Annotated in this window: 42 protein-coding genes and 1 tRNA gene (1 of these 43 cut by a window edge); 25 read left to right on the top strand and 18 right to left on the bottom strand. The window is 59.2% G+C overall.

The features are described 5' to 3' along the window. Positions 1–160: 160 nt before the first annotated feature. Positions 161–2,611, bottom strand: a complete 2,451-nt coding sequence (gene lon, locus AC13DJ_RS06850) for an endopeptidase La (RefSeq protein ID WP_482934195.1) — start codon at positions 2,609–2,611, stop codon at positions 161–163. A 137-nt stretch (positions 2,612–2,748) separates the two neighbouring features. On the opposite strand from lon, the gene trxA reads away from it, so the two are divergent. Together trxA and AC13DJ_RS06840 are read left to right on the top strand one after the other, a co-directional pair. After that, the gene (gene trxA, locus AC13DJ_RS06845) at positions 2,749–3,612 is read left to right on the top strand and encodes a thioredoxin (RefSeq protein WP_482934194.1); all 864 of its coding nucleotides are present in this window, start codon (positions 2,749–2,751) and stop codon (positions 3,610–3,612) included. Between the two features lie 63 nt (positions 3,613–3,675). Continuing rightward, on the top strand, positions 3,676–3,993 hold the full coding sequence (locus AC13DJ_RS06840) for a hypothetical protein (protein ID WP_482934193.1): 318 nt from the start codon (positions 3,676–3,678) through the stop codon (positions 3,991–3,993). Between the two features lie 77 nt (positions 3,994–4,070). On the opposite strand, the gene AC13DJ_RS06835 is transcribed toward AC13DJ_RS06840, so the two are convergent. After that, positions 4,071–5,435 (bottom strand): KamA family radical SAM protein, encoded by a 1,365-nt coding sequence (locus AC13DJ_RS06835; protein ID WP_482934192.1) that lies wholly within the window; start codon positions 5,433–5,435, stop codon positions 4,071–4,073. Between the two features lie 664 nt (positions 5,436–6,099). Between AC13DJ_RS06835 and aceE the strand changes: the two genes are divergently transcribed. Further along, positions 6,100–8,763, top strand: coding sequence for a pyruvate dehydrogenase (acetyl-transferring), homodimeric type (gene aceE, locus AC13DJ_RS06830; protein WP_482934191.1), 2,664 nt, complete (start codon positions 6,100–6,102; stop codon positions 8,761–8,763). Between the two features lie 10 nt (positions 8,764–8,773). Next, the gene (gene aceF / locus AC13DJ_RS06825; protein WP_474541023.1) at positions 8,774–10,423 is read left to right on the top strand and encodes a dihydrolipoyllysine-residue acetyltransferase; all 1,650 of its coding nucleotides are present in this window, start codon (positions 8,774–8,776) and stop codon (positions 10,421–10,423) included. 29 nt (positions 10,424–10,452) lie between these two features. Here the strand turns inward: aceF and AC13DJ_RS06820 are convergent, their stop codons facing one another. Next, positions 10,453–10,698 carry a type II toxin-antitoxin system Phd/YefM family antitoxin gene (locus AC13DJ_RS06820; RefSeq protein ID WP_482934190.1) on the bottom strand — a complete coding sequence of 82 codons (246 nt, stop codon included), beginning with the start codon at positions 10,696–10,698 and terminating at the stop codon, positions 10,453–10,455. A 282-nt stretch (positions 10,699–10,980) separates the two neighbouring features. Between AC13DJ_RS06820 and AC13DJ_RS06815 the strand changes: the two genes are divergently transcribed. Next, the gene (locus AC13DJ_RS06815; RefSeq protein ID WP_482934189.1) at positions 10,981–12,234 is read left to right on the top strand and encodes an NADH:flavin oxidoreductase/NADH oxidase family protein; all 1,254 of its coding nucleotides are present in this window, start codon (positions 10,981–10,983) and stop codon (positions 12,232–12,234) included. Positions 12,235–12,641: 407 nt separating this feature from the next. Here the strand turns inward: AC13DJ_RS06815 and AC13DJ_RS06810 are convergent, their stop codons facing one another. Further along, positions 12,642–13,544 carry a DcaP family trimeric outer membrane transporter gene (locus tag AC13DJ_RS06810; protein WP_482934188.1) on the bottom strand — a complete coding sequence of 301 codons (903 nt, stop codon included), beginning with the start codon at positions 13,542–13,544 and terminating at the stop codon, positions 12,642–12,644. A 107-nt stretch (positions 13,545–13,651) separates the two neighbouring features. Here AC13DJ_RS06810 and AC13DJ_RS06805 point away from each other — a divergent pair, with 107 nt between their 5' ends. The 5 genes from AC13DJ_RS06805 (at position 13,652) to astB (ending at position 18,853) form a co-directional block, all read left to right on the top strand. Then, positions 13,652–13,864, top strand: a complete 213-nt coding sequence (locus AC13DJ_RS06805) for a hypothetical protein (RefSeq protein ID WP_482934187.1) — start codon at positions 13,652–13,654, stop codon at positions 13,862–13,864. A gap of 59 nt (positions 13,865–13,923) precedes the next feature. Further along, positions 13,924–15,138, top strand: coding sequence for an aspartate aminotransferase family protein (locus AC13DJ_RS06800; RefSeq protein ID WP_482934186.1), 1,215 nt, complete (start codon positions 13,924–13,926; stop codon positions 15,136–15,138). A 271-nt stretch (positions 15,139–15,409) separates the two neighbouring features. Continuing rightward, entirely contained in the window at positions 15,410–16,423 is a 1,014-nt protein-coding gene (locus AC13DJ_RS06795) for an arginine N-succinyltransferase (protein ID WP_482934185.1), read from the top strand. 25 nt (positions 16,424–16,448) lie between these two features. Then, positions 16,449–17,507, top strand: coding sequence for an arginine N-succinyltransferase (gene astA / locus AC13DJ_RS06790; RefSeq protein ID WP_482934184.1), 1,059 nt, complete (start codon positions 16,449–16,451; stop codon positions 17,505–17,507). A 5-nt stretch (positions 17,508–17,512) separates the two neighbouring features. Beyond that, positions 17,513–18,853 (top strand): N-succinylarginine dihydrolase, encoded by a 1,341-nt coding sequence (astB, locus tag AC13DJ_RS06785; protein WP_482934183.1) that lies wholly within the window; start codon positions 17,513–17,515, stop codon positions 18,851–18,853. A 6-nt stretch (positions 18,854–18,859) separates the two neighbouring features. On the opposite strand, the gene AC13DJ_RS06780 is transcribed toward astB, so the two are convergent. Further along, a complete protein-coding gene (locus AC13DJ_RS06780; RefSeq protein ID WP_482934182.1) occupies positions 18,860–19,492 on the bottom strand; it encodes a TetR/AcrR family transcriptional regulator in 633 nt (210 codons plus the stop codon). 166 nt (positions 19,493–19,658) lie between these two features. On the opposite strand from AC13DJ_RS06780, the gene AC13DJ_RS06775 reads away from it, so the two are divergent. Together AC13DJ_RS06775 and AC13DJ_RS06770 are read left to right on the top strand one after the other, a co-directional pair. Then, positions 19,659–20,741, top strand: coding sequence for an efflux RND transporter periplasmic adaptor subunit (locus AC13DJ_RS06775; protein WP_289103125.1), 1,083 nt, complete (start codon positions 19,659–19,661; stop codon positions 20,739–20,741). Further along, positions 20,741–23,767: an efflux RND transporter permease subunit gene (locus AC13DJ_RS06770; RefSeq protein ID WP_482934181.1), complete on the top strand. Its 3,027-nt coding sequence runs from the start codon at positions 20,741–20,743 to the stop codon at positions 23,765–23,767. Before AC13DJ_RS06775 ends, AC13DJ_RS06770 begins: the two co-directional genes overlap by 1 nt. Positions 23,768–23,785: 18 nt before the next feature. Here the strand turns inward: AC13DJ_RS06770 and AC13DJ_RS06765 are convergent, their stop codons facing one another. The 6 genes from AC13DJ_RS06765 to AC13DJ_RS06740 all read right to left on the bottom strand — a co-directional run bounded on the left by AC13DJ_RS06765 (position 23,786) and on the right by AC13DJ_RS06740 (position 29,047). Further along, the gene (locus AC13DJ_RS06765) at positions 23,786–24,838 is read right to left on the bottom strand and encodes a succinylglutamate desuccinylase (RefSeq protein ID WP_482934180.1); all 1,053 of its coding nucleotides are present in this window, start codon (positions 24,836–24,838) and stop codon (positions 23,786–23,788) included. A 204-nt stretch (positions 24,839–25,042) separates the two neighbouring features. Further along, positions 25,043–25,765: an ABC transporter permease gene (locus AC13DJ_RS06760; RefSeq protein WP_474544025.1), complete on the bottom strand. Its 723-nt coding sequence runs from the start codon at positions 25,763–25,765 to the stop codon at positions 25,043–25,045. A 3-nt stretch (positions 25,766–25,768) separates the two neighbouring features. Next, the gene (locus AC13DJ_RS06755; RefSeq protein ID WP_474540766.1) at positions 25,769–26,473 is read right to left on the bottom strand and encodes an ABC transporter permease; all 705 of its coding nucleotides are present in this window, start codon (positions 26,471–26,473) and stop codon (positions 25,769–25,771) included. A gap of 52 nt (positions 26,474–26,525) precedes the next feature. Continuing rightward, positions 26,526–27,272 (bottom strand): transporter substrate-binding domain-containing protein, encoded by a 747-nt coding sequence (locus AC13DJ_RS06750; protein WP_273133703.1) that lies wholly within the window; start codon positions 27,270–27,272, stop codon positions 26,526–26,528. Positions 27,273–27,359: 87 nt separating this feature from the next. Further along, entirely contained in the window at positions 27,360–28,130 is a 771-nt protein-coding gene (locus AC13DJ_RS06745; RefSeq protein ID WP_058341766.1) for an ABC transporter ATP-binding protein, read from the bottom strand. Positions 28,131–28,285: 155 nt separating this feature from the next. Beyond that, positions 28,286–29,047: an FCD domain-containing protein gene (locus tag AC13DJ_RS06740; RefSeq protein WP_199457060.1), complete on the bottom strand. Its 762-nt coding sequence runs from the start codon at positions 29,045–29,047 to the stop codon at positions 28,286–28,288. A 223-nt stretch (positions 29,048–29,270) separates the two neighbouring features. Between AC13DJ_RS06740 and AC13DJ_RS06735 the strand changes: the two genes are divergently transcribed. The 6 genes from AC13DJ_RS06735 to AC13DJ_RS06710 all read left to right on the top strand — a co-directional run bounded on the left by AC13DJ_RS06735 (position 29,271) and on the right by AC13DJ_RS06710 (position 35,287). After that, complete coding sequence (locus AC13DJ_RS06735) at positions 29,271–29,693, top strand: GlcG/HbpS family heme-binding protein (RefSeq protein ID WP_011786717.1); 423 nt, start codon at positions 29,271–29,273, stop codon at positions 29,691–29,693. Between the two features lie 18 nt (positions 29,694–29,711). Further along, the gene (locus AC13DJ_RS06730) at positions 29,712–31,184 is read left to right on the top strand and encodes an FAD-linked oxidase C-terminal domain-containing protein (RefSeq protein WP_199457059.1); all 1,473 of its coding nucleotides are present in this window, start codon (positions 29,712–29,714) and stop codon (positions 31,182–31,184) included. Next, positions 31,177–32,244, top strand: a complete 1,068-nt coding sequence (gene glcE, locus AC13DJ_RS06725; RefSeq protein ID WP_474540764.1) for a glycolate oxidase subunit GlcE — start codon at positions 31,177–31,179, stop codon at positions 32,242–32,244. Before AC13DJ_RS06730 ends, glcE begins: the two co-directional genes overlap by 8 nt. A gap of 2 nt (positions 32,245–32,246) precedes the next feature. Further along, entirely contained in the window at positions 32,247–33,455 is a 1,209-nt protein-coding gene (glcF, locus tag AC13DJ_RS06720) for a glycolate oxidase subunit GlcF (RefSeq protein WP_474540763.1), read from the top strand. A 106-nt stretch (positions 33,456–33,561) separates the two neighbouring features. Next, positions 33,562–33,993 (top strand): DUF4124 domain-containing protein, encoded by a 432-nt coding sequence (locus AC13DJ_RS06715; RefSeq protein ID WP_482934179.1) that lies wholly within the window; start codon positions 33,562–33,564, stop codon positions 33,991–33,993. Between the two features lie 76 nt (positions 33,994–34,069). Beyond that, a complete protein-coding gene (locus tag AC13DJ_RS06710; RefSeq protein WP_482934178.1) occupies positions 34,070–35,287 on the top strand; it encodes a multidrug effflux MFS transporter in 1,218 nt (405 codons plus the stop codon). Positions 35,288–35,290: 3 nt separating this feature from the next. On the opposite strand, the gene AC13DJ_RS06705 is transcribed toward AC13DJ_RS06710, so the two are convergent. From AC13DJ_RS06705 to AC13DJ_RS06695, 3 genes are read right to left on the bottom strand one after another with little or no spacing between them, the layout of a single operon-like run. Further along, positions 35,291–35,800 carry an ABC transporter ATP-binding protein gene (locus AC13DJ_RS06705; RefSeq protein WP_482934177.1) on the bottom strand — a complete coding sequence of 170 codons (510 nt, stop codon included), beginning with the start codon at positions 35,798–35,800 and terminating at the stop codon, positions 35,291–35,293. Continuing rightward, positions 35,797–36,786: a FecCD family ABC transporter permease gene (locus AC13DJ_RS06700; protein WP_482934176.1), complete on the bottom strand. Its 990-nt coding sequence runs from the start codon at positions 36,784–36,786 to the stop codon at positions 35,797–35,799. The genes AC13DJ_RS06705 and AC13DJ_RS06700 overlap by 4 nt, the downstream gene beginning before the upstream one ends. 22 nt (positions 36,787–36,808) lie before the next feature. Next, positions 36,809–37,168 (bottom strand): iron chelate uptake ABC transporter family permease subunit, encoded by a 360-nt coding sequence (locus AC13DJ_RS06695; protein WP_482934175.1) that lies wholly within the window; start codon positions 37,166–37,168, stop codon positions 36,809–36,811. 130 nt (positions 37,169–37,298) lie between these two features. On the opposite strand from AC13DJ_RS06695, the gene AC13DJ_RS06690 reads away from it, so the two are divergent. Together AC13DJ_RS06690 and AC13DJ_RS06685 are read left to right on the top strand one after the other, a co-directional pair. After that, on the top strand, positions 37,299–39,320 hold the full coding sequence (locus tag AC13DJ_RS06690) for a TonB-dependent receptor domain-containing protein (RefSeq protein ID WP_482934174.1): 2,022 nt from the start codon (positions 37,299–37,301) through the stop codon (positions 39,318–39,320). 10 nt (positions 39,321–39,330) lie between these two features. Then, the gene (locus AC13DJ_RS06685) at positions 39,331–40,197 is read left to right on the top strand and encodes an ABC transporter substrate-binding protein (RefSeq protein WP_474540754.1); all 867 of its coding nucleotides are present in this window, start codon (positions 39,331–39,333) and stop codon (positions 40,195–40,197) included. 73 nt (positions 40,198–40,270) lie between these two features. On the opposite strand, the gene rhtB is transcribed toward AC13DJ_RS06685, so the two are convergent. Next, positions 40,271–40,891, bottom strand: a complete 621-nt coding sequence (gene rhtB / locus AC13DJ_RS06680; RefSeq protein ID WP_474540753.1) for a homoserine/homoserine lactone efflux protein — start codon at positions 40,889–40,891, stop codon at positions 40,271–40,273. 75 nt (positions 40,892–40,966) lie between these two features. On the opposite strand from rhtB, the gene AC13DJ_RS06675 reads away from it, so the two are divergent. The 5 genes from AC13DJ_RS06675 (at position 40,967) to AC13DJ_RS06655 (ending at position 44,341) form a co-directional block, all read left to right on the top strand. Further along, positions 40,967–41,122 carry a hypothetical protein gene (locus AC13DJ_RS06675; RefSeq protein ID WP_022988135.1) on the top strand — a complete coding sequence of 52 codons (156 nt, stop codon included), beginning with the start codon at positions 40,967–40,969 and terminating at the stop codon, positions 41,120–41,122. 135 nt (positions 41,123–41,257) lie between these two features. After that, on the top strand, positions 41,258–42,007 hold the full coding sequence (locus tag AC13DJ_RS06670; protein WP_288370874.1) for a ParA family protein: 750 nt from the start codon (positions 41,258–41,260) through the stop codon (positions 42,005–42,007). 49 nt (positions 42,008–42,056) lie between these two features. Continuing rightward, entirely contained in the window at positions 42,057–42,725 is a 669-nt protein-coding gene (locus AC13DJ_RS06665; protein WP_288370872.1) for an alpha/beta hydrolase, read from the top strand. A gap of 35 nt (positions 42,726–42,760) precedes the next feature. Continuing rightward, on the top strand, positions 42,761–43,957 hold the full coding sequence (locus tag AC13DJ_RS06660; protein WP_482934197.1) for an aromatic amino acid transporter: 1,197 nt from the start codon (positions 42,761–42,763) through the stop codon (positions 43,955–43,957). A 15-nt stretch (positions 43,958–43,972) separates the two neighbouring features. Continuing rightward, positions 43,973–44,341, top strand: a complete 369-nt coding sequence (locus tag AC13DJ_RS06655; protein WP_482934196.1) for a redoxin family protein — start codon at positions 43,973–43,975, stop codon at positions 44,339–44,341. A 78-nt stretch (positions 44,342–44,419) separates the two neighbouring features. Here the strand turns inward: AC13DJ_RS06655 and AC13DJ_RS06650 are convergent. The 3 genes from AC13DJ_RS06650 to mutY form a co-directional block, all read right to left on the bottom strand. Next, a tRNA-Phe gene (locus AC13DJ_RS06650) sits at positions 44,420–44,495 on the bottom strand. 119 nt (positions 44,496–44,614) lie between these two features. Then, a complete protein-coding gene (locus tag AC13DJ_RS06645; RefSeq protein WP_022989269.1) occupies positions 44,615–44,887 on the bottom strand; it encodes an oxidative damage protection protein in 273 nt (90 codons plus the stop codon). 61 nt (positions 44,888–44,948) lie between these two features. Beyond that, on the bottom strand, positions 44,949–45,502 hold the 3' portion of the coding sequence (gene mutY, locus AC13DJ_RS06640) for an A/G-specific adenine glycosylase (RefSeq protein ID WP_474540059.1). Its footprint extends 511 nt past the window's final position; 554 of the gene's 1,065 nt are visible here — the last part of the coding sequence; its start codon lies off the right edge, out of view; it ends in the stop codon at positions 44,949–44,951.

Genomic DNA, 45,502 nt, shown 5'->3' with positions numbered 1-45,502 from the left:
GTGATTAGGCAGGCGCGCGGCGAATCCTCATCAAGGCCAGAGGCGGCAGCGCAGCCTCGTTAACAGGCCGGATATATGGCAGCAACCTGTCCCTCATCAACAACGTCTGAGGCCTTGCAAGCGGGGAGGAGACCATATATGGATTCCGTGGCAAAAAAAGTCAGTGCACCGAAGCCCCTTTCCTGGGCTTATTCCCAAAGCAAACCTGAAACACATCGTTATAGTGCTTCGCAAAGTTCACGGTAATCCCTTCCTTCAGATACTCCGGCAATTCCTCATAATCCCCCCGGTTTGCCTCCGGCAGGATCAGGTTGTTGATCTTCTGCCTGCGCGCAGCAATCACCTTTTCGCGAATACCTCCCACCGGCAACACCTGCCCGGTTAAGGTCAGCTCCCCGGTCATGGCGATGTTCTGCTGCGGGGCTTCTTTGCGGGCGATGGAGAGCAGGGCGGTGGCCATGGTTACTCCGGCGCTGGGTCCATCTTTCGGGGTGGCGCCTTCCGGTACGTGCAGGTGCACGAAGGATTTTTCGAAGAAGGTCGGGTCGCCTTTGAAGCGTTTCAGGTTGGACGACACAAAGCTGTAGGCAATCTCGGCAGATTCCTTCATCACATCCCCCAGCTGCCCGGTGAGCTTGAACCCGCGCTGGCTGGTGTGAACCTGTGACGCCTCGATACTCAGGGTAGCGCCGCCCATGGCGGTCCAGGCAAGGCCGGTGACTACGCCGGTGCCCTTCATGGATTTCTCTTTGCGGAACGCGGGCTGGCCCAGGTAGTCCGGCAGGTCCGCAACGCCGACTTTTACCGGCTTGTCCGGGTTTTCCAGCAGTTTCACGATGCCCTTGCGGATGATCTTGTGCAGCAGCTTTTCCAGGTTCCGCACGCCGGCTTCCCGGGCGTAGCCTTCGATCACCTGGCGGATGGCCGCATCGGTGATGTTCAGCTGTTTCTTCAGCAAACCGGCACGTTTCAGCAGGCGCGGCATCAGGTGATGCTTGGCGATGGCCAGTTTTTCTTCGCCGATGTAGCCGGACAGTCGAATAACATCCATGCGGTCGAGCAATGGCCGGGGGATGGTGTCCAGCTGGTTGGCGGTACACACGAACAGCACCTTGGACAGGTCCATGCGTACGTCCAGGTAGTGGTCCAGGAATTCCTTGTTCTGTTCCGGGTCCAAAGTTTCCAGCAGGGCCGAGGCCGGGTCGCCCTGATAGGAGCTGCCGATCTTGTCGATCTCATCCAGCATGATCACCGGGTTGGCCACCTTGCTGTCTTTCAGGGCCTGCACGAATTTACCGGGCATGGCGCCGATGTAGGTGCGGCGGTGGCCTTTGATTTCAGCTTCATCGCGCATACCGCCGACACTGAACCGATAAAACTCCCTGCCAAGGGCATCGGCCACCGAACGGCCGATGGAGGTTTTGCCCACCCCCGGAGGGCCGACTAGTAAGAGTATGGAACCGCTCACTTCGCCCTTGAAAGTGCCTTCGGCCAGGAACTCGATGATACGGTCTTTTACATCGTCCAGGCCGTCGTGGTCCCGGTCCAGAATGCGGCGGGCTTCGGCCAGGTCGAAGTGGTCTTCGGAATGCACACCCCAGGGCACTTGGGTAATCCAGTCCAGGTAGTTGCGGGTAACGCCGTATTCCGGGGAGCCCTGTTCCAGCACCTGTAGTTTCTGGATTTCATCCTTGAACCGGTCCTGCACCGCGTCCGGTGGGTTCAGTTTGGCCATGCGCTCTTCAAAGCGCTCCACATCGGCGGTTTTGTCGTCCTTGGCAATGCCCAGCTCCCGCTGGATGACTTTCAGCTGCTCGCGCAGGAAGAATTCCCGCTGGTGCTTCTGCACCTTCTCGTTTACTTCTTCATTGATCTCGGATTGCAGGCGCGCCACTTCCTGCTCTTTGCGCATCAGCAACAGCACCCGCTCCATACGCCGGAGCAGGGGCACGGTATCCAGCACATCCTGCAACTCCCGGCCCGGGGCACTGGTCATAGAGGCGCCGAAGTCTGCCAGCGGCGAGCTGTCTTCCGGGCCAAAGCGGGACAGGTACTGCTTCACCTCTTCGCCATACAGCGGGTTGGTGCGCAGTAGCTCCTTGATGGCGCTGATAATGGCCAGGGTGTAGGCCTTGAGCTCATCCGCCGGTTCTTCCGGCTCCTCCGGGTATTCCACTTCCACCAGGTAGGGCGGGCGGCGGCGCAGCCACTGCACGATTTTGAAGCGCTGCATGCCCTGGGCAATAAACTGGACCTTGCCTCCTTCGCTCTGGGCATGGTGAACCTTCACCGCGCAACCCATGGTTTCCAGGTCATCGCTGGCGGGAATGCCGGTTTCAGATTCCGGGTCTTCCACAAAGCAGATACCCAGCACCTTGTGCTCGGTCTCGCCCACCCGCTTCAGGGTTTCCTGCCAGGGATTCTGGTTGACCACCACCGGCTGCACCTGCGCCGGGAAGAACGGCCGGTTAGACACCGGCAACACATACATACGCCGCGGCCTGGCTTGCTGCGGCAGGATCAGGCTTTTGCTGTTCTCGTCTTTACCGATGTACTCGGTCACGTCGTCTTCAAATTCTTCCAGGGAGTCTTTGCGGTTCTCGTCATTCATACCGTTTTGCTCTCAAGGCTGAGTGGTTAAAGATCTATGTGACGACGAAAGCCAGGTTTTCAAGCTGGCTTGATTTTTCTGCTGCCGGCTCCATATCTTTAGGCAATTTTATTCATTCTGGTACAGGTTCCCGACTTATGAGCAACTCGCCGTATATATTCGACGCCACCGCCGACAACTTTCAGCAGAAAGTGATGGAAGCCTCCGCCACTACACCTATTTTGGTGGACGTATGGGCCGAATGGTGCGCGCCTTGTAAGCAGCTGATGCCGATTCTGCAGAAGCTGGCGGAGGAGTATCAGGGCAACTTCCAGCTGGCCAAGGTGAATGCGGACGAGCAGCAGGAGCTGACAGCATCTCTGGGCGTGCGCAGCCTGCCCACCATCATTTTGGTGAAGAATGGCCAGGCGGTGGATGGCTTCAACGGTGCCCTGCCGGAAAGCGAAATCCGCAAGGTACTGGAAAAACACATCGAAGCCCCGGCGGAAGACCCGTATGAAAAGGCCCACGCCTTGTGGGACGCTGGCGATGTAGACGGTGCCCTGGCGATCCTCACCGAAATGAACCAGAAAGACCCGGAAAACCTGGATGTGCTGATCGACCTGGCCCAGCTGAAAGCCGAGCAGGGCGATCTGGACACCGCCGAGCAGGTACTCAACAGCCTGCCGCCGGAAGAGAAACTGCAGCACAAGGCCAAGCAGTTAGCGGCCAGGGTTAAGTTCCTCAAGCAATCTGGCGAACTGCCGCCGCAGGCCGAGCTGGAAGCTAAACTGGAAGCCAATCCGAAAGACCCCGAGGCTCTGCACCAGTTATCCCTGCACATGGTGCTACAGGACAAAAATGCCGAAGCCATGGATCTCTTGATTCGCCTGATGCAAGCAGACGGCGCTTATAAAGACAGCATCGCTAAAACTACGCTGGTGGAGCTGTTCGAGAAGCTGGGGAACAACAATCCGGATGTGCGGGCTTACCGCAGGAAGTTGTATACCTTGATGCACTGACCCGGTCTGCCGGAACCGAGCCGGGCGGTTGCATCACCGCCTGGCTCTGATAATTACCTGAAGATGCTCAAACTCCCGCCCCAGCCCGACGACTGTGAAATCTGCCAACGCCCCGTTGCCGGGCTCACCCGCCATCATTTGATTCCCAGGCACCTGCACAGAAAGAAACGCTTCCAGAAGCTGTTCAGCAAGGAAGACATGGTCACCCGCACGCTCTGGGTTTGCCGGCCCTGCCATAACGCGATTCATAAGGCTTGCTCGGAGTGTGAGCTTGGGTTGTATTACAACAGTTGGGATAAGTTGATGGAGCTGGAGGAATTGATGGTATTCGTGGAGTGGATTCGGGACAAGCCGGAGGGGTTTGTGCCGAAGGTTCACTGATCATCATGATCTATTTGTATTGCACAAAAAACCGGGCGATTTGCCCGGCTCTCTGGATTAGCTGAGTATCACCTGATTCAGGCTTTACCCTGCTTCATCGCCTCAAACTCATCCTCAAAGAAGAACTTCTCCTCGCCAAAGGCGGGCTCCAGCTCGTGCAGCCAGGTGGCCGTCTCGCTGTACTTGGCAAAGAACGGGCGCTGTACCCAGTCCGGGTTGCGGCCTTGCAGGAAGCGCAGCACGAACACCTTTTCGCCTTTGATTTCGGTTACGCCCTGGATTTCTACCTTACCGGGGCCTGCGCTCATGCTGGGGCCGCGGGCGGTGCGGGCCAGGCCGCTGACTTGCTTCATGGCTTCGCGGTAGATGTTGTAGGCCTCGGCCAGGGGCACTTCGAAGTAGTTCTTGGCGCCGGTGTCCCGCTCTACAAACATGTAGTAGGGGATGATGCCCAGCTTCACTTCGCGCTTCCACAGCTTGGCCCAGGCATCGGCATCGTCGTTCACGTGCTTGATCAGCGGGCCCTGGGCGCGGATTTCGGCACCGGTGGCGCGGATGCGGCGAATGGCTTCTTCCGCGATGTCGGTGGTGATTTCCTGCCAGTGGTTGTAGTGGGCCATGATGGCCACGTGCTTGCCGGCATCAACCAGCTTGGCGAACAGTTCGATCAGCTCGTCGGCATCTTTATCGGTCACAAAGCGGTACGGCCAGAAGGTGAGGGCCTTGGTGCCGATGCGGATGGTCTGGATGTGATCGAATTCCGGCTGCAGCAGGGGCTCCAGATACTGCACCAGGTTTTTGGTCTTCATCACCATCGGATCGCCGCCGGTCACCAGCAGGTCGGTCACTTCGGTGTGTTCTTGAAGGTAGCCGTGCAGTTTCTCGGCATCGGTGCTGGCCATTTTCAGGTCTTTGTCACCGACAAACTGCGCCCAGCGGAAGCAGAAGGTGCAGTAGCTGTGGCAGGTCTGGCCCTGGGACGGGAAAAACAGCACGGTCTCGCGGTATTTGTGCTGTACGCCGTCCAGTACTTCGCCATCCAGCTCCGGCATGTTCATTTCCATCTGGCCGGCCGGGTGCGGGTTCAGCTCGTCGCGGATTTCCTTGGCGGCGGCCTGGATGTCCTTTTTCTCTGCGCCTTCGCGGTGCAGCTTGGCCATGCGCTCGTAATGTTCGTCCTTGAGCATGCCTTTCTGGGGAAAGACCAGCTGATAAATCGGGTCGTTGGGCACCTTGTCCCAGTTGATCAGTTCGTTGATCACATATTCGTTAACCCGGAATGGCAGCACGCTGGCTACCACTTTCATCTCGAACAGGGTGTCTTCAGGGAGATTCTGGATCGCCTCAATCTTGTCGAGCTGGCGGTCGGTAAACACCTTGAACCGGCGCTCCTCGAATTCCTGAACCGGAATACGGTTCGGAAAGGTGACGATGGAGTTCATAGATCGCCCTCTGTTGTGAGCCAAAGACAAAAGGAGGCGCGCCTCCTTCACTGGTTAAAAAACGGGCAGGCAAGTATACATAAATCGAAATTCATTTTCAGGTCTAATTAATAAAACGAGAATTTGGATGCTGGCATTTCGAGTTAGAGTCGCCAATGTCGCCAATTTGCTGCTAAAAATCACGAAATATCATGAAGGTCAGGCTCTAATTATGCTTAGTGTCTTGATGTAAATGAGGGAGAGGTGGGGTTTCGACCTTGGTCGGAGATCGGTTGTTTCGTGATCGGAATGTCGTCATTATTGCGTAAGTAATCTAAATAAATGGCGGTCAATTGCCATTCAAACGGGTGTTTGTTTGTTTTTGGATGTCATTTTGTAGTAAAAGAACGAAAGTTTTTGCTTCTGCTGGGTAGTCAGGGCCGGCAGAACCAGTCTCCGTGCGATCGGCCCGGGCCAAAAGCCACACCGCTAACCGGTCGCCCGGCAGGAAAAATGAGAAAGCTGTTCTATGCTTGAGAGAGGTCAATCACGCAGTTCAGCTTTACTTACAAGCTGACGTTTCCACAAAAAATACTGCATACCATCGCAGCTTATCGACTTCGCACCGTCTGTGGCCGCTGATCGTGGCCGGCGTTGCACCTTTTGATGCCAAGGGGAGGGTTTGATGTACCAGGATGATGATCCCATTGAAACCAGTGAATGGCTGGATGCGCTGGAATCTCTGATCGAGAACGAAGGCGTAGACCGTGCCAAATACATTCTGGAGCGCCTGTCTGAGCGTGCCAGTCGTGATGGCACCGAACTGCCATACTCCATTACCACGCCTTTCCGCAACACCATTCCGGTGACCCAGGAATCGCGTATGCCTGGCGATCTGTTCATGGAGCGTCGTATCCGCTCCCTGATTCGCTGGAATGCCATGGCTATGGTTGTCCGCGCTAACAAGCGCCCGGGTGACCTTGGCGGCCATATTTCCACTTTCTCCTCGGCAGCCACTCTGTACGATGTGGGCTTCAACTATTTCTTCCACGGCGGTGGTGAAGAGCGCGCCTCAGACCTGGTGTACTTCCAGGGCCACGCATCGCCGGGCATATATGCCCGCTCCTTCCTGGAAGGCCGTTTCAGTGAAGAGCAACTGGACAAGTACCGCGAAGAAGTAGACGGCGAAGGTCTGTCTTCTTACCCGCACCCCTGGCTGATGCCGGATTACTGGCAGTTCCCGACCGTTTCCATGGGTCTGGGGCCGATCCAGTCTATCTACCAGGCCCACGTCATGAAGTACCTGCACAGCCGTGAGCTGATCGACATGGACGGCCGCAAGGTGTGGGCATTTGTGGGCGATGGTGAGTGCGATGAGCCGGAAACCCTGGGTTCTATCTCCAAGGCCGGCCGCGAGAAGCTGGACAACCTGATCTGGGTGGTTAACTGCAACCTGCAGCGCCTGGACGGCCCGGTACGGGGCAACGGCAAGATTGTCCAGGAACTGGAGGGCGTGTTCCGTGGTGCCGGCTGGAATGTGATCAAGGTGGTCTGGGGCCGTATGTGGGATCCGCTGTTCGAGAAAGACGAAGACGGCGTGATGCAGCGGGCCATGGATGAGCTGTGCGATGGCGAATTGCAGAACCTGACGTTCAAGGGTCCCGCCTATACCCGCAAGGAGTTCTTCGGCAAACATCCGGAGCTGGCCAAGCTGGCGGATAATCTGTCAGATGAAGACATCAGCAAACTTAACCGTGGCGGCCACGATCCTTACAAGGTCTACGCGGCTTATCACAAGGCTGTGATCCAGGCCAACGGCAAGCCCACCGTGATTCTGGCCCACACCATCAAGGGTTATGGCTTCGGTGCAGCGGGCGAAGCCCAGAACACGGCACACTCTTTGAAGAAGCTGGACATCGATACCCTGAAAGCATTCCGGGATCGTTTCGGTGTGCCGCTGAAAGACGAAGAGCTGGAAGACGTACCTTATTACCGTCCGGCGCCGGACAGCCCGGAGCTGGTCTATATGAAGAAGCGCCGGCAGGAGCTGGGTGGTTTCTATCCCAAGCGCAACAAGGACTGCCAGCCGCTGCAGATTCCGGAACTGGATATCTTCAAGCAGGTGCTGGAAGGCTCCGGTGGCCGTGAGATTTCAACTACCATGGCCTTTGTCCGGATTCTGAGCGCCCTGGTCAAAGACAAGCGCATCGGCAAGCGCGTTGTACCTATCGTGCCCGACGAAGCCCGTACTTTCGGTATGGAAGGCATGTTCCGTCAGTTGGGTATCTACACGGCGGAAGGCCAGAAATACGTGCCCCAGGATCGTGACCAGATCATGTACTACCGCGAGGACAAGAAAGGCCAGATCCTGCAGGAAGGCATCAACGAAGCGGGTGCCATGTCCACCTGGATGGCCGCGGCGACTTCGTACAGTACCAACAGCTTCCCGCTGATTCCGTTCTACGTGTTCTACTCCATGTTCGGCTTCCAGCGCGTGGGCGATCTGGCCTGGGCTTCCGGCGATATGCAGGCCCGTGGCTTCCTGATCGGCGGTACCGCTGGCCGTACCACCCTGAACGGCGAAGGCCTGCAGCACCAGGACGGTCACAGCCACGTACTGGCGAACACCATTCCGAACTGTAAGGCCTATGACCCGGCCTACGGCTACGAAATGGCCGTGGTGATCCGTCACGGTATGAAGGAGATGTTCGAAGACAACCAGAACGTCTACTACTACCTGACCATCGAGAACGAGAACTACGAACAGCCCGCCATGCCGAAAGACTGTGAAGACGGCATCATCAAGGGCATGTACAAGTTTGAGTCTGTGGAAACCAAGGGTCGCAAGAAGAGCCCGCGGGTTCAGCTGCTGGGCGCCGGCTCGATCATGAACGAAGTGCGCGCCGCCGCACAGATGCTGAAAGACGACTGGGGTGTGGCTTCCGATGTGTGGAGCGTAACCAGCTACAACGAACTGGCCCGTGACGGCCAGCACGTGGAGCGCTGGAACCACCTGCACCCGGACGACAAGCCCCGCAAGGCCTACGTGACCCAGTGCATGGAAGATGCGCAGGGGCCGGTGGTGTCGTCTACCGATTACATCAAACTGCACTCTGAGCAGCTGCGGGCATTCATCCCGAAAACCTACATGACCCTGGGCACCGACGGTTTCGGCCGCAGCGATACCCGCGAGAAGCTCCGTAACTTCTTCGAGGTGGATCGTTACTATGTGGCGGTTACCGCCTTGGCCGCCCTGGCGAAAGATGGTGAGATCAAACAGGAGCAGGTTCTCGAAGCCATGCGCAAGTACGGAATCGATCGCAACAAACCGAACCCGGTGCTGAGCTAAGGAGACCGCCATGAGTGAACAGGAAATCAAGGTTCCCGATCTCGGCGGGGCTGATGAAGTCGAGATCATCGAAATCATCGTCAGTGAAGGGGATTCGGTAGAGGAAGAAGATCCGATTCTGACCGTGGAATCCGACAAAGCCTCGGTAGAACTGCCGGCCCCCGCCGCCGGCAAGATCACCAAAATCACCGTGAAGGTGGGTGACAAGGTGAAAGAGGGCGACGTGATCGGCATGCTGGCCGCCAGTGGGGATGCTGGTGGTTCTGACGATGCCGAAGAGGGCAAGCCTGAAGATAAGGCTGAGGAGAAATCCGAGGCCAAGTCGGAAGACAGCAAGCCGGCACCGAAGAAGAAAAAGTCTGGCGGCTCCCGCACCGAAGTGGTGAAGGTGCCTTCGCTGGATGGCTTCGACGACGTGCCGGTGATCGAAATCAACGTGGCCGAAGGCGACACCATTGGCGAGGATGATCCGCTGGTGACCGTGGAGTCCGACAAGGCCACCATGGAAATTCCGTCCCCCTATGCCGGCAAGGTTGGCAAAATCCTGGTGAAGGAAGGTGACAAACTTTCCGAAGGTTCTGACCTGCTGGAAATGACCATTGAAGACGATGGTGAGGATGAGGACGAAGCGGTAGATTCCGGTGACAGTGCCAAGGCCGAAAGCCCGGCCAGCAAGCCGGAGAAGAAAGACAGCAAGCCCGAAGCGGCCCCGCAGCCGCAAGGCTCTACCTACGAGCCGCCGGCACCGGGCACCAAGGTGCATGCCGGCCCGGCCGTGCGCAAACTGGCCCGGGAACTGGGTGCAGACCTCACTCGCGTGAAAGGCTCTGGCCCGAAAGGCCGGATCGTGAAAGACGATGTCCACGCCTACGTGAAGAGCCAGTTGCAGCAGGCCCAGCAGGGCGGCGGCGTGGCCACCGGTTCTGGCATTCCGGGCGTGAAACTGCCGGACTTCAGCCAGTTCGGTGAGATCGAGCGTGAAGGCATGTCCCGCATGATGGCGGCCACCGCCACCAACATGCAGCGCAGCTGGCTGAACGTGCCCCACGTGACCCAGTTCGACGATGCCGACATCACCGAAATGGAAGCCTTCCGCAAAGGCCAGAAAGCGGCCGGCGAAAAGCGTGGCGTGAAAATGACCCCGCTGCCGTTCCTGCTCAAGGCCTGCGCGGCAGCACTGGCGGAACTGCCTCAGTTCAACGTGTCCCTGGACATGGAGCGCAAAGAGGTGGTGCGCAAGAAGTACATCCACATCGGTATTGCGGTGGATACGCCTCATGGCCTGATGGTTCCGGTGATCCGGGATGTCGACCAGAAAGGTCTGTGGGAGCTGGCGGCGGAAAGCGCCGAGCTGGCCCAGAAGGCGAGGGACAAGCAGCTGAAGCCGGCAGAAATGCAGGGCGCCTGCTTTACCATCACCAGTCTGGGCGGCATTGGCGGCACCGCGTTCACCCCGATTGTGAACACGCCGGAAGTGGCGATCCTGGGTGTCTCCAAGGCTTCTATGAAGCCGGTGTGGGACGGCAAGGAGTTCCAGCCGCGGCTGATGCTGCCACTGTCGCTGTCTTACGACCACCGTGCAGTGAACGGGGCAGATGCCGCCCGGTTTACCAACCTGCTGACGCAGCTGCTGGGGGATATTCGTACCTTGTTGCTGTAGTCCTGAGTCGAGGGCCGCTCCGTAGCTTTTTAGTTGCGGGGCGGCTTTCTCGTTTTTGCGTTGAGTCTGGCCAAATCGCTACCAATTTGCTGCATCAGGCTCTTACTTTGGAGAACGTGAAGGGTTTCCTGCTCTCGCTCCCAGTCCTCAGCACTCATCACCACGAAAGCTTCTCCGGCTCGGCGTGTAACCTTGACCGGTTCATGCTGACTAATTACCTGTTCAACAACACTTTTAAGATTATCTCTAAACTTGTTTACACTGATTGTGTCCATGAAGCACCTCTATATGCGGATATTTCGTACAACTATGCATCACCAGCCCTAACGCAGTCATTAGGCTCGTTCTGGCTTTCGGCCTCCGACGGATGCCCCTGCGGGGCCGCCGTTTATGGCGGGCCAGCGACATGCTCGGCGGCAATGGCATCAGTGACGAATTCGGTGTTGCCCGGCATTCAGGCTTTCTTTTGATAAAATCAGTCTCTTCGGCCAATGCCCGGTTCGCCGGGCAGATCCACTATCAGCCTCATGGAACCCGCAAACCACCTTGAGGCCCTTATGACTCCCGCAGAACTGCTCTCTCAGCCGCTCAAGCTCCCTAATGGCTCTGTCATCCCCAACCGCTTTGCCAAGTCCGCCATGAGCGAGACTCTGGGCACCATTGACAACCACCCCACCAAAGAGCTGGCAACCCTGTATCGTGCGTGGGCAGAGGGCGGCACCGGGCTGTCGATCACGGGTAATGTAATGATCGACCGCCGGCACATCGGGGAGCCACAGAACGTGGTTATTGAGGATGAAAGCGATCTCGAGCTTCTGACCGCCTGGGCCAAGGCCGGGCAAAAGGGAGGCAAACAGATCTGGATGCAACTGAACCATCCCGGCAAGCAAAGCCCCAAAATGCTGAACAAGGACCCGGTCTCGCCCAGCGCGATACCATTCAAAAAAGAGCTCCGCAGCATGTTTGCCACACCCCGCGCCCTGACCGGCCCGGAAATTGAAGACATCATCCAGCGCTTTGCCCGCAGTGCTGCCATTGCCCAGAAAGCCGGATTCGACGGCGTGCAACTCCACGGCGCCCACGGCTACCTGGTGAGCCAGTTCCTGTCGCCCCATCACAACCAGCGCACAGACGAGTGGGGTGGCTCTGCCGAGAAACGCCGCAGCTTTGTGCTGGCGGTGTACCGGGCTATCCGGAAAGCTTGCGGTGAAGCGTTCAATATTGGCATCAAACTGAACTCCGCAGACTTCCAGCGCGGCGGTTTTACCGAGGACGAATCGCTGGCGGTGATCAAGGCACTCGTCGCAGAGGGGATTGACCTGGTAGAAATCTCCGGCGGTAACTACGAGAACCCAGCCATGGCCAGGGGTGCGGAAGACGGCGAGGTAAAAGCCAGTACCCTGGCGCGGGAGGCCTACTTCCTGGAGTTCGCCGAGAAAGTGCGCAAGCTCACTGACGTACCCTTGATGGTGACGGGCGGCTTCCGCACCGAGACCGGAATGGCCGACGCGTTGGCTTCCGACGCCACGGACCTGGTGGGCCTGGCGAGGCCGTTGGTGGTGGAGCCGGATTTGCCGAACCGGATTATGAAAGGCGATCAGGTGACCAGCGCGGTTAGGCCCATCAAAACAGGGATTCGACTGATTGATGACATGGCCCTGATGGAAGTGAGCTGGTACACCCGGCAGATCGGCCGGATTGCCAGGGGCAAAGCACCGAAACAGCATGACCGGGGGATTCTGTCGTTGATGGAGGTTCTCGGCGTGATGACAACCCGAAGCGTCCGTAGCAGGCTCCGGGCGGGTGAGTAGGCAGTTTGCAGGGCGGGGCCTTTGGCCCCGCCCTGCATCGTCCCCTGGTTAGTTCGCGAAGTACATCCAGTCAAAGTAATCGTGCAGATCCTGCATGGCATAGGCTTCTGCGGCTTGGGTAAGTTCAAACAACAGGCTTTGGTCTTTGGCAAGTTTCATGGCATTACCTCACAGAGTTGCAGCGGTTGATGCGGTGAGTGGTTTTCACCGGCTTGCAGTTTGGTATTTGCATGAGCTGTGCCAGATTGTTTTCTGGCTTGTAAGGTATTGAATACCGGAGGGAAGGGCCCCAATCGAGCAGGTGTGGGACTTGGAGGTTGAGCCAGAATGGTGCGTGTGCACCAGCCAGAAACGAAAAACCCCGGCCGGGGCCGGGGTAATTCTGAGTTAACTTCTGATAGGAAGGATCAGAAGTTGTATTGGGCTGCGAACAAAAGACGGTTTGCATCGCCGTCTTCACCGTTTACGTCTTCAGTCTTCAGGTATTGGTATTCAACGCCCATCATGACATTTTTGACCGGTGTCCACTGATAGTTGGCCATTATGGCAGAGTTGGTTTCGGCCTGACCGTTGATAGCCGCCAGTATTGCGGCATCTCCGGCAGCGTCGTCCTTCGCGTCATCGTAATCCATCGTGGCCATGCCATAACCAATGTTGATGCTGCGGCCGCCGCCGAGGTTAATACCTGCACCGATGCTACCTGCATAGCCGGTGATCGTCTCAACATCGCCATTCGGGCCTACATAGGCATCGCTACCAAAGTAGTTTTCGCCTGAGCGCCACAGGTAGCTGTTGGCTCCGTCGCTGTAGTTGAAAGCGCCCTGAATCGTAATCATGTCCGTCAAAGCCATTCTGGCCGCGACAAATGCGCCGAAACCAAATGCTGATTCGTCATCAGTGCCTGTGTCATATCCAACTTCATGGGCAAGAACTGCTGCCGAGTATGAGAGGCCGCCGGCTGAATCTTCCATGCGAGCGGTGAAAGTAGGCATGCCATCTTTTTTGTCGCTGACGCTAGCAACCTTGCCCGTGGGTACCCCATCTTCGAGGACCACGCTTGCTTCAACGAGTGAGCTCTGGGGATCTTCTACGGAGAATGAGAAAGGGCCGGAGGTGTAGCGAAGTTGAGCTGTACGTCCCTGATAGCCAGCAGTGCCGGGCAGGGAGTCAAAATCCAGCGTAGAGGTGTTGCCTACAAAGCTGTTGTAGTTCGACCAGGTCTGGCCGGCGAGTACACCTTTGTACGAACCATAGCCATGACGAAGACGAAGCGTGCCGCCACGGAAGTCACCCTCAACATTGAAGGTCACGCCCTCAGGACTAACGGTTTTTACACCGATACGACTCTGAACTGCATCAGCGTCAAAGTGTCCTGTTGCCTCAAGCCTGCGCAGGGTGGAGTTCTCAGAAACCGCCGGTGAGTTGGGTGCGTTGCTGCTGCAACTGGATACACCTGCAAACCCTGCACAGTGAAGAGGAACTGGCAGACTTTCAGCCCGGAAACGAGGCGGTCACCTTCGACCTGGATTCCTACAAACTGCTAGCCAAGGCACTTCTGGGGAAAGACAAAAACCATCACCGCATCATCGAGTTGCCCGCTTTGGCACAACCGGCTGTTCTTATGCCGTGAGTGGCGTATTATGGGCAGATTCACCCTGTCACTTAGCAATGAGTCACTGAGAGAAACCGATGAACAGAGAACCCGTGTCCCGCGAACTTTTCGATGAAGTTATGGTGCCCAACTACGCCCCCGGAAACATCATTCCGGTGCGAGGCGAGGGCTCCCGCGTGTGGGACCAGGAAGGGCGAGAATTTATCGATCTTCAGGGCGGCATTGCGGTCACCAGCCTTGGCCATGCCCACCCGGGACTGGTTGGTGCATTGCAGGAACAGGCCGAGAAAATCTGGCACCTGTCCAACGTGATGACTAACGAACCGGCTCTGCGCCTGGCCAAAACCCTGTGCGACCATACCTTCGCCGAGCGGGTATTCTTCGCCAACTCCGGTGCCGAAGCCAACGAAGCCGCCTTCAAGCTGGCCCGTCGTTATGCGTGGGAACACTATGGCCCGGAGAAGCATGAAATCATCTCCTTCAAAAACGCCTTCCACGGCCGCACCCTGTTCACCGTCAGTGTGGGCGGGCAGCATAAATACCTGGAAGGCTTCGAACCGGCCCCGGGCGGCATCCATCACGCAGATTTCAACGACCTGGACTCGGTAAAGGCGCTGATCTCCAAGGAGAAAACCTGTGCCGTGGTGGTTGAGCCCATCCAGGGCGAAAGCGGCGTACTGCCGGCCGATCCCGAATTCCTCAAGGGCCTGCGCCAGCTGTGCGACGAAAACAACGCCCTGCTGGTGTTCGACGAAGTGCAAACCGGTGTCGGCCGCACTGGCCACCTGTACGCCTATGAAATGTACGGCGTAACCCCCGACATCCTGTCCAGCGCCAAAGGCCTGGGCGGCGGTTTCCCGGTCGCCGCCATGCTGACCACAGCCAAAGTCGCCGCAAGCCTCGGCGTCGGCACCCACGGCAGCACCTACGGCGGCAACGCCCTGGCCTGCGCCGTGGCCCAGAAGGTGATCGACACCGTTAGCCAGCCGGAAATCCTCAAAGGCGTCAACGCCCGATCCGACAAGCTCCGCAAAGGCATGATGAACATCGGCGAGCGTTACGGCGTGTTCTCCGAAGTGCGCGGCGCCGGTTTGCTGCTAGGCTGTGTATTGACCGAACAGTGGCAGGGCAAGGCCAAGGACTTCCTTAACGCCGGGCTGGAAGAAGGCGTGATGGTACTGATGGCCGGCGCCAACGTGATTCGCCTTGCGCCGTCCCTGATCATCCCGGAAGTCGATATTGAAGAAGCGCTGGAGCGTTTCGAGGCAGCGGTTAAAAAGCTGACGGCATAATTCCGAAGCTGCACGGTTGATGACACAGTAGGTGATGGGCCGGGAACGCCCTTCCGGAAATTTCGCAGGCCATGGATGGCCGGAGAGAAGCGCACAGGGGTGAGGCAAGCGTTTATGAAGCTAAGCTTCATGCGTAGCCGAACGACAGCAATCTATGATTGCTGGCTGGACCCGCTTGCGGGTGCTTGTAGCGGTTTCCGGAAGGGCGTTCCCGGTTCAGCACCGGTCGGCTAACGACGTTGTATGTCTTACCGGAAGAGGGAGCAAGCCCATGTGGCGAGTCCGTCCAGCAAAACTGGATGACCTGCAACAAATACTGGACATAGCCGGAACCCAGGGCGCCAGGCTGTCGTCTACGCTACCCAAAACCGAACAACGCCTGGCCGAACTCATCAGCCACGCCCAGGCGTCCCTTGCCGCTCAAGCTCCCAAAACCCCACGGCGCATCCTGCTGGTGCTGGAAAACACCGAAACCGGCCAGATAGCAGGTACCGCCGGCATAGACAGCCGGGCCGGCAACGGCGAACCCTTCTACAACTACCGCCGCGACCACCTGATCCACGCCTCCCACGAACTGGGCACCTCCCGGCGAGTCGAGGTGCTGTACCCCAGCCACGGACTGACCGACCACACCTTGCTGTGCGCCTTCAGCCTGCGCCCCGAACTGCGCGAGACGACTGCTTTCGAGCTGCTCTCCCGGGCCCGGATGCTGTTCATTGCCAGCCACCGGGACTGGTTCAGCTCGCGCATGGTGGTGGAGATTCAGGGCGTTCAGAACGAAGACGGCAGCGTACCCTTCTGGGACAGCCTGGGCCGGCACTTCTTCAACATGGACTTTGAAACCGCAGACCAGTACTCCGGCCAGCTCAGCAAAACCTTCATCGCCGAGCTGATGCCGCCTAACCCCATCTACGTCACCCTGCTGAGCGACTCCGCCCAGGCCGCCATCGGCCAGCCTCACCGCCAGACCCAGGCAAATTACGAGTTGCTTCAGCAGGAAGGCTTTCTGCCCGGTAATTACCTGGATATCTTCGATGGCGGGCCGGTTCTGGAGGCCCGCACGGATGGCCTGCGAACCCTGATCACCAGCCACCCGAAAACCCTGCATGGCAGCCACGACGAGCATGGTGAAAACTGCCTGGTTGCGGCCGGTGAAGGTGAGCATTTCCGGTGCCTGCTTACCCCGATGGCAGAAACCCTCACCGACGATGTGAAAGTGCCGGTCAGTGCCTGGAAGGGGCTGGAAAAGAGTGCCGGCGACCGGGTGAGGATCTCTCCGCTATGACCACGAAAAAGGGGTGGGCACCAACATGCTGTTGATCCGGCCACTGCAGGAAAACGACCTGGATGCCCTGTATGCCATGGCGCAGAATGCCGGCAAAGGCCTGACCACACTACCGGCAGACACGGAGTTGCTGCAACGCAAGATCGACCGTGCCCGGGACTCCTTCAGCCAGCGTTGTGCCCCCGAAGCGGGCCTTTACCTGTTTGCGCTGGAAGATACCGAAACCGGGCAGGCGGTGGGCATCAGCGGCATCGAAGCCCGGGTCGGGCTCGAGGAAGTATTCTACAACTATCGCCTGAGCTTGACCGTAAACGCCTCCCGCGAACTGGGTGTGCACGTGCGAACGCCTACCCTGCACCTGTCCAACGACATGACCGACACCACCGAAATCTGCTCGTTGCTGCTGGCAGACAATTACAAGGGCGGCGGCAACGGGTTGTTGCTGTCCCGCTGCCGGTTCATGTTCCTGGACGAATTTCGCAAGCATTTCTCCGACAAGGTGTTCGCAGAAATGCGGGGCGTATCGGATGCCAATGGCCAGAGTCCCCTGTGGGATGCCCTTGGCAGCAAGTTCTTCGACATGGAGTTCAGCCAGGCGGACCGGCTTTCCGGCCTGGGCAATAAGTCCTTCATTGCTGAACTGATGCCGAAATACCCCATTTATTTGCCCATGCTGCCCGACAGCGCCCGGGCGGTGATTGGCCGGGTGCACGACAACACCCTGCCGGCCCTGAAGATGCTGGAAGCCGAGGGCTTCAACTTTAACGGCATGGTCGATATCTTCGACGGCGGCCCGGTGGTGGAAGCCTTCATTCACAACATCCGCAGTATCCGCGAATCCGTCAACCGGCACGCCATGGTGGTGAGTAAACCGGTCGATCTCGATGTGCCGCCGGAGCAGCGGGTGATGATCTCCAACCGCTCGTTCCGGGATTTCCGGGTAACCACCATCCTCGTGGACTGCATCGAGCCGGATACCATCCGGTTGCCCCGGGAGGTGGCAGATGCGCTTCGGGTAGAGTCCGGAGACCCGGTTCGGCTGGCGCCCCTGAAAGATCAATTACGAATTCCGCACCGAAGGTGAGAGAGATGGCAACACACGCAGTTGAAGTGAACTTCGACGGCCTGGTCGGCCCGACCCATAATTACGCCGGGTTGTCCTGGGGTAACGTGGCGTCGAAGTCTAACGTGAACGCCGTGTCCAACCCCAAAGAGGCAGCCTTGCAGGGCCTCGCCAAGATGAAAAAGCTGGCAGACCGGGGCTATGTTCAGGCGGTTCTGCCGCCCCACGAGCGGCCTCATATTCCCACCCTGCGGGCCCTGGGCTTTGCCGGCAGCGACCGGCAGGTTCTGGAACAGGCTGCGCAGGCGGATCCGGCCATCCTGGCGGCGGTGTCGTCTGCCTCGGCCATGTGGACCGCCAATGCCGCCACGGTATCGCCAAGCGCCGATACCGCAGACCACCGCGTGCACTTCACCCCGGCCAACCTGAGTGCCAAGTTCCATCGCTCCATCGAGCACAGGGTGACCGGGCGGGCACTGAAGGCGATCTTTACCGACGAAAGCTATTTTGCCCACCATCCGGCCCTGCCTTCGGTCAGCCATTTTGGCGATGAAGGTGCCGCCAACCACACCCGTCTGTGTGCCGGTTATGGCGACCCCGGAGTGGAGTTGTTTGTGTATGGCCAGGCGGCGTTCAATGAAAGCGCGCCGGCACCGGTGAAGTACCCGGCCCGGCAGACGCTGGAGGCCTCCCGGGCGATTGCAAGGTTGCACGGGCTGGACGACCGCCATGCGGTATTCGCCCAGCAGAACCCGGCGGCCATTGATGCCGGGGTGTTCCACAACGATGTGATTGCGGTGGGTAATGGTAGCTGTCTGTTCTACCACGAGCTGGCGTTTCTGGATGAAGGCGGAGTGCTGTCGGATATCCGGGCGCGTTTGGCCGGAACCGAACTGCAACCGGTGCGGGTCTCAGCGGCAGAGGTGCCGATTGAAGATGCCGTGGCGTCTTACCTGTTCAACAGCCAGTTGCTGAATACCCCGGATGGCATGTTGCTGGCGGTGCCGGGCGAGTGCCGGGAGGTAGCGTCGGTCAGCCGTTACCTGGACAGCCTGCTGCAACAGAATGGCCCCATTACCGCAGTGGAAGTGTTCGATGTAAAGCAGTCCATGCGTAACGGCGGCGGCCCGGCCTGCTTGCGGCTGCGAGTGGTGCTGAGCGATGAAGAGCGGCGTGCCATCAATCAGGGTGTAATTCTGACCGATGCCCTGTACGAACGCCTGACCGCGTGGGTAAATGCCCACTACCGGGATGAGCTGAGCCAGCAGGACCTGGCAGACCCCATGCTGCTGGACGAAGTGCGCAAGGCCCTGGATGAACTGACCGGTATACTGGGGCTGGGCTCGATCTACGATTTCCAGCTGTGACAGGCTTCAGCTGGCAATCGAGCGAGTGAGCATGTCCATGGTGTGATGAATCAGGTTGTCGGCGGGAAAGTCCGGGTTTTCCCCCGCTTCTGCCTGGCACAGCATGATCACCCCGTGCAGGGCACCGCGCAGATACAGCGCGGTCTGGGCCGGCGAGGCAATGCGCTCCCGGCTCATGGTGCCGTCTTCCAGGCCCTTGTGGATGGCCGCTTCCATCAGCTGCATCAGTTCGTTCTTCGAGCACAGCATGTCTAGGGCTTGGTCTTCCTCCGCCTCTGCCATGGCGGTTGAGGCCTTGGTCAGGGCTGAAAAGTAATCCGGCGCTTCCCGGTAAAAACGGTAATAGGCATCCCCCATGGCCCGGATCTGGGCCAGCCCGGTATCTGCCGTACTCAGGGCGTTCTCGAATCTTTCCACCAGGCTTTGCCCGGCCCGCAGCATGATGCCGCGCTGAATGGCTGCTTTGTCTTTGAAGTACACATACAGCAGCGCCCGGCTCAGGCTGGCGGTGCGGGCGATGTCGTCCATGGAGGTGCGCTCGTAACCTTTCTCGGAAAACACCAGCTCGGCGGCGTCCAGAATGGCATCGTACCTTGCCTGTTTTTCCCGTTCCCTGCGTGTTTTCAACGGCTCGTTCATGGTGCTTCCGGTGTTGTGGTCATGGCCTGAATGATAACTGATAGAGGATAAAAGCCGATTATTGACAATTTGTCAAAGAGTGACATGATGTCGGGAAAACAACGGCGGCTTCTGACGGAAACAGGCGCCAACAAATCATCTATTCAGGGAACGGGGCTGACCAGTCATGTCTCTCTTCGCGCGTTCATTGCCAATAACTCTGGCCAGCATGCTGCTGGCTGTCGTGTCTTTATCCGGCTGCAACAGCAGTGCCTCCGAACAGGCTGCAGACCAGCCGGTATCGGTTCGGGTGGCCGAGGTAACCGGTGGCCAGGTGGTGGAAATTCCGCTGCGCTTCTCCGGTATTGTGCGGGCGGCCCAACGGGCCACCCTGACTTTTCAGGTGAGCGGTACGCTGAAAGAGCGGCCGGTGGAACTGGGGCAAACGGTGAAAGCCGGAGATGTGCTGGCCAGCGTGTATAACCCGGCCCTGGAACCGGCAAGGGATTCTGCTGCGGCCCGGCTGGATGAACTGAAAACCCAGTACGACCAGGCCCAGCGGGAATGGGAACGCTCCAGCCGCTTGCACCAGCGCGGAGTGGTCTCGGAACAGAACCTGGAACAGATCGCCGCCCGGCGGGATTCCCTGCGGGCCAGCATGGCCACGGCCCGGGCCTCCCTGGCGGAAGCCACCCGATTACTGGAAGAAAGCGTATTGAAAGCCCCGTTTGCCGGCCAGGTAGAAGCCTTGCTGGTAGAGCGGGACGAATTTGTCGCCGCCGGGCAGCCGGTGGTTCGCCTGTCTTCGCCATTGGGCCGTGAAGTGGAAGTGCGGGTGCCCGCGCATCTGTTGGGTCATGTGCGGCTCGGGCAGGAGCTGCCGGTCTGGCTGGTGCAGGACCGCAACCGGGAGCCGGCTACCGGCACGGTGGTGGAAATTGCCCAGGGCAGTTCCATCCGTGGCGAGCTGCATCCGGTATTGGTGAGCCTGCCGCCGAATTCGCTTTCTGCCGGTGAACCGGTGGAGGTCGGCATTGCCCCGGTTCAGGAATCTGCGGTTACCGTGCCCCTGCTGGCGGTGATGCGGGACAGCACGGGCACCAGCGTGTTCCGGGTTGAAAATTCCGTGGCCTACAAGGTGCCGGTGGAAGTAGACCGGGTGATCGGCGAGCGGGTGATGATCCATACCGGTGCCCTGAACCCCGGTGACCAGGTGGTCTATGCCGGTATGACCCGGCTGGTGGATGGCGACACCGTGGAGGTGCGCTGATGACCCGCCGCCTGCTGAATTACCAGCGCTTGCTGGGCATGGTAGTGACCATGCTCTGTGTGCTGGGTATCGCCGCCTACAGCACCATGCCACGCCAGGAAGACCCTACCTTTCCGTACCGGGCCGGCATGGTGACTGTGAGCTATCCGGGCGCCAGCGCCGAGGCGGTTGAGCGCCTGGTACTGCGCCCGTTGACCGATGAACTGCGCCAGGTGGAAGAGCTGGACTGGAGCCAGGGCACAGCACGCACCGGCGTGGCGCTGGCCCGCCTGAAACTGCGTGATCACATCTACGACACTGACAGCGCCTGGGACCGGGTGCGCCAGGCCATGGAACGGGCACGGCAGGATTTCCCGGACGATGTCGGCCTGATGACCCTGGACGACCGGCTGATTGATATTCCTGCGGTGGTGTTGGCGGTGGGTGGTTCGTCGTCCGTCACCGAACTTTCCGGTGTGGCGGAGAAACTGAAGCAGAACCTGCTGGATATTCCCGGTATCTCCCGTATCGACCTAGAGGGCGACGCCGACGAACAGATTACCCTGGCGCTGGACGACGCCGCGCTTTACCGCCTTGGCGTAGCGCCCAAACGCATCCTGGATACCCTGGCCCGGCGAAACCAGACCATCCCCGGGGGCTTTGTGGTGGTGGAAGGCAAGCGGTTGTCGGTTCTTCCCAATACCGAGTTTGCTGATATCGACGCCATTCGCGCTACGCCCATCGAGTTGCCGGATGGCTCCCAGGTACCCCTGGCGGCAGCCGCGGAAGTCTGGCGCGGCCCGGCGGAGCCCCGGCAGCCGGAAACCTGGTTTGATGGTGAGCGGGTCGTGCTGCTTTCGGTGATCATGGAAGAAGGTTCCACCGACGCCATCCGTTTCGGCGAGCGTATTCGCGAGCGGCTGGAACAGGTACGTGCTGACTTCGAGCCCTACGAAATCCGCGAGATGTTCTTCCAGCCCGACAAGGTATCCGACCGGCTGGACGACCTGGCCTGGAGCCTGGTGCTGTCGGTGCTGATTATCGTAGCAGTGGTGTTTACCGGCATGGGCATTCGCATGGGGCTGCTGGTGGCATCCATCCTGCCTATGGTGGCCCTGATCAGTGTGGGGCTGTACGACCTGGGCGGTGGTGTGCTGCACCAGATTGCCGTGATCGGCATGGTGATCTCGCTAGGTATCCTGATTGATAACGCCATTGTGATTGTGGAGAACATCCAGGGTCACCTGGACGAAGGCATGCGCCGGCTGGATGCCCTGCGCAAGGCCGTTGGCGAGCTGGCCGGGCCACTGGGTGCGTCTACCGGCACCACGCTGGCGGCCTTCGCGCCCCTGCTGATGGCCAAGGGTGGTGCGGCTGATTTCACCCGTGGTGTGCCGGTGATGATCATGCTCACGCTGTCGGTCAGTTACCTGCTGGCCATTTCCGCCGTGCCGCTGCTGGCAGCCCGGTTCCTCAGGCCGCGAAAGAATATCCACAAAGACCGGTTGATGGGTCTGGCCCGTTCGCTGGGTGGCCTGGTGTATCGCTATCCGGGCCGCTTGATTGTCGCGGGCACTTTGTTGGTGGCCATCAGTGTGGGCATGACGCCGTTCATGGCCCAGCAGTTTTTCCCCAACGCAGACCGGCCCCGGGTGATTGTGGAAGTGTATCTGCCCGAAGGCACCGACCAGGCCCAAACCTCTGAGGCCGCTGCGGAGCTGGAACGGGCCATTCGCGCCCGCCCGGAAACCCTGGAAGTGCACCGGTTTGTCGGTTTCACCGGCCCGGCGTTTTACTACAACCTGCAACGAGCGCCCCAGGCGCCTAACCGGGCCAGGCTGGTGGTGCGTACGCCGGCACTCGAAGACACCACAGATCTCGTAGACTGGATTCGCCATGAGCTGGCGCCCACCGTGCCGGAGCTGGATATTTCTGCCGGTATCCTGGGGCAGGGGCCGCCGCGTACCGCGCCGGTTGAAGTGCGAATTTATCACCCCGATGACGCTACCCGTGCCCGTGCCACCGAGCAGGTGTTCAGTGTGCTGCGTGGCGTAACCGGCACCGTCGACGTACGGCACGACCTGGACATCGGTGTGCCCAGTATTGCCATCAACGTAGACGACGCCACCGCCGCCCGTTACGGCCTGACCCGTGCAGACGTAGCCCAGAGCCTGTACGGCCAGAGCTATGGCGTGGTGGCCGAGCGTTACCGGCAGGAAGATGATCCTATCCCCATCATCCTGCGCTCCCGGGAAGGCACCGCGCTGTCGCTGTCACGTCTGTTGTCGGTGAACACCTACAACGACCAGGGGGATGCCATTCCGCTGTCGGCCGTGGCCACGGTTGAAACCACCTGGGAGCCGGCGGCCCGATACCTGAGAAACGGCGTGCGGGTGAATGCGGTAACGGCGAACCTGGAAGAAGGCTACAGCTTCAGCCAGGCCCTGGACGGCTTGTTCGCAGCACTGGACGAACAACCCCTGCCCGCCGGTACCCGGGTAGAGCTGGGCGGTGATGCCGAAGGCTCCAACAATGCCAACAGTGCCCTGCTGACCGCAGCGCCCATCGGCATCCTGTTGCTGCTGTTTTTCCTGCTACTGCAGTTCAACTCCTTCCGTCGGGTTGGCATCATCCTGCTGACGGTGCCGCTGGCCACCGTGGGAATCTTCCCGGGGCTGGTGCTGTCCGGCTCTCCGTTCGGCTTTCAGTCGTTACTGGGGGTGATTGCGCTGGTGGGCATTGTGGTGAACAACGCGATTGTATTGCTGGATGTGATGGACAGGGAGTTGGAAAAAGGCCGGGCCATTGCCGATGCCGTGCGCACCGCCGTAGAACAACGCACCCGTCCCATCCTGCTGACCACAGCCACCACCGTGGCCGGCCTGCTGCCGCTGGCGTTCTCCAGCTCCACGCTGTGGCCACCCATGGCCTGGGCCATTATCAGTGGCTTGCTGGCTTCTACGGTACTGACCTTGCTGGTGATTCCGTCGGTGTGCACCAAGGTGATCAAACTGCCGGTGGCGGAACCGGAAAACGCCCCGGCCTGAGACAACAGGGCCGGGTAATTACCCGGCCCTGAACTCGTTCTTCGCCCGAATCATCAAACCCACGCGCTGCCCAACCGGCACATGGGGATTGGGAAACACCACCGCCTCCGGCGCCGTACCCACCCGGTAGCTGGTTTTGTCATCTTCCCAGATCACCGTGCCGGGCTGGTACTGGGTAAAATTCGCCACCTCATCCGGTACATGAAACCGGAACGACGGCCCCGTGTTCAACACCTCATGCACCACCTCGAACACCGTTAACCGGTCAAACGGCGGCCGGGCCTGTGGTGCGGCCGCTCCAGAAAACCGACGACGCAATGCCCGCTCAATACCCCGAAACCGTCGCAAATCATTCCGCCCGAACGCTTCAACCTTACCCAGCTCCACCGTAAAACTCTCGGCCTTCAAAAGGCTGGATGTAAACGACGAAAACACCGTGGATTCCTGATGCTGAAGCAGCAATGTCTCAACCTCTGCCTCCAGCAAAAACTCACACTGAGCCGCCGGCACCGACCGCCCCGGCACAAACGGATACAAGGCAAACCGCTCCCGCTTCGACGGCCGAATCGCCGTATGCAAATCATAGTGACTCAACGCCAGCCCATGATGCGCCATCGCAAACTGCCGGCACATCTCCTCCAGAAACTGCGCCCGCCGCGCCTCCGGCAACCCCTTATACTTCGCCTGCCCGTGAGCCCCGTTAAACAGCCGGTTCATATTCACATCCACAAACCGCTGCCCCGCCACCATCGCCGGCGGATTACCCAGAATCAGCAACACCGGACACCCCAGCTGCCACTCCCCGGCAAACAACTCCGACACCAACCCGTTTAAAACCTCAATCGGCGCCGTCTCATTCGCATGAACCCCGGCCGACACAATCAGCGCTTCATTGTTCACATTCTCCCGCCCGGCCGGCGGCGTCAGCCACAACACGCCGTTGGCCTTCCGTGAAACCTGTGTTCCGTCCGGCAGCTGTCGCTTGGTTTCGGGTAGGTCAGAGGAGGCAGAGGCCAGGGTGTGAGCCAGCCAGTCGGGGTGGAAGTCAAAGAGATGGTTTGAAGCGTTCATAGACTCTCCGCAGAGAAGAGGCGAAACAGGAAGCCCCGTCAGATGTTTGGGGACAGCCGGCAGGGAGCGCCTTCCGGGAATTTCGAAGGCCAAGGATGGCCTGAGAGAAGCGCACATGGATGTGCTCGTAGCGGTTCCCGGAAGGCGCTCCCTGCTGGCTGGCCTTGGCACCAATGCCGGCCGCCAGGAATCAGGAATTTGAACTCAGGAGTTTATGGGCCGCTGATGCCGCAAAAGATGATTTTCCAGTTTGCGGAAAACAAACACCAGAATAAACGTCAAAGCCATGTAGCAAAGCGCCACAAAAATAAACGCCTCAAAAGGAGCATAAAACCGCGAATAAATATTCCGCGCCGCCCCCGTAAGATCCACAATCGTCACCACACTGGCAATCGCACTCGCATGAAGCATAAAAATCACCTCATTCGAGTATGCCTGAACCGCCCGCCGCGCCGCACTCGGCAGAATAATCCGCCGCATCCGCAGGAACCAGTTCATACCGTAAGCCTTCGCCGCCTCAATCTCGCCATTGGGCGTGGAAATAATCGCCCCCCGGATAATCTCCGTGGTATAGGCGGCGGTATTCAGGGTAAACGCCAGCAGGGCAGGGTACAGCGGCTCCTTGAAAATCTCCCACCAGAAAGTGTCCTGAATACCCGGAATCTGGGCCACACCATAGTAAATGATATACAGCTGGATCAGCAGCGGCGTGCCGCGGAACAGATAGGTGTACAGCCAGATAGGGCCAGACACGAACGGATTCTTCACGGTGCGTAGAATCGCCAGCGGCACCGCCACCACCAGACCGATCAACAGCGACAGGAACACCAGGTGCACCGTAGTGACCAGGCCATCCCAGTACTCCATGAGGGTCATGGCATTAAAAATATCGTTCTGGTTCAGCCACTCGGCAATGAAATCAGGCATCACTTAATTCCCCCGAACCACGCCGACATTGGCCCGCTTGTCGAGCCACTTGATGAACAACTCCGAACCCGCCGTCAGCGCCAGATAAACCGCCGCCACCGGAATAAAGAAGTGGAACGGCATGCGCTCGGCCTTGGCAGCTTCTTCCGCCACCCGCACCATATCGGTCAGGCCGATGATCGACACCAGCGCAGTCGTTTTCAGCAGCACCTGCCAGTTATTGCCGATGCCGGGCAGGGCATGGCGCAGCATCTGCGGAATCATCACTCGGCGGAAGGTGTGCCAGGTGGAAAAACCATAAGCCCTGGCGGCCTCGATCTGGCCCTTCTCAACGGCCAGGAACGCGCCCCGGAAGGTTTCCGTCATATAGGCGCCGAAAATCAGCCCGATGGTCACCACGCCAGAGATGAACGGATCGAACTGGAAGAAAAAGTCGATTTCATGGGTTTCCCACAAATAGTCCGACAGGGCATTCACAGCTACCTGGCCGCCGTAATAGAACAACAGCATCATCACCAGGTCTGGCACGCCACGAATCAGCGTGGTGTAGGCGGTGGCGACACCGGTCAGCACCCGGCTGCCAGAGAGCTTCGCCGAGGCGCCAAGCAGGCCCAGAGTGAGGGAGAGTGCTAGTGAGAAGAAGGCCAGTTCAATGGTAACCACAGCGCCTTCAGCGAGGGCCGGGCCATAGCCTTTCAGATCAAGCATGGGAATGTCCGGAAAGCAGGGGAGCAGCCATCAGGCTGCTCCCGGGGTCAGGTTAAATCTTGATGTCGTAGTTGAAGTATTTCTGCATGATGGTGTCGTAGGTACCATCTTCTTTCAGCTTCTTCAGGGCCGCGTTCACGTCGTCAGCCAGCTTGGCATCACGCTTGCGCATGGCAACGCCCACACCTTCGCCCAGCTTAACCGGCTCGCCCACTTCCTTGTAGCCTTCCTTGTTCAGAACGGTCTGCTCACCCACCGGATAGTCTACGAAAACCACGTCCAGACGCTGGCCTTCCAGGTCCAGGACCATGTCTTCAGCGGTGGTGTAGCGCTTGATGTTCACCACGCCACCCATGTTCTCGGTTACGTAGGTGTCCATGGTGGTGCCGCGCTGCACGCCCACGGTCTTGTCTTTCATGGCGTCCATATCGGTGACGTCAGTGTTGAAAGACTCAGGGCCGAACCAGCCGCCCGGGGTGATGTAGTACGGCTCGGAGAACAGTACCCGCTCGGCGCGCTCCGGAGTGATCGACATGGAAGACATGATCAGGTCGAATTTACGGGCCAGCAGGCCGGGAATCATGCCGTCCCACGCCTGGATAACGAACTCGCAGTTGGCCTGCAGTTCTTCGCACATGGCGGTGGCCAGCTCAACTTCGAAGCCGGTCAGTTCGCCATTGTCATCGCGGTACTCGAACGGCTCGTAGGGAACATCAAAGGCGATCCGCAGATCCTGGGCCTGGGCGGTGCCGGTCATCATGGCCAGGGCACAGCTTGCTGCAACAATCAGTTTTTTCATGTGTCACTTCTGCAGTAATTTGCCGTTAAGGCTTTATTCCTTGTGGAAGTTTCAGTTCCGTTACCGGTTTCAAGATAGCACCGGCATTCAGAACTTGGGAGCAAGAAATTGCTTCATGCGCTCGGATTCCGGGTGATCGAACACCTTGTCCGGCGATCCCTGCTCCTCAATCACGCCCTGATGCAAGAACAGGACCTGAGTAGACACATCCCTTGCAAAAGCCATCTCGTGGGTAACCACAATCATGGTGCGGCCTTCCTCGGCCAGACTTTGCATAACTTTCAATACTTCGCCCACCAGCTCCGGGTCCAGGGCCGAGGTGGGTTCGTCAAACAGCATCACTTCCGGCTCCATGGCCAGGGCACGGGCAATGGCCGCACGCTGCTGCTGGCCGCCGGACATCTGGGCCGGGTAGTAATCCTTGCGCTCATAGATGCCGACTTTGTTCAGATACGCCTCGGCCCGCTCGATGGCTTCCTTTTTAGGAATTTTCAGGACATTCACCGGGGCTTCTATAATGTTTTCCAGAACGGTCATGTGGGACCACAGGTTAAAACCCTGGAAGACCATGGAAAGCCGGGCGCGAATCAGTTCTACCTGCCGGTTATCGGCCGGAATGCGCTCGCCTTTGCGGTTGTTTTTGAACCGGATTGGGTCACCGTGCACGATAATGTCGCCGGAAGTGGGTGTTTCCAGCAGGTTAATGCAGCGCAGAAAGGTACTTTTACCTGAACCGGAGCTGCCGATCAGGGAAACCACGTCGCCCTTGCGGGTTTCCAGAGAGATGCCCTTGAGGACTTCAAGCTGATCAAAGGTCTTGTGGATGTCCCTGCAAATCAGAGGCGCGGGTTCCGCCATGGGGTGACTCCTGGGGGCTGTCATTCAAAGGCGCATGTTTTACGGACTGTAGCCGTGGAAATCAATACCGCTTTGTAGGGTTTTGGTGAAAATAGCAGCAGTTTCCTGAAGGTCATTCTGGCGTAATCATTGATCAATGCAAGCATTTTGCGGCTTCAGGCATCCGTCGATTCTGTCATCAGGGCTTCCAGTTCTTCCGGTGCGGGAATGCGCAGCAGTTTGTCCCCTTCTTTCTCCATCTCCTTCATGGTGTGCCGTACAAAGCGCACATGGGCAGTCGCAACCTTGCGGGCCTGGTCTGGCTTTGAGGCCATGATGGCCTCATACAGTTGCCGGTGCTGGCGCATGATAGTACGGCGCATATCCTCTCTCGGATTGAGATTAGACACCGACGCCTGGACGGTCAGCAGCATCATGTTCTTAAGGCCATCCAGGATGTGCACAAGAATCGGATTGTGGGACGCCTCTACGATGGCATGGTGAAAGCGATGATCCGGTCGCGCATTGCTGAGCGGGTCGGTGGCTTCCAGTGCGCGGAAGGCCTGGGTCAGTCGGTGCCGGTCCTGGTTGGTGGCGCGCTGGGCGGCCAGAAAAGCGGCCTGGCCTTCCAGCTGTTCGCGCACTTCCAGCAGGTCGTAAAGGGTGCGGGTGTGGCCCTGATAAAGGTACATCAGCGGGCTGTTGCTGCCGGAGGTGCCGGATTCCGGAACGATACTGGCCACGAATGATCCCTTGCCGTGGCGGGTTTCAATGACACCCCGTGCCTGCAATTCGTGCAGGGCCTCCCGTACGACCGAGCGTGATACGCCAAGCCGGGCCACCAGCTGGCGCTCAGAAGGAATTTTCTGGCCCGGGGCCAGCCCGCCTTCCAGAATCAGGTGTTCGAGTTTGTAGGAGATTTCTCTGGATATGCCCATGACTTTTCTGCTGGTCTGACCAGTTTCGGGTTATACAGAGCAGTTTACGCCAAGTTTGCCAATGCCGACAAACCCCATGAATCATGCAGGGTTAGCCGGTTTCCCAAAAATCTGCGTGCAACAAACTGGTCGGACCAGTAATGAAAAAGATAGACGTGTTGCCACGGTGCGGTGAGTATTTCCGGTTATCCGAGACAACAAGTAACGTATAGAGGTGATGACCATGATGACCATCAAACGCCTGGACATCAGTGATGCCCGCCTGCTGATCAAAGGCGCCGCAGACAAGGCCCGGGATATTGGCGTACCCATGTGCATTGCCGTCGTGGACGAATCCGGCAACCTGGTCGCCTTCGAGCGAATGGATGGCGGCAAGACCACCAGCGTGATCATCGCCCAGGACAAAGCCTTTACCGCCGCAGCCGCACGTAAAGCAACCCATGACTACAATGCCGCCAACGTGCCCGGCAATCTGGCCTTTGGGATTCACACCGAAGTGGGCGGTCGGCTCAGCACCGTGGGTGGCGGCTTGCCGGTGATCGTGGATGGCGAGGTGGTCGGCGGAATTGGCCTGAGCTCCGGTACGCCCCGGCAGGATATGGATTGTGCTCAGGCCGGTATCGACTACTTTCTTAGCAATCGCTAACCAACATTCGAGAATGCTATGACTACCAGAGCGAAGGTCAGCAAGTCGGCATTGGCTGAGCAGTTCCGAGCCTTTATCGACCCGGATTTCGTGATCACGGATGACGAAACCCTCAGGCCCTATGAGTGCGACGGCCTTGCCATGTACCGGGAAATGCCCATGCTGGTTGTTCTGCCGGAAACGGTAGAACAGGTGCAGCGGGTGATGCGCATCTGCCACGAACACGGCGTGCCGGTGGTGGCCCGCGGCGCCGGTACCGGACTGTGCGCCGGCGCCATGCCCCATAAAGAGGGGGTGGTGCTGTCGCTGGCCAAGTTCAACCGGATTCTGAACATCGACCCGGTGGGGCGTACCGCACGCCTGCAGCCTGGTGTCCGCAACCTGGCCATCAGTGAAGAAGCGGCCCAATACGGCCTTTATTACGGCCCGGATCCATCCTCCCAGATTGCCTGTACCATCGGCGGCAACGTGGCGGAGAATTCCGGCGGTGTGCACTGTCTTAAGTACGGCCTGACCGTACACAACATCCTGAGTGTGGAAATGATCACTGCCGAGGGTGACCGGGTGACGGTGGGCAGTGATGGCCTGGACAGTTGCGGCATGGACCTGCTGGCCTTACTGACCGGTTCTGAAGGTTTGCTGGGTGTCGTCACCGAGGTGAAGGTAAAGCTGCTGCCCAAGCCGGAAGTGGCCCAGGTGATCATGGCGGGTTTTGACAGTATCGAAAAAGCCGGCGATGCGGTGGGTGGCGTGATTTCCCACGGCATTATTCCCGGCGGCCTGGAAATGATGGATGGCCACGCCATTATCGCCGCCGACGATTTCTGTGGCGCCGGTTACCCAAGGGACGCCAAAGCCCTGCTGCTGTGTGAAGTGGACGGCACGAAAGAGGAAGTGCACGAGCACATCGCAGAGGCCGAAGCCCTGTTCCGCAAGCTTGGAGCCACGTCTATCCGAACCTCTCAAAGTGAAGAGGAGCGGGCGCTGCTGTGGAAAGGCCGCAAATCGGCATTCCCGGCGGTGGGTCGGATTTCGCCGGATTACTACTGTATGGATGGCACCATTCCGCGCCGGCACCTGGCGAGGGTATTGCTGGAAATGGAAAAGATGTCTGAAGAGTTCGGCCTGCGTGTGGCCAACGTGTTTCACGCCGGCGATGGCAACCTGCACCCGCTGATTCTCTTTGATGCCAACGTACCCGGCGAATTCGACAAGGCAGAAGCCTTCGGCAGCGCCATTCTGGAGCTGTGTGTGGAAGTGGGTGGTTGCATTACCGGTGAACACGGCGTGGGTGTGGAGAAGATCCGCCAGATGGCCGTGCAGTTCAATGATGAAGAGCTGCAGCAGTTCCACGAGGTGAAAGCGGCCTTCGATGCCACCGGCATTCTGAACCCGGGCAAGGGGGTGCCCACCCTGAAATTCTGCCAGGAATACCGATCCATCGAGCACAAGCAACACAAGCACCAACAGGCGGATGCTGCCCATGGCTGATCAGATTCAAACGTTACAGGAGCAGGTGCTCCAGACCCGCAGTAACGGGCAGAAACTCAACATTGTAGGTGGTGGAACGAAATCGTTCATGGGGCGCCAGGGCAGCGCTGAAGCAGGCACGCTCAGTCTGGCCGAACACACCGGCGTGGTGGAATACCATCCGGTGGAGCTGGTACTGACGGTACGCGCAGGCACCCCCCTGAAAGAGATCGAAGCGGTGCTGGCGGAGCAGGGCCAGTGTCTGCACTTTGAACCACCGCATTTCGGGGATGCCTCCACCATTGGTGGCACCCTGGCCTGTAACCTGTCCGGCCCTGCCAGGCCCTGGGCTGGCTCGGTCAGGGATCAGGTACTGGGTATTCGCCTGTTGAACGGCAAGGGCGAGCACCTGCGGTTTGGTGGCCAGGTAATGAAGAACGTGGCGGGCTACGATGTTTCCCGCTTGCAGGCCGGTGCCATGGGAACCGTTGGCGTCATCACCGAGATCAGTCTGAAAGTCATGCCCAAGCCGGCCGCTACCACAACCCTGGTGCGTGAGATGACCATGGACGAGGTGGTGGAATACATGAACCTCCGCGCCGGTGAACCCAAACCGATTACCGGTGCCTGCTGGGTGGATGGCAAGGTCTACCTGCGTCTGGCCGGTGCAAAGTCTGCCGTTGAGGCGACCGCGGAGCAATGGGGTGGCCAGGTTCTGGCGGACGGCGAGCAGTTCTGGCGGCAGGTGCAGGACATGCAGCACCCCTTCTTTGATGACCCGGAACTGCCCCTGTGGCGTTTCTCCGTGGACTCTACCGCGAAAACGCCTGAGTTGGACGGCCCCTGGATGATCGACTGGGCTGGCTCCCAGCGCTGGTATCGTGGCCAGGCTTCCCTTGATCAGCTGGAGCCCCTGGCCCGGGCTGCGGGCGGCCAGGTCAGCCTGTTCCGGGGTGGAGATCGCACCGGCGAGGTGATGCACGGCCAGCCCCAGGCCCTGAAAACCATACAGCAGCGCGTGAAAAAATCGTTCGACCCCGACGCTATCTTCAACCCCGGTCGCCTCTACAGCTGGTTGTAATTATGCAAACGAATCTGGTTCAACACTTCGCCAACACCCCGGAAGGCCAGGAAGCCGAAGAGATTCTGCGGGCCTGTGTGCATTGCGGCTTCTGCACCGCAACCTGTCCGACTTACCAGGAACTGAACGACGAGCGAGACGGCCCCCGTGGCCGCATCTATCTGATGAAGATGTTCCTGGAAGGCGGTGAGGTTACCGAGAAAACCCGCGAGCACCTCGACCGTTGCCTGACCTGCAGAAGCTGCGAAACCACCTGTCCGTCGGGTGTGAAGTATGGCCGACTGGTGGATATCAGCCGCGGCCTGATCGACAAGGAGTTACCCCGAAAACCCCGGGAGAAATGGCTGCGCTGGGCACTGACCCGCCTCCTGCCTGACCGCCGGCTGTTCGGGCTCATGCTGCGAGTGGGCCAGGCGTTCCGGCCGGTGTTGCCGGAAAAGCTGCGTACCAAGGTGCCGCCACGCCGGCAGGCCAGTCCGTGGCCAGCCTCCAGTCACAGCCGTGTAGTGCTGGCCCTGGCTGGTTGCGTTCAGCCGTCGGCTGCACCCAACACCAACGCCGCCGCTGCCCGGGTGCTGGACAAGCTTGGCATCACCATGGTGGAAGCCCCGGAGGCCGGTTGCTGTGGCGCGGTGAACTATCATTTGTCCGAGCATGAGCGTGGCCTGGAGCAGATGCGCCGCAACATTGATGCCTGGTGGCCAGCCATTGAAGCCGGGGCGGAAGCCATCATCATGACAGCTTCTGGCTGTGGTGCCATGGTCCAGGATTATGGTCATTTGCTGCGGGATGACCCGGTCTATGCCAATAAGGCCCGAAAGGTGAGTGAACTCTGCACAGATCTGGGTGCTTTCCTGTTGAAAGAGGACCTTGAACCGCTGAAGGCCAGTGCCAATGCCGGTAAGGTGGCGTTCCACTGTCCGTGCACACTGCAGCACGCGATGAAGCAAAGCGGGGTAGTGGAGCAGGTGCTCGCCAGGGCTGGCGTTGAGCTTGCTGCCACCAGAGACAAGCACCTGTGCTGCGGCTCGGCCGGCACCTATTCCATCACCCAGCCGGAAATGAGCCAGAGGCTGCTGGACAACAAGCTGAAAGCACTAACGATGGATAACCCGGTGCGGATTGTAACGGCCAACATTGGTTGCCAGTTGCACCTGGAGAGCAAGGCGGAAGTGCCGGTTAACCACTGGATCGAGTTGCTGGACCGTTAACGGCGCCCCTGAACCTGCCTGCATTTTAGGGTATAGTCCCTGCGCTCCGGCCCCGCCGTTCCCATCGGCGGGGCGCTTTACTGACCAATTCACAGGATGTGAACCCATGCCAAGGACCCTGGCCCTGAGCCTGCTATGTGTGGCGCTGGCAACACCCGCGACCGCTGAGATCTACCGCTGGACGGATGCCAACGGCGCCATCCACTTCTCCGATACGCCTCCCAAACAGCAGCGGCATGCCAGTGTGACGGTACAGCCGCCGGTGACTGTGCCCATGAGTGAGAACATCCGCCAGGCCGACAAGGTGCGCCGGAGCCGGGCTGAAGTGGACCGCCTGCTGGAGCCCGGTTCCAACGACCGCTATGCCCGGGCCCGGGAAACCGCAAAACTGGCCAGACAGTGTGAGAAATACCGAAAGCAGCTGGACCGGATTCAGGGCCAGCTCAGGGCCGGATACGGCAATGACCGGGGCAACAGGCTGCGGCAAAAACGGCGCCAGATCAGTCAGTTATACAGCCGGGAGTGTATGCTCAATTAATCGGGTTTGCGGAAAACTCTGATTGCTGTTTGATAATAATTACTGTTAGCTATCTACCTTGCACAGGAGGTAGATTTTGTCCCACTTTCAGCTCGCACTGTTACTCGGCATGACCGTTGCGCTGGGGCCGTTGGCCCTGGATGCGTATTTGCCGGCGTTTCCCAGCATCGCCGATGGCTTCGGTATTCCCCATGCCGATGTTGGCCTTACCCTGAGTGCCTATGTGGCGACGCTGGGGCTTGCGCAGCTGGTGGGTGGGCCGCTGTCTGACCGTTACGGGCGCCGGAACATCCTGTTTGCGGGGCTTGCGGTGTTTGCGGTGGCCAGCCTGATGGTAGCTCTGGCCGACACCCTCTCCAGCATGATCGCCTGGCGTGTGGTGCAGGGCATCGGTGGTGCCTTCTGTGCCGTATCGGTACCGGCCATTGTGCGGGACCAGGTTGGCGGGCAGGAAGCCGCCCGGCTGTTCGGGCTGATCGGCTTGATCATGTTTATTGCCCCGGCGGCGGCACCGTCCCTTGGTGCCCTTATGCTGGCGCTGGGCGACTGGCACCTGATCTATGTATTCCTGGCCGGCTACGCCTTCTTCCTGGCCGTGGTGCTTCAGCTGGCTTTGTTTCCCCGTCTCAAGCCCCGGCCCCGGCCCCGGGCAACAACTCCCGTCAAAACCCTGGTGACCAACTACATGCTGGTGCTCAGGCACCGCACCACCATGCGATTTATCGGCATCCAGGTAATGAGCTTCAGCAGCATGATGCTGTTTATCACCCATTCGTCATTCATCTACCAGGAGTGGTTCGGGCTGTCGAACAGCACCTTCTCCATGCTGTTTGCTGCCAACATTGGCTTGATGGCGGTGTTGAACCTGGTCAACCGGCCACTGCTGCGCACCTTCTCATCGGTGGTTTTGCTGCGGGTGCAGGTGGTTATCCAGTTCGTGATGCTGCTTGGCCTGGTTGCGGTGGTTATGATGGACGGACCCTTGTGGGCGGTGGCCGGATTTATTATCGCCGCGGTGGGCTGTCAGGGCGGTATTGTGCCCAATAACATGGCGAATGCCCTGGAGTTCTTCCCGCATATGGGCGGCACTGCGGCGGCTATGCTGGGGGCGTCCCAGTTTACCCTGGCCGGTGCCATCAGCGCCCTGTCTGCGGCATTCGGGGGTGAAGCGTTGCTGCCGATTGCCCTGAGTATGCTTGCCTGCTCAGTGGGAGCAGTGTTGCTGTCACTGGGCGCCCCGGCGGCAGTGGCCCGGGAGAAAGCCGCAGAAGCGGCGGCGGAGGCTGCGGTCTGAGGTTCAGGCCGCGCTGAAGTTGCTGTTGCGCCGCACATTCACCAGCAGCGGGCTGCCGGTGGCGGGGTCCTGAATCAGGTCGCAGCTTACCCCGTAAAGGTCCTGCACAAGCTCCGGCGAGACAATCTCCGCGGGAGTGCCTTCCTCAATAATCTTCCCGGCTTTCATGGCCACCATGTGATCCGCATAGCGGCAGGCGCTGGCCAGGTCGTGCACTACCATGGCGATGGTCTTGCCTTGCCCGCTCAGGGTGCGAATCAGTTCAAACACTTCAATCTGGTGGCCCAGGTCTAAAGCCGAGGTGGGTTCGTCCAGCAGCACCGAGCCCTTTGCCGGTGCGTGGATGCGGGCCAGGCCGTTCAGCAGGGTGGATTTGCCGCAACCGTTGGGGCCGACAATGGCGGTCACCTTGCCAGTGGGCAGGGTCACGCTCAGGTTTTCGGCCACGGTGAACTGGCGATGGGCCAGGGTAATGCTGTCTGCCGCCAGGGTCGCGGTTTGTGCAGGGTTCATGTCAGGCTCCTTCGGGAAGGTTTCAGCAGAATCCACAGCAGGTAGGGGCTGCCAACAATGGCGGTAATGATGCCCACCGGAATTTCCAGTGGCGAAAACAGGGTGCGCCCGAGCAGGTCTGCTGCCACCATAAAAGTGGCTCCGGCCAGCGCCGAGGCCGTCAACGGAACCTTGCCGGGCCGGCAGATGGTTCGGGCCAGCTCCGGTGCCAACAGGGCAATGAGCCCCACCGGGCCGCATACAGACACCGCCAGGCCGGTGAGCAACACCGACAGCGCCAGCCCCAGAATACGGGTCGCTTTCAGGCGGGTGCCCAGGGCGATCGCTACAGCATCGGAAAACTGCAAGGTATTCAGGGCCCGGCTGATCAACATCAGGATGGCATAGCCGGCGGCCAGGCCGATAGCCAGTACCAGCACGCTGTTGCCGGAGCGGGCATTCAGGCTGCCCACGGTCCACGGATAGGCGGCGTTGGCAGCGTCGATGGCCACCCGGCTGAGCATCACCTGGGTGACCGCGCCAGCGATGGCGCCAATGCCGATGCCGGCCACAATAAACCGGTAGCCCCGGGTGCCGTTGGCGCCGGCCAGGCCAAAGGCGATGGCAGTAGCGCAGGCAGCACCGGCCAGGGCCATGGCAGAGGGGGCCAGCGACAGGCCCACACCCACCACGGATGCTACGGCAAAGGCAGTGGCGGCGTTATCGATACCGATTATGCCCGGCGTGGCCAGGCGGTTCCGGGCCAGGGTCTGCATCAGGCAGCCGGCCATGGCCAGGGCTGCGCCGCTGAGCAGGCCGGCAACAACCCGGCTAAGACGCAGTTCATTGACGACAAAGGCGGTCATTGGGTCTGCGTTGCCCATGAGGGACTGCAGAACATCCGGTGGTGGGACCTGAACGGTGCCCATCGATAGCGATGTGATCACCGCCAGTAGCAGCAAAACCAGCAGGCTGCTGTTGGCAAGGGTGGTGCGTTTATCCGGCATGATTAATCAGTAAACCTCAGGGTTACAGCGACGGCATACGGCCGGCACGAACAATGGCCAGCAGCACCGGGGCGCCGATCAGTGCGGTGACTACACCAAGGGGCAGTTCCGCCGGGGCGGCTATCAGGCGTGAGACCACGTCTGCGGCCAGCACCACCGCCGGGCCCACCGGCACACACAGCCACAGGGTTTTGCGGATATCCGGCCCGGCAAAGGCCCGGGCAATAAAGGGCACCACCAGCCCGACAAAGATCAGCGGCCCGGCCAGGGCGGTGGCTGAACCCACCAGCAAAGCGACCGTGAGCACGATCAGGAACATTGCCCATTTGAGAAGCTCGGTACCCATGGCCTGGCTGGCCGGCCCCTGCTTAGCGGAGGGCATTGTTCCGGATACTGGAACAGATCATATCAACACCTGAACCCTTGCCTTGTGTTAATGTAGTCGCAACTAATAATGATTCGCATCTGCATGGCGAGTCAAAAGTCAACGTTGCACAACACAAGGAGCTTTCATGCGTCGTCCTCTTCTGGCCTCCGCGATCGCACTGGTGAATGCCGGAGCTGCTTTTGCCCAGCCGGCCCCGGTTGAACTTGGTGAAATTGTAGTTACAGCATCGGGGTTTGAGCAGAACATCTCCGATGCGCCGGCGAGTATTTCGGTGATCTCCAGTGATGAACTGGCCAAGAAATCCTACAAAAGCATTGTCGATGCGGTGAATAACATTCCGGGTGTGTACGTTACCGGTGGTGGTGGGGCACAGGACATCAGCATCCGGGGCATGGACGATAGCTACACGCTGTACCTGGTGGACGGTCGGCCGGTGTCTGCCGGCCGCTCGGTAAATACCAACGGCCAGGACGGTGGCAAGCAGATTGCCCTGCCGCCGATTTCAATGATCGAACGGGTGGAAGTGATCCGCGGGCCTATGTCTTCGCTCTATGGCTCTGAGGCCATGGGTGGCGTCATCAACATCATCACCCGTAAAAACCGGGGTGAGTGGGCTGGCACTGTTTCCTCCGAATACACCAAGTCCTTTAACGATGTGAGCAACGACAGCAAGCAAACCAGCCTGTTTGCCGGTGGTGCGTTGGTGGAAGGTTTGTTGAGTGCCGAGGTTAATGCGTCCTGGGCGGGTGACGATGAAAGCGATTTCGCCGGCGCCGACGATTCCGCCAGAAGTACCCCGGAAAGTAAGCGCACGATGGGCGGAGCCAAGCTGATTTTCACTCCGGATAACCAAAACGAATTTGCCCTGAGCTATGACAGCTCCCGCCTGGAAGAAACCAGCACTCCGGGCAAAAGCGTGGCCCTGGATGAAACCGGGTCAACCTACATCTACGACAAAGACGTTTACGTGCTCTCCCACGCCGGTAACTACGGTAACTGGATGACCAGGAGCTTTGTTCAGCACGATCTTTCCGAGCGGGTGCAGGACCAGACCAAGAAAGAGCAGGTGTCGATGCTGGATACCCAGGCAACACGGTTCTGGGGTGATCATGTGGTTACCGTGGGTGGCCAGTACAAGCAGGAAAAACTGACTGACGAAACCAACGGTTTGCTCACCTCCAATATCCCGGGTGCCGTGCGCAGTGTTGACCGCTGGATTGCCGCTGTTTACTCGGAAGTGGAGTGGGGCCTGACCGACGACTTCTCGGTGACCACCGGCCTGCGTTACAACGACGACGAACTGTTTGGCGGCGAGTTCTCGCCCCGGGTCTATGCGCTTTACGACCTGACGTCTGAGCTGACCCTGAAAGGCGGCGTGTCGACCGGCTATCGCCAGCCCGGACTGGCGGATGTCACGGAAGGGTTTGGCCGTGGCACCGGTGGCGCTGGCTCGCCTGCACCTCACCCGCGAGCACTGATTATTGGCAACCCGGATCTCGATCCGGAATCCAGCATCAGTTATGAAGCCGGCCTGGTCTTCGACAGCCGGGCCATGGGCCTGAATGCGAGCGTGATGCTGTTCCAGACCGATTTCAAAGACAAGATTGCGGAAGATCGCTTCTGCGAATCCCCGAACGGTGACGGGGATGATCCGGGCACCTGGACCTGTAGTTTTCAGGGTAATGACTATCTGTTCCTGAGTACCCGGGCCAACATCGACGAAGCCGAAATGCGCGGTATCGAGCTGACGCTCGACTACGACCTGACCGATGCGGTAACCCTCAGTTCCAGCTACACCTACACCGATTCTGAGCAGAAAACCGGTGATTTCAAGGGGGAGCCCCTGAACAAGGTTCCCGAACACATGGCCAACGCCAACCTGGACTGGCAGGCAAGCGGCCGGCTGAACCTGTGGTTCCAGACTAACTATCGTGGCGAAACCAGTGACTTCCTTGGCCGCAGAGATATGGAGAGCGGAACGCCGGGTTACACGCTGATGGATGTGGGCTTGTTGTACAGGCTGACGGATACCGCCCGGGTAACAGCGGGTCTGTACAACCTCGCCGATAAAGAAATTACCAACGATGACTATGGCGTGGTGCTGGACGGCCGCCGCCTGAACCTTGGCCTTGCGGTCGACTTCTAAGGAGAATTGCATGAACTCACTGAAACTCACCCTGACCGGAGCCCTGGCAGGCCTCACGCTCGCGGGTTGCGCAACCACCACTTCGGTCACCGGCCCGACCGTGGTCAGCTATGACCACGGTGCCCTGGACACCCTGCTGGAGCTGGGTTTGGAAGATAAGGTCCTGGCCATTCCCAAGCAGGGGCTGCCGGACTACCTGGCTGATCTTGGGGCCAAACTGCCAGATGCCGGCAGCCTGAAAGAACCTGACCAGAAGCTGCTGGCAGACCTGCAGCCGGGGCTTGTGCTGATGACCGGTCGTCAGGGCGCTGAAGCACAGGTTTCGGCAGCAAAGGTTGCCCCCGTGCGCGATGTAACTCTGGCCACAGGCGACTTTCGTGATGCGGTAAGCGCCAATGTTATCAGCCTGGCGAGTTACTATGGCCTTGAAGAAACCGCCGAGCTCAAGCTTGGCGAACTCTGGCAGCATGTAGGTGAACAGAAAGCGGAATTGGCCGATGCCGGCACAGTGACCGTGGTTACCCACAACGCTGGCAACTTCTCGCTGCGCCAGGAAGCAGTGGTTTACCAGATGCTGGAACTGACGCCGGCAACGGTACCGGCCAGCGTGCAGCCGGTGGTGCGGGGTGAGCGCACGTTCTATCCGGTGAAGGCCGAGACACTGGCCGAAATGGCGCCGGATACGTTGCTGGTGGTGGACCGCAGCGCCGCCATTGGTGCCGAACCGCTGAAGCCGGAAATACTGGAAGCCGCCATGGCTGATGCCGGCGCCGACACCGATGTTGTGGTGCTGAACCCGGGCCTCTGGTATCTCTCTGGCGGTGGCCTGCAGAGTGTGCGCCTGCAGGTGGATGAGGTGGTTAACGCGGTGCGTTAATGTCCGTGCCTTAAAACAAAAAGGCCCCCTGGAGAGATCCGGCGGGCCTTTTTTGTTCGAAGAAACGCTGCCTTCAGGCCCGTTTGAAACTCGCGAGCGCGACCGCTGCTGTTACGAACAGCCCGCCGAACACCCTGTTCATTTGCCGCTGGCGTTTCGGCGTGGTCATAAACCGGAACAGCTGGCTGGCGAGCAGAGCGTAGCCCGCCATCACCAGTATATCGACCAGGATGAGGGTTGCCCCCATGGTGGCCAACTGCTGCCCATGGGCCGCGCCGGCCACCAGAAACTGCGGGAACAGGGCAATCAGGAAAATCGTGGCTTTCGGGTTGGTGAGGTTCACCAGTGCGCCATTCCAGAACTGCTGGCGGGGACTGAATCCGGACAGGTCTGCGCGGGAGGCCTCCACCGGTTGCTCCCGCCATTTCTGGATACCCAGCCAGATCAGATAAGCCACGCCAATCCACTTGATGACCATAAGTGCTGTATTGGATGAAGCCACAATGGCGCCCAGGCCTGCGCCCACCAGCACAATCTGTACGCCATATCCGAACTGCTGGCCGGCAATGGTTGGTAAAGACTTACGAACACCATAACGCAGGCCGCTGCTCATGGAGTTGACCGCGCCGGCACCCGGAGAAACACTGATCAGAAGGGCTGCGACCAGAAATGTGAGCCACACAGTGAGTGTCATTGCTTACGCTCGCGAAATTCAGGGAAGTGATATAATACGCGCCGTTAGAACCGAGCCAAACGAGGAGATACCGAGATGGCCAGAAAAAAGGCGAAAGCCACACAGCACAGTGCCGTGCAGCGGGAACTGAGAACACCAAAATACCAGATGCGCGTGGTTGAAGACAAAACCAGGTACAAGCGCAGCCGGGACAAAAGTGTGCGGATGGAGGGCTTCCGCAAAGCTGCGTGAGCGTGGTTTTACGAAAGCCTTCCTTTCTGCCTGCCGGCTCCGGCGAGAACTGTCATAAAAGCTTCACAGTTGCTGTCTTGGTGCCTGTTACCCTGTAATGTTTGGTAACAACGGATACAGCAGGAGCTCCCGTCCATGAGAATCATCGCCTTCTACAGCCCCAAGGGTGGCGTAGGCAAAACCGCCGCCGCAGTGAACACCGCTTATCTCGCCAGCCGCGCCAACATCAGCACACTGCTTTGGGATCTCGACCCACAAGGGGCTGCCAGTTTTTACCTGGCGGGTGCGGAGGTCGTCAAAGGCCGTAAGCTGTCCAAGCTGTTAGAAGGCAAATCCCCCATTGCCCGCTTTATCCACGAAGACGTCTACCCCAATCTCGACTTTATCCCCGCCCACAGCAGCTTTCGCAACTTCGATATCAAGCTTGAGCACGAGGAAGGGCACAACGTCCTGAAAGACCTGCTGGCTCCGCTGTCTGAAGACACCAGTCTGGTGGTTCTGGACTGCCCGCCGACACTCTCGCGCTTGACCGAACAGGTGCTGGAAATGGCCGATAAGGTATATGTGCCAATGGTGCCTACCTGGTTGTCCCTCAACAGCTGGAACCAGTTACGGGAGTTTGTGAAAGACAAAAAGCTGGGTAACAAGAAACTCCGGCCGTTTTTCTCCATGGTCGACCGTCGCAAGAACCTGCACCGGGAGATACTGGGTCAGTCTGCGGAGTTGCTTGGCGCGCCGGTCAATGTGGCTGTTCCCTACGCAAGTGTTGTCGAGCGAATGGGAGAAGAGGGCAAGCCGCTGGAGCTTCTGGCATCGAATACGCCAGCGGCGGCGGAGTTTCGAAAGCTTTGGGAGAGTGTTCGAAAGGATCTTTGGGCTCGCTGACGCGGAAAATGTTAAAGTCGCCGGTCTTTCCCTGATATCCGGAGGCCCGATGACCGCCCTGAACACCCTGCAAATCGACACCGGCGACAACCCCGAAACCACCATCATCTGGTTGCACGGCCTGGGCGCCAGCGGCCACGATTTCGAGCCGGTGGTTCCGGAGTTCCGGTTTTCCCGCGAGAAGCCGGTACGTTTCATCTTCCCCCACGCCCCCGAGCTGCCGGTAACCATCAACGGTGGTTACGTGATGCCAGCTTGGTACGACATCCTCGCCATGGACGTAGACCGAAAGGTGGATGCCGAACAACTGCGGGCCTCGGCGGCGATGGTGGCAGAGCTGATCCGGCAGGAGCGGGAGCGTGGCATTGCCAGCGAGAACATCATCCTTGGCGGCTTCTCGCAGGGCGGTACGGTGGCCTATGAGCTGGCACTGAGCTATCCCGAGCGACTAGGTGGCCTGTTCGCCCTCTCCACCTATTTTGCCACCGCTGATTCTATCGGGCTGAGCGAGGCCAATCGCCAGCTTCCCGTCTTTATTGCCCACGGCCGGTTTGATCAGGTTGTTGCGGAACATCTTGGGCAGACGGCTCAGCAGAAACTGCAGGAGCTGGGGTACGAGCCGGAGTATCACGCCTATGGGATGGAGCACAGCCTTTGCCTGGAAGAGGTTCGGAATCTGGATGTGTTTCTGGCCAAGCGGGTGGCGGGCGCAAAGTGACAGACCAGCCGGTTTCCAGATGATCTCCTTCACTCATCGGCGGCGCCAGCATCATCGCCAGCGTCTGCGTGGGCGCGGGTATGCTTGGCCTGCCAAGTTCCGGCGCCGGTGCATGGACGCTGTGGTCCAGCTTTGCGCTGATTCTCACCATGGTGGTGATGACGCTGTCCGGCTGGATGCTGCTGGAAGCCCTGAAGCATTATGACCTGAGGGCGTCGTTTAATACGGTCACCAAGTCAATGCTGGGGCCGCGGGTGAATATCTTCAGTAACCTGATGGTCTACTTTGTCGGCGGCATTCTGCTCTATGCCTACATTACATCGTCCGGACTGATCATCCAGGGCGTGACTGGAGTCAGCAGCAAGCTGGCGTCTGTGGCCTTTGTGGCGGTGTTTTCTCTGGTGGTGTGGCACTCCACCCGGGCGGTGGACCGGCTTTCGGTGGTGCTGGTTACCTTCATGCTGCTGAGCTTTGTGTTGGGTGTATCCGGCCTCGCATCACGGATTGATTTCAGTGTGTTGTTCGACACCGTCAACCAGCATGGCCACTACGCACCCTACGCGCTGGCCATGTTGCCGGTGGCTCTCACCTCTTTCGGTTACCACCACTCGGTTGCTTCCCTGCGAGCCTATTATGGGGAGGAGCGGAAGGCGCAGAAGGCTATTCTCGGCGGCACCTCCATTGCCTTGCTGTTTTACATCGCCTGGCTGGTGAGCATCTTCGGCAATCTGCCAAGGGCTGACTTCGGGCCCGTTGTCGCCCGGGGCGGCGATGTCGACGTGCTGCTGGCGGCCCTGGGGTTTGCCATAGACTCCGAGCGGGTGGCCAATACCATCAGCGCCTTCTCTGCGGCGGCGATTCTGTCGTCCTTTGTGGGCGTGGGGCTGGGGACATTCGATTTCATGGCCGACCTCTTCGGTTTCGAAAACGACCGAAAGGGCCGCACCAAAACCTGGGCAATCACCTTCATCCCGCCGCTGCTGCTCTCTCTGCTGGCACCCTTCGGCTTTGTCCTGGCCATCGGCTATGCCGGCGCAGCCGCTGCTGTCTGGGCCTGTATCATCCCGGCCCTGCTGGCCTGGAAATCAAGAACACTTCAAGGTGGTAAAACAGGCTTTATGGCTCCAGGCGGGAAAGCGGCAATTGTACTGGTGCTGGTGTTCGGAGTGGTGACGGTGATGTTCCACTTTATGGGGCTGGCGGGGTGGTTGCCGGTGGCGCAGTTGGGGTGAGGGGCGTAGCCTTCAATACTTTTCGGGGTGCCAGGAGCTTTCACTCCGGGTTGTTCAGCAACTCACCTGCCTGGCTTCGTTGTCAATGCAGACAAGATAAAGGCGACAGGCGTCGATGCCATCGTTTGTACGGCGGTCAATGATGCCTTCGTGATGGATGCCTGGGGTAAGTCGCAGAACGCCGGGGAGATTATTATGGCGGGTGATGGCAACGCTGAGTTCGCTAAGGCGATCGGACTGGAGCTGGATCTGACTGAGCGTGGATTGGGCGTGCGCAGCAAGCGCTACGCGATGATCGTCAACGACGGCAAGGTTGAGCTGCTCAATATCGATACCACGGGTATTGATGCTAGCAGTGCGGAAACCATTCTGGCCGCCCTTTGAGTTTGGCTCGCCGGTGAGGTCGTAATCTCCCAGAAACGACTTAGCCCGCTAAGAAGCGGGCTAAGTCATTGAATCTTATGGTGCCCGGAGGCGGAATCGAACCACCGACACGGGGATTTTCAATCCCCTGCTCTACCAACTGAGCTATCCGGGCGTGTTGAGCTATGTGCTGCAACGGGGCGCTATTAAACCGGTTTAGGGTTGGGGAGTCAAGGCCACTCCGCAAAAATTTTCCGAAACTTTTCCCGGTTGTTCAGGCCTTGATCGGTTCGTTCATTTTTCCGGCGGAACGAAGCCTTCTGCCTGGTCGAATGGCTCGTTGTTGAAGAAGCGTTCCATCTGGGCCTGCAGGTATTTCCGGTTGTTCGGGTCCATCATGCTCAGGTGCTTTTCGTTGATCAGCATGGTTTGCTGGTTCTGCCATTCTTCCCAGGCGACTTTCGACACGTTGTCGAAGATCTCCTGGCCTTTGGGACCGGGCATGGGGGGCATGGCTAGGCCTTCCATCTCTTTCTGGTACTTGCGGCAGAATACAGTGCGGCTCATGTCGGCTCCTGTCGGCTCCTGTGTTGGTGGACTGAGCGAATGATAACAGATCGCCGGGTGCTCAGAGCAGGGTGGTTTGTTCCGGCTCGGTGAGCAGGGTGCGGATGGGGGCGGGCAGGCCTAGGGTTAAGGCCTGGTCCCGGTGCACCCAACGCCGGCTGCCGGTGTCTGCCACTTGGGTGCCGCCAGTTACCGGCAACCGTGCTGGCTGTATGTGCAGGTGATAATGGCTGAAGGTGTGCCGGAAGCCACTGATCAGTTCCGGGTCGCTGCAGGCCAGCCCCAGCTTCGTTTCGCAGGCTTCCTGCAGTTCCTCTGCGCCGTAGGCCGGGTCCAGTTCCGGCAGGCTCCACAAACCACCCCAGATGCCGCTGGGCGGGCGTCGTTCCAGCAGAATGCGGCCTTCGTTATCTTCCAGGATCAGCATCCAGGTGGTCTTTTCCGGTTTCTCTTTCTTCGGCTTGGAGCCCGGGTAGAGTTTGGTTTCGTTTCGGGCATAGGCCTGGCAGCCGTTGTTCACCGGGCAACTTTCACAGGCGGGTTTGCTGCGGGTGCACACCATGGCGCCCAGGTCCATGATGCCCTGGGTGTAGTCGCGCACGCGCTCATCCGGCG

Source organism: Marinobacter sp. L-46, assembly GCF_056859535.1.
The sequence above is the reverse complement of the archived record's forward strand: the minus strand, read 5'-3'. Positions and strand labels throughout refer to the sequence as shown.

Excerpts from the sequence above, each read along its gene's own strand:
- AC13DJ_RS06700 (WP_482934176.1), bottom strand. The coding sequence starts at position 36,786 with ATGCCGGATAAACGCACCACCCTTGCCAACAGCAGCCTGCTGGTTTTG.
- aceE (WP_482934191.1), top strand. The coding sequence starts at position 6,100 with ATGTACCAGGATGATGATCCCATTGAAACCAGTGAATGGCTGGATGCG.
- AC13DJ_RS06775 (WP_289103125.1), top strand. The coding sequence starts at position 19,659 with ATGTCTCTCTTCGCGCGTTCATTGCCAATAACTCTGGCCAGCATGCTG.
- AC13DJ_RS06745 (WP_058341766.1), bottom strand. The coding sequence starts at position 28,130 with ATGGCGGAACCCGCGCCTCTGATTTGCAGGGACATCCACAAGACCTTT.
- AC13DJ_RS06705 (WP_482934177.1), bottom strand. The coding sequence starts at position 35,800 with ATGAACCCTGCACAAACCGCGACCCTGGCGGCAGACAGCATTACCCTG.
- lon (WP_482934195.1), bottom strand. The coding sequence starts at position 2,611 with ATGAATGACGAGAACCGCAAAGACTCCCTGGAAGAATTTGAAGACGAC.
- AC13DJ_RS06685 (WP_474540754.1), top strand. The coding sequence starts at position 39,331 with ATGAACTCACTGAAACTCACCCTGACCGGAGCCCTGGCAGGCCTCACG.
- rhtB (WP_474540753.1), bottom strand. The coding sequence starts at position 40,891 with ATGACACTCACTGTGTGGCTCACATTTCTGGTCGCAGCCCTTCTGATC.
- AC13DJ_RS06675 (WP_022988135.1), top strand. The coding sequence starts at position 40,967 with ATGGCCAGAAAAAAGGCGAAAGCCACACAGCACAGTGCCGTGCAGCGG.
- AC13DJ_RS06760 (WP_474544025.1), bottom strand. The coding sequence starts at position 25,765 with ATGCCTGATTTCATTGCCGAGTGGCTGAACCAGAACGATATTTTTAAT.
- AC13DJ_RS06755 (WP_474540766.1), bottom strand. The coding sequence starts at position 26,473 with ATGCTTGATCTGAAAGGCTATGGCCCGGCCCTCGCTGAAGGCGCTGTG.
- AC13DJ_RS06645 (WP_022989269.1), bottom strand. The coding sequence starts at position 44,887 with ATGAGCCGCACTGTATTCTGCCGCAAGTACCAGAAAGAGATGGAAGGC.
- AC13DJ_RS06730 (WP_199457059.1), top strand. The coding sequence starts at position 29,712 with ATGACTACCAGAGCGAAGGTCAGCAAGTCGGCATTGGCTGAGCAGTTC.
- AC13DJ_RS06780 (WP_482934182.1), bottom strand. The coding sequence starts at position 19,492 with ATGAACGAGCCGTTGAAAACACGCAGGGAACGGGAAAAACAGGCAAGG.
- aceF (WP_474541023.1), top strand. The coding sequence starts at position 8,774 with ATGAGTGAACAGGAAATCAAGGTTCCCGATCTCGGCGGGGCTGATGAA.
- AC13DJ_RS06695 (WP_482934175.1), bottom strand. The coding sequence starts at position 37,168 with ATGCCCTCCGCTAAGCAGGGGCCGGCCAGCCAGGCCATGGGTACCGAG.
- AC13DJ_RS06750 (WP_273133703.1), bottom strand. The coding sequence starts at position 27,272 with ATGAAAAAACTGATTGTTGCAGCAAGCTGTGCCCTGGCCATGATGACC.
- AC13DJ_RS06770 (WP_482934181.1), top strand. The coding sequence starts at position 20,741 with ATGACCCGCCGCCTGCTGAATTACCAGCGCTTGCTGGGCATGGTAGTG.
- AC13DJ_RS06690 (WP_482934174.1), top strand. The coding sequence starts at position 37,299 with ATGCGTCGTCCTCTTCTGGCCTCCGCGATCGCACTGGTGAATGCCGGA.
- glcE (WP_474540764.1), top strand. The coding sequence starts at position 31,177 with ATGGCTGATCAGATTCAAACGTTACAGGAGCAGGTGCTCCAGACCCGC.
- astA (WP_482934184.1), top strand. The coding sequence starts at position 16,449 with ATGCTGTTGATCCGGCCACTGCAGGAAAACGACCTGGATGCCCTGTAT.
- AC13DJ_RS06835 (WP_482934192.1), bottom strand. The coding sequence starts at position 5,435 with ATGAACTCCATCGTCACCTTTCCGAACCGTATTCCGGTTCAGGAATTC.
- trxA (WP_482934194.1), top strand. The coding sequence starts at position 2,749 with ATGAGCAACTCGCCGTATATATTCGACGCCACCGCCGACAACTTTCAG.
- AC13DJ_RS06670 (WP_288370874.1), top strand. The coding sequence starts at position 41,258 with ATGAGAATCATCGCCTTCTACAGCCCCAAGGGTGGCGTAGGCAAAACC.
- astB (WP_482934183.1), top strand. The coding sequence starts at position 17,513 with ATGGCAACACACGCAGTTGAAGTGAACTTCGACGGCCTGGTCGGCCCG.
- AC13DJ_RS06715 (WP_482934179.1), top strand. The coding sequence starts at position 33,562 with ATGCCAAGGACCCTGGCCCTGAGCCTGCTATGTGTGGCGCTGGCAACA.
- glcF (WP_474540763.1), top strand. The coding sequence starts at position 32,247 with ATGCAAACGAATCTGGTTCAACACTTCGCCAACACCCCGGAAGGCCAG.
- AC13DJ_RS06840 (WP_482934193.1), top strand. The coding sequence starts at position 3,676 with ATGCTCAAACTCCCGCCCCAGCCCGACGACTGTGAAATCTGCCAACGC.
- AC13DJ_RS06665 (WP_288370872.1), top strand. The coding sequence starts at position 42,057 with ATGACCGCCCTGAACACCCTGCAAATCGACACCGGCGACAACCCCGAA.
- AC13DJ_RS06820 (WP_482934190.1), bottom strand. The coding sequence starts at position 10,698 with ATGGACACAATCAGTGTAAACAAGTTTAGAGATAATCTTAAAAGTGTT.
- AC13DJ_RS06800 (WP_482934186.1), top strand. The coding sequence starts at position 13,924 with ATGAACAGAGAACCCGTGTCCCGCGAACTTTTCGATGAAGTTATGGTG.
- AC13DJ_RS06815 (WP_482934189.1), top strand. The coding sequence starts at position 10,981 with ATGACTCCCGCAGAACTGCTCTCTCAGCCGCTCAAGCTCCCTAATGGC.
- AC13DJ_RS06740 (WP_199457060.1), bottom strand. The coding sequence starts at position 29,047 with ATGGGCATATCCAGAGAAATCTCCTACAAACTCGAACACCTGATTCTG.
- AC13DJ_RS06735 (WP_011786717.1), top strand. The coding sequence starts at position 29,271 with ATGATGACCATCAAACGCCTGGACATCAGTGATGCCCGCCTGCTGATC.
- AC13DJ_RS06795 (WP_482934185.1), top strand. The coding sequence starts at position 15,410 with ATGTGGCGAGTCCGTCCAGCAAAACTGGATGACCTGCAACAAATACTG.
- AC13DJ_RS06765 (WP_482934180.1), bottom strand. The coding sequence starts at position 24,838 with ATGAACGCTTCAAACCATCTCTTTGACTTCCACCCCGACTGGCTGGCT.